The 57,397-nt window shown below is 70.8% G+C and carries 49 protein-coding genes, 2 pseudogenes and 2 riboswitches (2 of these 53 cut by a window edge); of the genes and pseudogenes, 38 read left to right on the forward strand and 13 right to left on the reverse strand.

What is annotated here, in order from left to right; all coding sequences use genetic code 11:
- Window positions 1–839, forward strand: the 3' portion of a protein-coding gene (locus OG385_RS32440) for an acyl-CoA dehydrogenase family protein (RefSeq protein WP_266860272.1). It extends 256 nt beyond the left edge of the window; only the last 839 of its 1,095 coding nucleotides appear in the window; its start codon lies off the left edge, out of view; it ends in the stop codon at window positions 837–839.
- Window positions 840–935: 96 nt separating this feature from the next.
- Window positions 936–2,102 carry an acyl-CoA dehydrogenase family protein gene (locus OG385_RS32445; RefSeq protein ID WP_266860273.1) on the forward strand — a complete coding sequence of 389 codons (1,167 nt, stop codon included), beginning with the start codon at window positions 936–938 and terminating at the stop codon, window positions 2,100–2,102.
- A gap of 42 nt (window positions 2,103–2,144) precedes the next feature.
- On the opposite strand, the gene OG385_RS32450 is transcribed toward OG385_RS32445, so the two are convergent.
- Window positions 2,145–3,104: a tyrosine-protein phosphatase gene (locus tag OG385_RS32450; protein ID WP_266860274.1), complete on the reverse strand. Its 960-nt coding sequence runs from the start codon at window positions 3,102–3,104 to the stop codon at window positions 2,145–2,147.
- Window positions 3,105–3,854: 750 nt separating this feature from the next.
- On the opposite strand from OG385_RS32450, the gene OG385_RS32455 reads away from it, so the two are divergent.
- From OG385_RS32455 to OG385_RS32480, 6 genes are read left to right on the forward strand one after another with little or no spacing between them, the layout of a single operon-like run.
- Window positions 3,855–4,637 (forward strand): 2-keto-4-pentenoate hydratase, encoded by a 783-nt coding sequence (locus OG385_RS32455; protein ID WP_266860276.1) that lies wholly within the window; start codon window positions 3,855–3,857, stop codon window positions 4,635–4,637.
- A gap of 7 nt (window positions 4,638–4,644) precedes the next feature.
- Window positions 4,645–5,556 carry an acetaldehyde dehydrogenase (acetylating) gene (locus tag OG385_RS32460; protein WP_266861303.1) on the forward strand — a complete coding sequence of 304 codons (912 nt, stop codon included), beginning with the start codon at window positions 4,645–4,647 and terminating at the stop codon, window positions 5,554–5,556.
- 10 nt (window positions 5,557–5,566) lie between these two features.
- The gene (gene dmpG / locus OG385_RS32465) at window positions 5,567–6,589 is read left to right on the forward strand and encodes a 4-hydroxy-2-oxovalerate aldolase (protein ID WP_266860278.1); all 1,023 of its coding nucleotides are present in this window, start codon (window positions 5,567–5,569) and stop codon (window positions 6,587–6,589) included.
- Window positions 6,590–6,645: 56 nt separating this feature from the next.
- Entirely contained in the window at window positions 6,646–7,782 is a 1,137-nt protein-coding gene (locus tag OG385_RS32470) for a Rieske 2Fe-2S domain-containing protein (protein ID WP_266860280.1), read from the forward strand.
- Between the two features lies 1 nt (window position 7,783).
- The gene (locus OG385_RS32475) at window positions 7,784–7,984 is read left to right on the forward strand and encodes a hypothetical protein (protein ID WP_266860281.1); all 201 of its coding nucleotides are present in this window, start codon (window positions 7,784–7,786) and stop codon (window positions 7,982–7,984) included.
- Window positions 7,977–9,029 (forward strand): ferredoxin--NADP reductase, encoded by a 1,053-nt coding sequence (locus tag OG385_RS32480; protein ID WP_266860282.1) that lies wholly within the window; start codon window positions 7,977–7,979, stop codon window positions 9,027–9,029. The genes OG385_RS32475 and OG385_RS32480 overlap by 8 nt, the downstream gene beginning before the upstream one ends.
- 94 nt (window positions 9,030–9,123) lie before the next feature.
- Here OG385_RS32480 and OG385_RS32485 read toward each other — a convergent pair whose 3' ends face one another.
- Complete coding sequence (locus OG385_RS32485) at window positions 9,124–9,987, reverse strand: IclR family transcriptional regulator (RefSeq protein WP_266860283.1); 864 nt, start codon at window positions 9,985–9,987, stop codon at window positions 9,124–9,126.
- A gap of 103 nt (window positions 9,988–10,090) precedes the next feature.
- On the opposite strand from OG385_RS32485, the gene hsaA reads away from it, so the two are divergent.
- The 11 genes from hsaA to OG385_RS32540 all read left to right on the forward strand — a co-directional run bounded on the left by hsaA (window position 10,091) and on the right by OG385_RS32540 (window position 25,127).
- The gene (gene hsaA, locus OG385_RS32490) at window positions 10,091–11,272 is read left to right on the forward strand and encodes a 3-hydroxy-9,10-secoandrosta-1,3,5(10)-triene-9,17-dione monooxygenase oxygenase subunit (protein WP_266860284.1); all 1,182 of its coding nucleotides are present in this window, start codon (window positions 10,091–10,093) and stop codon (window positions 11,270–11,272) included.
- Window positions 11,269–12,129 carry a 4,5:9,10-diseco-3-hydroxy-5,9,17-trioxoandrosta-1(10),2-diene-4-oate hydrolase gene (hsaD, locus tag OG385_RS32495; protein ID WP_266860286.1) on the forward strand — a complete coding sequence of 287 codons (861 nt, stop codon included), beginning with the start codon at window positions 11,269–11,271 and terminating at the stop codon, window positions 12,127–12,129. Before hsaA ends, hsaD begins: the two co-directional genes overlap by 4 nt.
- Window positions 12,130–12,143: 14 nt before the next feature.
- Window positions 12,144–13,037, forward strand: coding sequence for a VOC family protein (locus tag OG385_RS32500; RefSeq protein ID WP_266860288.1), 894 nt, complete (start codon window positions 12,144–12,146; stop codon window positions 13,035–13,037).
- The gene (locus OG385_RS32505; RefSeq protein ID WP_266860290.1) at window positions 13,025–13,525 is read left to right on the forward strand and encodes a flavin reductase family protein; all 501 of its coding nucleotides are present in this window, start codon (window positions 13,025–13,027) and stop codon (window positions 13,523–13,525) included. Before OG385_RS32500 ends, OG385_RS32505 begins: the two co-directional genes overlap by 13 nt.
- Before the next feature lie 124 nt (window positions 13,526–13,649).
- The gene (locus OG385_RS32510) at window positions 13,650–15,335 is read left to right on the forward strand and encodes an FAD-dependent oxidoreductase (protein WP_266860291.1); all 1,686 of its coding nucleotides are present in this window, start codon (window positions 13,650–13,652) and stop codon (window positions 15,333–15,335) included.
- A 259-nt stretch (window positions 15,336–15,594) separates the two neighbouring features.
- Entirely contained in the window at window positions 15,595–18,471 is a 2,877-nt protein-coding gene (locus OG385_RS32515) for a PDZ domain-containing protein (protein WP_266860293.1), read from the forward strand.
- A gap of 296 nt (window positions 18,472–18,767) precedes the next feature.
- Window positions 18,768–20,990: a LamG domain-containing protein gene (locus OG385_RS32520; RefSeq protein WP_266860295.1), complete on the forward strand. Its 2,223-nt coding sequence runs from the start codon at window positions 18,768–18,770 to the stop codon at window positions 20,988–20,990.
- A 28-nt stretch (window positions 20,991–21,018) separates the two neighbouring features.
- Window positions 21,019–21,300, forward strand: a complete 282-nt coding sequence (locus tag OG385_RS32525) for a DUF6332 family protein (RefSeq protein WP_266860297.1) — start codon at window positions 21,019–21,021, stop codon at window positions 21,298–21,300.
- A 249-nt stretch (window positions 21,301–21,549) separates the two neighbouring features.
- Window positions 21,550–22,833, forward strand: coding sequence for a precorrin-6y C5,15-methyltransferase (decarboxylating) subunit CbiE (gene cbiE / locus OG385_RS32530; protein WP_266860299.1), 1,284 nt, complete (start codon window positions 21,550–21,552; stop codon window positions 22,831–22,833).
- Window positions 22,830–23,582 carry a precorrin-4 C(11)-methyltransferase gene (gene cobM / locus OG385_RS32535; RefSeq protein WP_266860301.1) on the forward strand — a complete coding sequence of 251 codons (753 nt, stop codon included), beginning with the start codon at window positions 22,830–22,832 and terminating at the stop codon, window positions 23,580–23,582. The genes cbiE and cobM overlap by 4 nt, the downstream gene beginning before the upstream one ends.
- Before the next feature lie 99 nt (window positions 23,583–23,681).
- Window positions 23,682–25,127 carry a lipase maturation factor family protein gene (locus tag OG385_RS32540; protein ID WP_266860303.1) on the forward strand — a complete coding sequence of 482 codons (1,446 nt, stop codon included), beginning with the start codon at window positions 23,682–23,684 and terminating at the stop codon, window positions 25,125–25,127.
- Between the two features lie 17 nt (window positions 25,128–25,144).
- On the opposite strand, the gene OG385_RS32545 is transcribed toward OG385_RS32540, so the two are convergent.
- The gene (locus OG385_RS32545; RefSeq protein WP_266860305.1) at window positions 25,145–25,579 is read right to left on the reverse strand and encodes a MarR family winged helix-turn-helix transcriptional regulator; all 435 of its coding nucleotides are present in this window, start codon (window positions 25,577–25,579) and stop codon (window positions 25,145–25,147) included.
- A 118-nt stretch (window positions 25,580–25,697) separates the two neighbouring features.
- Between OG385_RS32545 and OG385_RS32550 the strand changes: the two genes are divergently transcribed.
- The 3 genes and pseudogenes from OG385_RS32550 to OG385_RS32560 form a co-directional block, all read left to right on the forward strand.
- Window positions 25,698–26,255: a quercetin 2,3-dioxygenase gene (locus OG385_RS32550; RefSeq protein WP_266860307.1), complete on the forward strand. Its 558-nt coding sequence runs from the start codon at window positions 25,698–25,700 to the stop codon at window positions 26,253–26,255.
- Window positions 26,252–27,130, forward strand: coding sequence for an alpha/beta hydrolase (locus tag OG385_RS32555; protein WP_266860309.1), 879 nt, complete (start codon window positions 26,252–26,254; stop codon window positions 27,128–27,130). Before OG385_RS32550 ends, OG385_RS32555 begins: the two co-directional genes overlap by 4 nt.
- 85 nt (window positions 27,131–27,215) lie before the next feature.
- Window positions 27,216–27,550: pseudogene (locus OG385_RS32560) on the forward strand (transposase); the annotation flags it as partial.
- Window positions 27,551–27,888: 338 nt separating this feature from the next.
- Here OG385_RS32560 and OG385_RS32565 read toward each other — a convergent pair.
- A complete protein-coding gene (locus OG385_RS32565) occupies window positions 27,889–28,467 on the reverse strand; it encodes a TetR/AcrR family transcriptional regulator (RefSeq protein WP_266860311.1) in 579 nt (192 codons plus the stop codon).
- A gap of 114 nt (window positions 28,468–28,581) precedes the next feature.
- On the opposite strand from OG385_RS32565, the gene OG385_RS32570 reads away from it, so the two are divergent.
- From OG385_RS32570 to OG385_RS32585, 4 genes and pseudogenes are all read left to right on the forward strand, one after another.
- Window positions 28,582–30,168: an FAD-dependent monooxygenase gene (locus OG385_RS32570; RefSeq protein ID WP_266860313.1), complete on the forward strand. Its 1,587-nt coding sequence runs from the start codon at window positions 28,582–28,584 to the stop codon at window positions 30,166–30,168.
- Between the two features lie 60 nt (window positions 30,169–30,228).
- A pseudogene (locus OG385_RS32575) lies at window positions 30,229–30,542 on the forward strand (CatB-related O-acetyltransferase); the annotation flags it as partial.
- Window positions 30,543–30,589: 47 nt separating this feature from the next.
- Window positions 30,590–31,867 (forward strand): erythromycin esterase family protein, encoded by a 1,278-nt coding sequence (locus OG385_RS32580; RefSeq protein ID WP_266860315.1) that lies wholly within the window; start codon window positions 30,590–30,592, stop codon window positions 31,865–31,867.
- On the forward strand, window positions 31,864–32,325 hold the full coding sequence (locus tag OG385_RS32585) for a VOC family protein (RefSeq protein WP_266860317.1): 462 nt from the start codon (window positions 31,864–31,866) through the stop codon (window positions 32,323–32,325). The genes OG385_RS32580 and OG385_RS32585 overlap by 4 nt, the downstream gene beginning before the upstream one ends.
- 227 nt (window positions 32,326–32,552) lie before the next feature.
- Here the strand turns inward: OG385_RS32585 and OG385_RS32590 are convergent, their stop codons facing one another.
- Window positions 32,553–32,708 carry a hypothetical protein gene (locus tag OG385_RS32590; RefSeq protein WP_266860319.1) on the reverse strand — a complete coding sequence of 52 codons (156 nt, stop codon included), beginning with the start codon at window positions 32,706–32,708 and terminating at the stop codon, window positions 32,553–32,555.
- Window positions 32,709–32,741: 33 nt separating this feature from the next.
- Window positions 32,742–33,866, reverse strand: a complete 1,125-nt coding sequence (locus OG385_RS32595; protein WP_266860321.1) for a cobalt-precorrin-5B (C(1))-methyltransferase — start codon at window positions 33,864–33,866, stop codon at window positions 32,742–32,744.
- Window positions 33,867–33,877: 11 nt separating this feature from the next.
- On the opposite strand from OG385_RS32595, the gene OG385_RS32600 reads away from it, so the two are divergent.
- Complete coding sequence (locus OG385_RS32600) at window positions 33,878–34,618, forward strand: cobalt-precorrin-6A reductase (RefSeq protein ID WP_266860323.1); 741 nt, start codon at window positions 33,878–33,880, stop codon at window positions 34,616–34,618.
- Between the two features lie 27 nt (window positions 34,619–34,645).
- On the opposite strand, the gene OG385_RS32605 is transcribed toward OG385_RS32600, so the two are convergent.
- Genes OG385_RS32605 through cobG form a run of 3 tightly spaced genes read right to left on the reverse strand, consistent with a single transcriptional unit; the run spans window position 34,646 to window position 38,119 of the window.
- Window positions 34,646–36,145: a precorrin-2 C(20)-methyltransferase gene (locus tag OG385_RS32605; protein WP_266860325.1), complete on the reverse strand. Its 1,500-nt coding sequence runs from the start codon at window positions 36,143–36,145 to the stop codon at window positions 34,646–34,648.
- Window positions 36,146–36,153: 8 nt separating this feature from the next.
- Complete coding sequence (locus OG385_RS32610) at window positions 36,154–36,780, reverse strand: precorrin-8X methylmutase (RefSeq protein WP_266861305.1); 627 nt, start codon at window positions 36,778–36,780, stop codon at window positions 36,154–36,156.
- A 19-nt stretch (window positions 36,781–36,799) separates the two neighbouring features.
- Complete coding sequence (gene cobG / locus OG385_RS32615) at window positions 36,800–38,119, reverse strand: precorrin-3B synthase (RefSeq protein ID WP_266860326.1); 1,320 nt, start codon at window positions 38,117–38,119, stop codon at window positions 36,800–36,802.
- Between the two features lie 108 nt (window positions 38,120–38,227).
- Window positions 38,228–38,381, forward strand: a riboswitch (cobalamin riboswitch).
- Between the two features lie 71 nt (window positions 38,382–38,452).
- On the opposite strand from cobG, the gene cobN reads away from it, so the two are divergent.
- The 3 genes from cobN (at window position 38,453) to OG385_RS32630 (ending at window position 44,606) form a co-directional block, all read left to right on the forward strand.
- Window positions 38,453–42,049 carry a cobaltochelatase subunit CobN gene (gene cobN / locus OG385_RS32620; RefSeq protein WP_266860327.1) on the forward strand — a complete coding sequence of 1,199 codons (3,597 nt, stop codon included), beginning with the start codon at window positions 38,453–38,455 and terminating at the stop codon, window positions 42,047–42,049.
- A 158-nt stretch (window positions 42,050–42,207) separates the two neighbouring features.
- A riboswitch (cobalamin riboswitch) is annotated at window positions 42,208–42,410 on the forward strand.
- A gap of 27 nt (window positions 42,411–42,437) precedes the next feature.
- Window positions 42,438–43,526: a HoxN/HupN/NixA family nickel/cobalt transporter gene (locus OG385_RS32625; protein ID WP_266860328.1), complete on the forward strand. Its 1,089-nt coding sequence runs from the start codon at window positions 42,438–42,440 to the stop codon at window positions 43,524–43,526.
- 456 nt (window positions 43,527–43,982) lie between these two features.
- Window positions 43,983–44,606: a polysaccharide deacetylase family protein gene (locus OG385_RS32630; RefSeq protein WP_266860329.1), complete on the forward strand. Its 624-nt coding sequence runs from the start codon at window positions 43,983–43,985 to the stop codon at window positions 44,604–44,606.
- Window positions 44,607–44,685: 79 nt separating this feature from the next.
- On the opposite strand, the gene OG385_RS32635 is transcribed toward OG385_RS32630, so the two are convergent.
- Entirely contained in the window at window positions 44,686–45,102 is a 417-nt protein-coding gene (locus OG385_RS32635; RefSeq protein WP_266860330.1) for a hypothetical protein, read from the reverse strand.
- A gap of 292 nt (window positions 45,103–45,394) precedes the next feature.
- On the opposite strand from OG385_RS32635, the gene OG385_RS32640 reads away from it, so the two are divergent.
- The 4 genes from OG385_RS32640 to OG385_RS32655 all read left to right on the forward strand — a co-directional run bounded on the left by OG385_RS32640 (window position 45,395) and on the right by OG385_RS32655 (window position 49,315).
- Window positions 45,395–46,252, forward strand: coding sequence for a LuxR C-terminal-related transcriptional regulator (locus tag OG385_RS32640; RefSeq protein WP_266860332.1), 858 nt, complete (start codon window positions 45,395–45,397; stop codon window positions 46,250–46,252).
- A gap of 99 nt (window positions 46,253–46,351) precedes the next feature.
- Window positions 46,352–47,263, forward strand: coding sequence for a TIGR03619 family F420-dependent LLM class oxidoreductase (locus OG385_RS32645; protein ID WP_266860334.1), 912 nt, complete (start codon window positions 46,352–46,354; stop codon window positions 47,261–47,263).
- A 211-nt stretch (window positions 47,264–47,474) separates the two neighbouring features.
- Complete coding sequence (locus OG385_RS32650) at window positions 47,475–48,353, forward strand: hypothetical protein (protein ID WP_266860336.1); 879 nt, start codon at window positions 47,475–47,477, stop codon at window positions 48,351–48,353.
- 92 nt (window positions 48,354–48,445) lie between these two features.
- Entirely contained in the window at window positions 48,446–49,315 is an 870-nt protein-coding gene (locus OG385_RS32655; RefSeq protein WP_266860338.1) for an LLM class flavin-dependent oxidoreductase, read from the forward strand.
- Between the two features lie 37 nt (window positions 49,316–49,352).
- On the opposite strand, the gene OG385_RS32660 is transcribed toward OG385_RS32655, so the two are convergent.
- Together OG385_RS32660 and OG385_RS32665 are read right to left on the reverse strand one after the other, a co-directional pair.
- Window positions 49,353–50,540: a hypothetical protein gene (locus tag OG385_RS32660; protein WP_266860340.1), complete on the reverse strand. Its 1,188-nt coding sequence runs from the start codon at window positions 50,538–50,540 to the stop codon at window positions 49,353–49,355.
- 164 nt (window positions 50,541–50,704) lie between these two features.
- A complete protein-coding gene (locus OG385_RS32665) occupies window positions 50,705–51,415 on the reverse strand; it encodes a triacylglycerol lipase (protein WP_266860342.1) in 711 nt (236 codons plus the stop codon).
- Between the two features lie 342 nt (window positions 51,416–51,757).
- Here OG385_RS32665 and OG385_RS32670 point away from each other — a divergent pair, with 342 nt between their 5' ends.
- Window positions 51,758–53,797: a phosphocholine-specific phospholipase C gene (locus OG385_RS32670; RefSeq protein WP_266860344.1), complete on the forward strand. Its 2,040-nt coding sequence runs from the start codon at window positions 51,758–51,760 to the stop codon at window positions 53,795–53,797.
- 111 nt (window positions 53,798–53,908) lie between these two features.
- Here OG385_RS32670 and OG385_RS32675 read toward each other — a convergent pair whose 3' ends face one another.
- Window positions 53,909–54,478, reverse strand: coding sequence for a TetR/AcrR family transcriptional regulator (locus OG385_RS32675; protein WP_266860345.1), 570 nt, complete (start codon window positions 54,476–54,478; stop codon window positions 53,909–53,911).
- Window positions 54,479–54,554: 76 nt separating this feature from the next.
- Between OG385_RS32675 and OG385_RS32680 the strand changes: the two genes are divergently transcribed.
- The 3 genes from OG385_RS32680 to OG385_RS32690 all read left to right on the forward strand — a co-directional run.
- Complete coding sequence (locus OG385_RS32680) at window positions 54,555–55,052, forward strand: FBP domain-containing protein (protein ID WP_266860346.1); 498 nt, start codon at window positions 54,555–54,557, stop codon at window positions 55,050–55,052.
- A 51-nt stretch (window positions 55,053–55,103) separates the two neighbouring features.
- Entirely contained in the window at window positions 55,104–55,643 is a 540-nt protein-coding gene (locus tag OG385_RS32685) for a DUF664 domain-containing protein (RefSeq protein WP_266860348.1), read from the forward strand.
- A 1,020-nt stretch (window positions 55,644–56,663) separates the two neighbouring features.
- Window positions 56,664–57,397, forward strand: the 5' portion of a protein-coding gene (locus OG385_RS32690; RefSeq protein ID WP_266861307.1) for an amidohydrolase family protein. Its footprint extends 556 nt past the window's final position; 734 of the gene's 1,290 nt are visible here — the first part of the coding sequence; it begins with the start codon at window positions 56,664–56,666; its stop codon lies off the right edge, out of view.

Consider the following 57,397-nt stretch of genomic DNA (forward strand, 5'->3'; position numbering starts at 1 on the left):
GCGACACCGGACTGCTGCCCCCGCTGGCGGAGGGCAGGACCACCGGGGCGCTCGCCTGGGCGGAGAACGGGTCATGGCGCCCGGAAGCGGTGCGGGCCCGTGCGGTGCGCGGTGCCGGCGGCTGGCGGATCACCGGGGTCAAGGACCACGTCCTGGACGGGTCCGGTCCGGACGGGGCCGGTGAGGGCGCCGATGTGCTGCTGGTCGCCGCCCGTACCGAAGCCGGGCTCGCGCTGTTCCACGTCCCGTCCGGGGCCGACGGCGTCAGCCGCGAGGCGCACACCACCATGGACCTCACCCGGCCGCAGGCGACACTGCGGTTCGACGGGGCCGAGGCCCGCGCCGTCGCCGTGGACGGCGACCGGGTCCTCGCACACGTACGGGACCTGGCCTGTACGGCTCTCGCCGCGGAACAGGTCGGCGCGGCGGAACGCTGCCTCGAACTCACCATCGCCCATGTGCAGGACCGTGTGCAGTTCGGCCGGCCGATCGGCTCGTTCCAGGCGGTGAAGCACCGGCTCGCCGACGCGTTCGTACGCGTCGAGTCCGCGCGTTCCGCCGCCCTCGGCGCCTCCTGGGCGGCGGCGAGCGGCTCACCCGACCTGTCCAGGTACGCGGCCGTCGCCAAGTCCGCCTGCTCCGAGGCGTTCTCGGCAGTGGCCGGGGACATGATCCAGCTCCACGGCGGGATCGGCATCACCTGGGAGCACGACGCCCACCGCTACTTCAAGCGGGCCCATGGCTCGTCCCAGCTCTTCGGCTCACCGGCCGGGCACCGCGACCGCATCGCCGAAGCGGTGGTCGGACCGCGCGCGCCCGGTGCGGCGCGCCTTGCCTGACACCGGCGCGGCGGCCGGCCCGCCCGCGAACGGGTCCGGCACCGGCCGGCGGCGGGCCCTCTTCTCCCCAGCGATCGTTTGGCAGGTGCAGGTTTCATGAGCAGTACCGAGAAGTTCCGCTCGGAGTTCCGTACGTGGCTGCGGTCCGGGCTCACCGGAGAGTTCGCCGCGCTCAAGGGCCGCGGCGGACCCGGCCGCGAGCACGAGGCCTTCGCCGAACGGCTCGTCTGGGAACGGCACATGGCCGCCGCGGGCTGGACCTGCGTCGGCTGGCCGCAGGAGTACGGCGGACGCGGCGCGACCCTGGAGGAACAGGTCGCCTTCCACGAGGAGTACGCACTCGCCGACGCCCCGGCCCGGGTGGGGCACATCGGCGAACAGCTCCTCGGCCCCACCCTCATCGCCTTCGGTACCGACGCCCAGCGGGCCCGCTTCCTCCCCGGGATCAGATCCGTCGACGAGCTGTGGTGCCAGGGCTACAGCGAACCCGACGCGGGTTCCGACCTGGCCAACGTACGTACCCGCGCCGAGCGGGACGCGGACGGCTGGTCGGTCACCGGGCAGAAGATCTGGACCTCGCTGGCCCATGAGTCCCAGTGGTGCTTCCTGGTCGCCCGCACCGGCCGGGGCACGCGCCGGCACGAGGGGCTCTCCTACCTGCTGGTGCCCATGGACCAGCCGGGGGTGGAGGTCCGGCCCATCGCCCAGCTGACGGGCACCAGCGAATTCAACGAGGTCTTCTTCGACGGGGCCCGCACCGGCGCGGAGAATGTCGTCGGCGTACCGGGCGACGGCTGGAAGGTGGCCATGGCCACCCTCGGCTTCGAGCGCGGCGTCTCCACCCTCGGCCAGCAGGTCGGATTCCGGCGTGAGCTGGAAGCGCTGATCGCTCTCGCGCGCCGCAACGGCGCCGCCGACGACCCTCTCGTCCGCGACCGGCTCGCCCGGGCCTGGACCGGTCTGGAGATCATCCGGTTCAACGCGCTGCGGATGCTCGACGGCGCGGCAGCCGGAGCTCCCGGGCCCGAGGCCTCCATCAGCAAGATCTACTGGGCGACCTGGCACCGGGAGCTCGGCGAACTGGCGATGGACGTCTGCGGCGCCGGCGGGATGCTGGCGGACGGGGCGCCGTACGACCTGGACGACTGGCAGCGGCTGTTCCTCTTCTCCCGCGCCGACACGATCTACGCCGGTTCGAACGAGATCCAGCGCAACATCATCGCGGAGCGGGTCCTCGGCCTGCCGAAGGAAGCGAGGGCCTGACGGCGGCGGGGTGCCGGGCGCCGGGACCCGGCGGGGCGGTCGCTACTTCAGCAGCCTCGTACGGAGCTTGTGCAGCGTCCCGGCATCCAGGCCCAGACCCTTCGAGAGATAGGCGTCGAAACTGCCGTACCGGTGGTCCGCCTCGGTGAGCGCTGCACCGAGATAGTCCTTGCGGACCTCCTGCAGCGGAACGATCAGCTGGGGGTCCTTCATGACCCCCGATTTCTTCAGACCTTCGCGGGTCTTCTCGTCGGCGGTTTTGCGGATGTCGTTGGAGAGCAGATAGTCCGCCTCGGCCGTGCGGGCCGGCACGCCCACCGCGCGCAGCAGGACGTAACTCATCCAGCCCGTACGGTCCTTGCCGGACGTGCAGTGGAAGAGCAGCGGCAGCCTCTTGCCGTCGGCGATGGTGTCCAGCACCTTGGCGAACTGGTGGCGCGCCCCCGCTTCGGTGACGAACGTGCGGTAGATCCGCTGCATCGTCTGCGCCCCCTTGCCGTCGCCCAGCGCCTTCTGCTGCTGGGCCGGGTCGCGGCTGCCGATGGCCGCCGTCGTCCGCTCGTAGAGTCCGGTGTCGTCGATCGGCAGCGGGATGGCGGACGCCCCTTTCGGGAGCCGGTCGGCGCCGTCGGTCCTGACTTCGACGGGAAGCCGGAAGTCGACGACCGACTTCAGCCCGAGCTTCGATGTCACGGCGAGGTCCGCCGGGGTGAGCTTGCCGAGTGCGTCACCGCGGAACACGACCCCGTAGCGCAGCTGTTTGCCGTCACTGGTCCGGTATCCGCCCAGGTCACGGACGTTGACCGCGCCCTTGAGAGCGATGTGCCTGGCGTCGGGTGGCACCGGCCGCGAGCCTTCGGCGGCTTTGCCGGTGTCCTGGTGCGCGGTGTGCGACGGGTGGGATGTGTGGGAACACCCGGTGAGCGCCAGCGCCGTGCTGAGCACGGCGGTGGCGACGCGGGCCACGGCCCGGCTTCGGGCCGGGTTTCGGGTACGGCGCATCGGAACAACTCCCAGAGGGTGTGGGCGGGGTGACGTGAGGAGTCCGGCCGGGGACCGGAGCGGTGCGGTGCGGCCGCGGAGGGCAGTGCGGCCGGGCGCCCCGCTGTGGGCAGCGGCCCCCGGACGGCGCGGGGCCGTCCATGGCTCCGCGGTCCGGGGGCCGCGCCCGGTGAGCGGTGAAGTCCCGCTCGGGCGGCGGTGGCCGGCGTCCGCCCGGAGGCGGTGAACAGGCCTCTCCGCTGATCCGTCCGGTGCGGTGGACGGATGCTGGACGGGAAGGTAGCAGCGGATCCGCTCCGCGGGGGAGGTGCTGCCGGTGGGGTTGTCGCGCGGCACGCCTCCCGCCCCGCCCCGGCCGGGACGGCCGAAGCTCCCGAAGAGCCGTCACATGTGCCCCGGCCTGCATGAACACCAGCGGCCCCGCTGACACCCGCCGCCCCGCGCCACCGACCGGATCGCATGGGTTTCCCACTCAGCGGGAGCCGCAGCTCGGCCGCGTCGGGGCCCGCGGCTTAGCCTCCGAGCAGTACCACCACTCGTGTGGCACTGCCCGTGGTGCACCACCTGTGCGGCACCACCCGTACCCGTGTGGGGCCGCTGTGTTGCACAACGTGTGCCGCATCACCTGTGGCACACCCGTGTGGCACCACCCGCGTGAGGGCCACGTGTTGCACCACTCTCCGAGTCGCACTACACCCCCCAGCCAGCCCCACCACCCTTCAGTCCCACCACTCTTGCGGAGGACCGCCCATGCTCACGGCCAGTGAACGGCAGACCGCCGCGGACGCGCTCGGCGCGGCCGAGCGCGACCGGCGGCCCATCGCCCCGCTGACCGAGCTGTTCCCGGGAATCGGCACCGAGGACGCCTACGAGATCCAGCTGCTCGGTATCGGCCGCAGGGTCGCCGGCGGGGCCGCCGTGCACGGTCACAAGGTCGGTCTCTCCTCGCCCGTCATGCAGCGCATGATGGGCGTCGACGAGCCCGACTACGGCCACCTCCTGGACGACATGAGGCTGTCCGAGGACCGGCCGGTCCCCGTCGGCCGCTACTGTGCGCCGCGTATCGAGGTCGAGGTCGGCTTCGTCCTGGGCGACGACCTGCCCGGCGAGGGCTGCACCACGGCGGACGTACTCGCCGCCACCGAACGCGTCGTCCCCGCGATCGAGCTGATCGACAGCCGGATCGCCGACTGGCGCATCTCCATCGCCGACACCGTCGCCGACAACGCCTCGTCCGCCGGATACGTCACCGGCGACGGCCGCGACCCGCGCGAACTGGACCTCAAGGCCATCGACGCCGTACTGCGCTGTGGCCCCGAGCAGATCGCCGCGGGCCGCAGCGACGCCGTACTCGGCGACCCCGCCGCCTCCGTCGCCTGGCTGGCCCGCACCGTGGCCCGCTTCGGCGTCCCGCTGAAGAAGGGCCATCTGGTGCTGCCGGGGTCCTGCACCAGGGCCGTCGACGTCGAGGCAGGCCAGACCTACACCGCCGATTTCACCGGGCTCGGCCCGGTCTCGCTCTCCTTCATCTGAGGTGATGATGACCAACAGGACCAAGGCGACCGCCGCCATCGTCGGCTCCGGCAACATCGGGACCGACCTGATGTACAAACTCCAGCGGTCCCCGTACATCGAGCCCCGCTGGATGATCGGTGTCGATCCGGCCAGCGAGGGGCTCGCCCGTGCCCGCGCCGCCGGGATCGAGGCCAGCCCCGACGGAGTCGGAGCGCTGCTCGACGGGGACGAGCGGCCCGACCTCGTCTTCGAGGCGACCTCCGCCGCCGTGCACCGGGCCAACGCCCCGCGCTATGCCGAACTCGGCATCCGCGCCATCGACCTCACCCCGGCCGCGGTCGGCCCGGCCGTCGTACCGCCCGCGAACCTGCGCGCCCATCTCGACCAGCCGAACGTCAACATGATCACGTGCGGCGGCCAGGCCACCATCCCCATGGTGTACGCCGTCTCGCGGATCGTCCCCGTCCGGTACGCCGAGATCGTGGCGTCCGTGTCCTCCGTATCGGCAGGACCGGGGACCCGCGCCAACATCGACGAGTTCACCCGGACCACCGCCCGTGGAATCGAGGACATCGGCGGCGCGGACCACGGCAAGGCCATCATCATCCTGAACCCGGCCGACCCGCCCGTGATGATGCGCGACACCGTCTTCTGCGCCATCCCCGAGGACGCCGACCGCGACGCCATCGCTCTCTCCATCAAGCAGGTCGCCGAGGACGTCGCCTCGTACGTGCCGGGCTACCGGCTGCGCTCCGAGCCGCAGTTCGACGACCCCACCCCGGAGAGCGGCGGCATGGCCCGCGTCGCGGTCTTCCTGGAGGTGGAGGGCGCGGGCGACTATCTCCCGCCGTACGCCGGAAACCTCGACATCATGACCGCCGCCGCCACCAAGGTCGGCGAGGAGTTCGCCAAGGCGCTCCTCGCCCCCGGCCTCTGAGGAGTACCAGATGCCCTACTCGGACACGCTCGACATCCGCGTCACCGACTCCTCCCTGCGTGACGGATCGCATGCCATGCGCCACCAGTTCACCGTGGAGCACGTACGGTCGATCGTCACCGCACTCGACGGCGCCGGGGTCCCGGTCATCGAGGTCACGCACGGCGACGGACTCGGCGGATCGTCCTTCAACTACGGCTTCTCCAACACCCCCGAACAGGACCTCATCAAGACCGCGGTGGAGACGGCGAAGCAGGCCCGCATCGCCTTCCTGATGCTTCCCGGGCTCGGCGTCAAGGACGACATCCGCGCCGCCCACGGCAACGGCGCCGCCATCTGCCGCATCGCCACGCACTGCACCGAGGCGGACATCTCCATCCAGCACTTCGGGCTGGCCCGCGAGATGGGCCTGGAGACCGTCGGGTTCCTGATGATGGCGCACTCCACCACCCCCGAGGCACTGGCCAGGCAGGGCCGCATCATGGCCGACGCGGGCTGCCAGTGCGTGTACGTGGTCGACTCGGCCGGCGCCATGGTCATGGACGACGTGACCGACCGGGTCGCCGCCCTCGTCGCCGAACTGGGCGACGACGCACAGGTCGGCTTCCACGGCCACGAGAACCTCGCACTCGGCACCGGCAACTCGATCGCCGCGATACAGGCCGGAGCGCTCCAGATCGACGGCTCGACACGGCGGCTCGGCGCCGGAGCGGGCAACACCGCCGTGGAGGCACTCGTCGCCGTCTGCGCCAAGATGGGCATCCGCACCGGCATCGACGTACTCAAGATCATCGACGCGGCCGAGGACGCCGTACGCCCCGTGATGGACGACGAGTGCCGGCTCGACCGCCTCGCCCTGCTGATGGGGCACGCGGGGGTCTACTCCAGCTTCCTCAAGCACGCCTACCGCCAGGCCGAACGGTACGGAGTGTCCGGCGCCGAGATCCTGCTGCGCGCGGGCGAGCGGAGGCTGGTCGGCGGCCAGGAGGACCAGCTCATCGACATCGCGCTCGAACTCTCGGCCGGCCGCTGACCGCAGCGCCCCGCGGAGCCCGCCCCGACGCGTCACCACCACCAAGGAGGCACAAGATGACCGCAGCAAGCGAAGAAGTCCGCGTGATCGAGGCGGCAGCGCCGCCCACCCGCTTCGCGCGGGGCTGGCACTGCCTCGGCCTCGCCGACTCCTTCAAGGACGGGGAGCCGCACGAGATCGAGGCGTTCGGCACCCGGCTCGTGGTCTTCCAGGGCCAGGACGACGGCGAGCTGCACGTCCTCAACGCGTACTGCCCGCACATGGGCGGCAACCTCGCCCAGGGCACGGTCAAGGGCGACGCCGTCGCCTGCCCCTTCCACGACTGGCGCTGGTCGGGCAACGGCCGCTGCGCGGGGATCCCCTACGCGCGCCGGGTGCCGCCGCGGGCCCGCACCCGGGCCTGGACCGCCGTCGAGGAGAACAAGCAGCTCTTCGTCTGGAACGACCCCGAGGGGAACCCGCCGCCGCCCGGCGTCACCGTCCCGCGCATCGAAGGGGCCTTCAGCGACGAGTGGAGCGACTGGAGCTGGAACGCCCTGCGGGTGGAGAACTCCAACTGCCGGGAGATCGTGGACAACGTCGTCGACATGGCGCACTTCTTCTACGTGCACTACTGCTTCCCGACGTACTTCAAGAACGTCTTCGAGGGCCACACCGCCACCCAGTACATGGAGAGTTCGCCCCGCGGCGACGTCGACCTCGGCACCCTCAGCACCGAGGGCGTGCTCCGCTCCGACGCCTCGTACCACGGCCCCTCCTACATGATCGACTACATGTGGAGCGACGTCGGCGCGGACGTGGACATGGAGAGCGTGCTGATCAACTGCCACTACCCGATCGACTCGGACAGCTTCATGCTGATGTACGGGGCGATCGTCAAGAAGATGCCCGGCATGACGGACGAGCAGGCGGCGGAGGCCGCGCGGCTCACGTCGGACGGGCTGGCCGTCGGCTTCGAGCAGGACGTCCACATCTGGAAGAACAAGACCCGCATCGACAACCCCCTCCTCTCGGAGGAGGACGGTCCGGTCTACCAACTGCGCCGCTGGTACGAGCAGTTCTATGTGAACGCCGGCGACGTCAAGGACGAGATGACACAGCGCTTCGAGTTCGAGATCGACACCGCCCGTGCCACCGAGGCATGGCAGCGCGAGGTCGACGAGAACGTGGCCCGACACCGGAGCGAGGGCTGACATGACACCGGTCGAGTGCGCGGCCTGCGGCAACCAGGTCCTGTGCGAGAAGTTCAGCATGGCCCACACCTCAGTGCAGTGGACGGCCGACGCGGCGGAGGTCTGCGACGAGTACCGGGACCCGATGCGCACCTGCGCCGCCCTGCGCGACAGCATCGACCGGGCCGTCGGCGACGGGCGGCTGGCGGTGGCCGATGCCTGAGCTGCCCCAGGTGCCGGTGGCCCGGACGCACCGGGTCCGGGTCACCGCCGTGGTGGCCGAGACGGCGGACGCGCGCTCCTTCGTACTGGACCCGGCCGACGGTGCACTCGCCTACCGGCCGGGCCAGTTCCTGACGCTGAGACTGCCGGGTCCTGACGGGGGAGTGGCCGCACGGTGCTACTCCCTCGCCAGCTCCCCGCACTCCGGCGAACCGATGAAGATCACGGTGAAGCGGGTGGCGGGCGGCCACGGCTCCAACTGGCTCTGCGACCACATCGGCGAGGGCGACGAACTGGAGGTGCTGGCACCGGCCGGCACCTTCGGCTCGGGCCCGCTGGACGGCGATCTGCTGCTGGCGGCCGCGGGCAGCGGCATCACCCCGGTGATCTCGCTCGCCAAGGCGGCCCTGGACAGGGGTCAGGGCCGCGTCGTGCTCCTGTACGCCAACCGCGACGCGACCTCGGTGATCTTCCGGGACGAACTCCGGGAACTCGCCGAAGACTATCCGCGGCGGCTCGTCGTCCTGCACTGGCTGGAGACGCTGGACGGCCTGCCTGCCGCGGAGCGGCTCACCGGACTCCTGGAGCCCTACGCCGGCCACCACGCGTACCTCTGCGGTCCCGCGCCCTTCATGGACGCGGTGGACGCAGCCCTGCGCGCGGCGGGGGCCGCCCCCGCCGCCATCCACCGGGAACGGTTCTTCTCCCTCAGCGGGGACGTCTTCGGCACGGCCCCGGCCGGGCCCGTGGAGCCCGCCGGGCCGGCGGGCGAAGGCTCCGAGGCGGTGGTCGAGCTGGACGGTGAGACCCACCGGGTGGCCTGGGGCGCCACCACCCCCCTGCTCGACGCCCTGCTCGCGGCGGGAATCGACGCCCCGTTCTCCTGCCGGGAGGGCGCCTGCGCCGCCTGCGCCTGCCGGGTCCTCGAAGGCGAGGTCTCGGTGGCCCACGACGACGTCCTGGACGACGAGGACCGCGCGGAGGGCTACATCCTGGCCTGCCAGGCGCTGCCGGTCAGCGAGCGGATCAGCATCAGCTACTCCTGACCCGCCCCCGCTGTCCCGCCACGCGGGACCGGCCGGTCCTCCGGCCCGCCCCGCGCCCCCGCCCCTGGGCCCCCGATCCGCCGGGGGCCACGCCTCACATCCAGTCGACGAACCGCATCCACGACATCATGTTGTCCATCTCCACCGGGTCGATGGGCGAGGTCACCGCCGGGGCGGGGGCGGGGTTCCCGGGCATCCGCGTCCGGGCCTCCGCGCGTCCCGGTCCGAAGAGCGAGCGCCACACCGCGCGGGACGTGGCCAGCACCACGGGGGCCAGCCGCTCCAGCTCGCGGTGCGTGCCATTGCCGCAGATCGACACCGAGGCGATCGCCCGTCCCGAGCCCCGCAGCGGCGCCGCCACACACGACACCCCCCGGAACGCCTCCTCGACGTCGAAGGCCACACCCCGCTCCCGGATCCGCCGCAGCTCCTCACGGAACGCCACCGGGCGGGTGATCGTGCGGGCCGTGCGCGGCCGCAGCCCCGCCCGTACCGTCTCGGCCACGAGCGCGTCCTCGCTGAACGCGAGGATCGCCTTGCCCGTCCCCGTGCAGTACGCCGGCTGCCGGCCGCCCACCCGAGAGGGCACGCTCCCGTCCTGAGCCCCGCCGATGCGCTCCAGATACACCACCTCGGGCCCGTCGAGCACCGCGAGGTGCGCCACATGCCCGGTGGACTCGTGCAGCGCGTGCAGATGCGGCAGGGCCGCTCTGCGCAGCCGGTTGTGGTGCGAGGCCAGAGCGCCGAGCTCCAGCATCCGCATCCCGAGCCGGTAGTCCCGGCCCTCCCGGTCCAGCCAGCGCAGACGTACGAGCTGATCGAGTATGCGGTGCACCGACGAGCGCGGAAGTCCCGAGCGGTGGATCACTTCGGTCAGCGTCAGCCGGGGCGCCGGGCCCTCGAAGGCACCCAGTACCAGCGCGGCTTTCTCCAACAGTGAGGGTGGCTGCTCTGCCATGTCGTGAGGCTTCCACGGTTCCCGCTCAGCGGGAAGAAGGTATTTCGTTTCGGAATAGTAAAAGCGTAGGTTCCTCGCACCCAACCAGGACGACCGAGAGGGGATGCGCATGAGTGCCGACGAGGTTCTCGCCGCCGTGCGGGCCCTTGCCCCGACCCTGCGCGAGCGCGCCGCCGAGACCGAGGCGCTGCGCCGCGTGCCGGACACTTCCATCAAGGAACTCGCCGATACCGGCTTCTTCCGGCTCCTCCAGCCCAAGGCGTACGGCGGTTACGCCGCACACCCCGCAGTCTTCTACAGCGCCGTCAGAGAGATCGCCAGGGCCTGCGGGTCCACCGGCTGGGTCGCCTCCGTCGTCGGCGTCCACCCCTGGCACGTCGGGCTGTACGACCAGCGCGCCCAGGAGGAGGTGTGGGGCCAGGACAACCGGGTCCGCATCTGCTCCTCGTACGCCCCGACCGGCAAGGTCACCCCCACCGCCGAGGGTGACGGCTTCCGGATCTCCGGGCGCTGGCGCTTCTCATCCGGCTGCGACCACGCCGACTGGGCGCTGCTCGGCGGCATCATCAACGACGCCGACGGCAAGCCCGTCGACATGCGCACCTTCCTGGTGCCGCGCACCGACTACCGCATCGACGACGTCTGGGACACCGTCGGACTCCGCGGCAGCGGCAGCAACGACATCATCATCGAGGACGCCTACGTCCCCGACCACCGCGCCCTCAGCTTCGGACCGGTCACCGCCCTGCAGTCCCCCGGGCAGGAGCACAACCCCGAACCGCTCTACCGCCTGCCGTACGCCTCGGTCTTCACCACCACCATCTCCACCCCGGTGATCGGCATCGCCGAAGGCGCGTACGACAGCTACGTCGCCGCCACCCGCGAGCGGATCCGCGTCTCGTACGGGCAGCAGGTCGCCGAGGACCCCTTCGCACAGGTGCGCATCGCCCGCGCCGCCAGCGACATCGACGCCTCCTGGCTACAGCTCGTCCGGAACATCTCGGACCTGTACGAGTGTGCCGAACGCGGTGAGGAGCTCCCGACCGCGCTGCGCACCCGCACCCGCCGTGACCAGGTGCTCGCCACCGAGCGCGCGGTCGCCGCCGTCGACCTGCTGATGGAGAACGCAGGCGGCAGCGCCATGCGCACCGGCGACAACGCGATCCAGCGCGCCTGGCGCGACGCCCACAACGCCCGCGGCCACGCCGCCAACGACCCCGAGCGCGCGCTCGTCCTCTTCGGCCGCGGAGCCCTCGGCCTCGAAACCCAGGACACGATGCTGTGATCGACCACGACTCCACCTCCCGCACCGTCAAGGCCGGCGGACTCACCCTGCACTACCACGAGGCGGGACCGGCCGACGCCGGCGCACCCGTCGTGATCATGCTGCACGGCGGCGGCCCCGGCGCCTCCGGCTGGTCCAACTTCGGCGGCAACCTGCCGGTCTTCGCCGAGCACTTCCGTACCCTCCTCGTCGACCAGCCCTGCTTCGGAGCCTCCGACAAGCCCGAACTCGACAAGGACTTCTTCAGCTTCAGCGCGGACGCCGTGGCCGCCCTGATGGACGAACTGGGCATATCCCGGGCCCACTTCATCGGCAACTCGCTCGGCGGCGGCACCTCCACACGGATGGCGCTCAACCACCCGGACAAGGTGGACAAGCTCCTTCTGATGGGGCCCGGCGGGATCTCCCTCAACCTCTTCGCCGCCGACCCCACCGAAGGCATCAAGCGGCTCTTCGAGTTCAGCGCGGCCGCCGAGCCGACCAAGGACCAGCTGCGCACCTTCCTCACCACACTCGCCTACGACCCGGCCATCGTCACCGACGAGCTGATCGAGGAGCGCTGGGCCCAGGCCATCGATCCCAGCACCAAGGTCGGCAGCGCACGGATGGCGGCCTCCTTCGCCAACCCGGCCTGGCAGCAGGACACCATGCTGTGGCGCGAGGCCCACCGCATCACCGCACCCGTGCTGCTCACCTGGGGCCGCGAGGACCGGGCCAACCCGCTCGACGGGGCACTGGTGGCGCTCAAGGCGATCCCCGACGCCCGGCTCCATGTGTTCCCGCACTGCGGCCACTGGGCGCAGACCGAACAGGCCGACGAGTTCAACCGGCTCGCCGTCGACTTCTTCACGCACTGAGAGGCACCAGGTTCATGGATATTCGCGCACTGGGCTATCTGCGTCTGGAAACCGCCAGGTTCGATGAGTGGCGTGCCTTCACGCTCGACGTCCTCGGCATGATCGAGGCGCCGGGATCGACCGAGGACACCCTGCGGCTGCGACTCGACGACCGCGCGCACCGCATCACCGTCGTGCGCGGCGCCACCGACCGGCTCCTCGCCGCCGGCTGGGAGGTACGTGACGCCGCGGCTCTCGCCGTCGCCCGCACGGAACTCACGGCGGCCGGGGTCGAGGTCGAGGACGCCAAGCCCGACGAGCTCGCCGACCGGCGGGTGCAGGGCATGTTCCACTGCCAGGACCCGGCCGGCAACCAGCTGGAGATCTTCTGGGGCCAGGCACAGGACCACAGCCCGGCCGTCACCCCGTACGGCAACCGCTTCGTCACCGGTGATCTGGGCCTGGGCCACGTCGTGCTGCCCGCCCCCGCCATGGAGGAGGCGTACGACTTCTACGAAGGGCTCCTCGGCTTCACACTGCGCGACTCGATGCGGCTGCCCGCCGCCATCGTGCCCGGCGCCGCCGCCGACCGCGACTTCCACTGGATGCACTTCATGGGGTGCAACCCCCGCCACCACAGCCTGGGCCTGTACCCGGGCCTGATGGAGCCCGGCATCGTGCACTTCATGGTCGAGGTGGCCACGCTCGACGACGTGGGCCGCGGGCTCGACCGCATCCACGAGGCCGGCATCCCCGTCGCGTCCACCCTCGGCCGGCACACCAACGACCTGATGGTGTCCTTCTACGCGCAGGCCCCCGGCGGCTTCCAGGTCGAGTACGGCACCGAGGGCCGCCTCGTCGACGACAGCACCTGGGTCGCCAAGGAGATGACCGCCGACAGCTTCTGGGGCCACAAGTGGAACGGCTGACGGAGGCACCGGTCGCCCCGGCCGCCTTCCGGGAGGTGCTCGGCCGGTTCGCGAGCGGCATCACGGTCGTCGCGTCCGCCGACAGCGACGGCAGGCCGGTGGGCCTCGCCTGCCAGTCCTTCGCCTCGCTCTCCCTCGACCCGCCGCTGGTCATGCTCTGCGTCGGCAAGTCGTCGACCAGCTGGCCGCATGTCGCGCGCACCGGACGATTCACCGTCAGCGTCCTCGCCGAGGAGCAACGCGAGGTCTGCGCAGCGCTCGGCGGACGCGGGGGCGACAAGTTCGACGGCGTCGGCTGGACGGTGTCGGAGCACGGCACCGTACGGATCGACGGCGCACTGGCCACCGTGGACTGCGCGCTGTACGACGTCCAGGAGGCGGGCGACCACCTCGTCGTCACCGGCCAGGTACTCGAACTCGCCGCCAGGCCGGACGGATCACCGCTGCTCTACTTCGGCAGCGCCTACGCGGCAGGCGACTTCCGATGAACCCCGGCGTGCGCTGCGGCGGCGCGGGGCGGCCCGGCAGCCGCCCCCGCCCGCCGCTGGCCACAGCCGTGAAACGTGACCGGGCGCCGGCGCCGAACGGCGCCCGGCCGGAGAGGACCGCCCCATGAACACCCGCTGGGACCACAGTTACGACGTGGTCGTCGTCGGATCCGGCGCCGCCGGATTCGCGGCGGCCATCACCGCGCGGCTGCGCGGCCTGACCGCCCTGGTGATCGAGAAGACGGAGCTGTACGGCGGCTCCACCGCCCTGTCGGGCGGCGCGATCTGGGTACCGGGCAACTTCCATCTGGACGCCGCGGGCCTCGGCGACACCCCTGCCAAGGCGCGCGCCTACCTCGACGCGACCGTCGGCGACCGGGTGCCCGCCGAACGCAAGGACGCCTACCTGGAGCACGGCCCGCGCATGGTCCGCGAGTTCCACGACCGCACCACGGTCAGATTCGCCTACACCCCCGGCTACTCCGACTACTTCCCGGAGGCGCTCGGCGGCTACCCGCAGGGCCGCTCCATCGAGCCGCTGGTCTTCGACTTCAAGAAGCTCCCGCCCGACCGCCGCGCCACCATGCGCCCGGCCGGTCTGCCCACCTACGGGCTCACCATCACCTCGTACGACTTCCGCTTCCTCAACATGGTCGCCCGCACCTGGGAGGGCCGGAAGACATCGGTGAAGGTCGGTCTGCAGGCGGTCGGGGCGCTGGCCAGGGGTGCGAAGCCGATCGCACTCGGCCAGGCGCTGATCGCCCGGATGCGCCAGTCGCTCGACGCACTCGGCGGCGTGCTGTGGCTGTCCACCCCGCTCACCGGCCTGGTGGAGGAGGACGGCCGGATCACCGGCGTACGCGCCGAGCGCAACGGCACGCCCGTCACGATCCGGGCGCACGGCGGCGTGGTCCTCGCCTCCGGCGGCTTCTCGCACGACCAGCAGCTGCGTGAGAAGTACCTGCCCGCGCCCACCTCGACGGCCTGGACCTCGGCATCGGACGGGCAGACCGGTGACGCGCTGCGGCTCGGCGTCGAGGCGGGCGCCGCGACGGACCTGCTCGACAAGGTGTGGGGCGCCCCGTCCGTCGTACCGCCGGGCCCGGACGAGAAGCCGTTCTTCCTGGTCGCCGACCGGGGCATCCCCGGCATGGTCATCGTCAACGGCGCGGGGGAGCGGTACGCCAACGAGGCTGCCCCGTACCACCAGTTCGTCGACGAGATGTACGCCAAGGACCGGCCGGACGCCTCCACCGTGCCGTCCTGGCTGATCATGGACGGCCGGGCCAAGGCGCGCTACATCTTCATGGGTCTCTTCCCGGGCCAGCCCTTCCCGAAGAAGTGGCTGGCGAGCGGCTTCGTCAAGAAGGCGCGGACCCTGCCCGAACTGGCCGCCCGGATCGGCGCGGCGCCGGAGCAACTCGGCGCCACCATCGACCGGTTCAACGGCTTCGCGCGGGCGGGCCGTGATGAGGACTTCCAGCGCGGCGAGAGCGTCTACGACCGGTACTACGGCGACCCGACGCTGCTCAATCCCAACCTGGCCCCGCTGGAGAAGGCGCCGTACTACGCCATCCCCGTCCACCCCGGGGACATCGGCACCAAGGGCGGCCTGGTGGCCGACGGGTCCGCGCGGGTGCTGCGCGAGGACGGCACCGCCATCAAGGGGCTGTACGCGTCGGGCAATGTGTCCGCCGCGGTGATGGGCGAGACCTATCCCGGGCCCGGGGCGACCATCGGCCCCGCCATGGCATTCAGCTGGGCGGCCGTGGGGGACATCGCGCGAGAGCTCAAGAGCGAACGCCAGTAGTGCCTCGCTGTACGGGAAGCCACCGGAGGGGGCGGTCGACATGACCGCCCCCTCCGGCGTTCGCCCCCGCCGCTGATACATCGGACAACTGGGTCGCCGTGCATGGCTGCTGACCCTGTGTCGGACCCCTTGACACCTGGCTGAGCCAGATAGCAGAGTTCCGCCCGTTCGTTGAATTCATCGATACATCCGATGAAAGCTCGTTGGTGGCAGACATATCTGCTGGGCAGCTCGCCCCTACCGTGTCAGGGAGTCAGACGTGCACCGCAGTTCGGACGACAGACCAGGAGGCAGAGCCGCCCCGAAACGGCGGCTCGCGACGGTGGCGGTCCTCGCCGCCGTGACCGTGGGCGCGGCGCCCGCGCTCACCGCAGGCACCGCGGCTGCGGCCCACGCCCCGGCGGGCCGGAACATCTACGTATCGGCGACCGGCAGTGACCGGAACTCCGGGGACTCCACCCGCAGGCCCCTGCTGACCCTGGCGGCCGCGCAGGTCTCCGCGAGGAAGGCGTCCAGGGCGGGGCACCCGGTCCATGTGTGGGTACGCGGCGGTACCTACCACCTCGCGGCCACCCTGAAGTTCGGCGCCGCAGACTCGGGCAGCGCGTCCGCCCCGGTGACCTACTCCTCGTACCCCGGCGAGCGGGCCGTGCTCAGCGGCGGCCGCCGGGTGACGGCCGCCTGGACCACCGACCGGGACAACAGCGCGATCCGGGTGGCGGACATCGGCGCGCACCGGAAGATCGACGGGCTGTTCGTGGGCGGCACCCGGCAAGTCCTGGCCCGCTACCCGAACTTCGACCCGGACACCGCCGTACTCAACGGCTCCACCACCATGGCCACCCTCAACGCCCGGTCGGCGCGGTGGAAGAACCCGTCCACCGGCGACATCCGCGGACTGCACTCATCCGACTGGGGCGGCAACGACTACACGATCACCGGGCGCGACGACTCCGGCCTGAAGCTCAAGTGGGTCGGCGACAACAACCGGGGCGGCGACGTGGACACCGCGCACGTCGTCGCGGAGGGTGTGTTCGAGGAACTCGACGCGCCCGGCGAGTGGTTCTACGACCAGAACACCGGCAAGCTCTACATGATCCCGCCGGCCGGCACCGATCTGTCGAAGACCACGGTGGACACCGCGGAGCTGGACGAACTCGTCCGGGTCGAGGGCACGTCGGCCTCCCGCCCCGTCCATGACCTCACGTTCGACGGGTTCACCTACACCGCCACGCACCGGACCCTCTTCGACACCCCGTACGAGCCGCTGCAGCTCGGCGACTGGGCGGTGGCGCGGGCCGGTGCCGTCCACATCAAGAACGCCAGGAACATCACCGTCTCCCGCTCCTCCTTCGCCCAGGTCGGCGGCAACGGGGTCTTCATCGACGGCTACAACAAGGACGACGCCGTCACCGGCAACACCTTCACCGGATCCGGCGCGAGCGACGTACAGGTGGTGGGCTCCACCAGGGCCGTCCGGAACCCGTCGACCTGGGCGCACATGGTCGATCCGCCCACGGACCTGACCCCCGGTCCGAGGACCGACGACTACCCGCGCGACATCGACGTCAGCGACAACAGCATGGCCGACATGGGCCGGTTCGAGAAACAGAGCGCCGGTGTAAACATCTCGATGAGCAGCCGCGTCACCGTCGCCCACAACACCATCCACGGCAGTCCACGGTCCTGTGTCAACGTCAACGACGGCACCTGGGGCGGGCACCGGATCCAGTACAACGACATCTTCGACTGCGTGAAGGAGACGTCGGACCACGGGCCGGTCAACGCCTGGGGCCGGGACCGTTACTGGCCCATCGCCGGGCCCAGCATCAACCCCAGCGCGGAGTCCGACGCCCTGCAGAAGAGCTACTCGCTGCTCGACGTCGTCCGGCCGATCACGATCAGCAACAACCGGATCTGGCACAACAGCGAATGGGCCATCGACCTGGACGACGGATCGAGCAACTACATCGTCAAGAACAACCTGCTGCTCGGCGCCGGAATCAAGCTGCGCGACGGATTCAAGCGGACGGTCACCAACAACATCGTCGTGGGCGGATCGGTCTACGAGCAGATCTCGCACCGCGACAACGGCGACGCCATCACGAAGAACATCATCCTTGCGGACTCGCCCTACTCACTCACCGGCAGCGACCCCGCCGCCGCCAAGTACGCCGCAGACAACAACCTGTTCTGGGACAACGGCCGGCCAGTCGCCCTGCCCGCCGTCTGGAGCACCAGTCATCTGGACACCCACTCGGTCACCGCGGATCCCCGCTTCGCCGGGGGCTCACCGTGGGACTCGCCCGGTATGACGGACTACACACCGGCCGCGGACTCACCCGCGAAGGCACTGGGATTCACCGACTTCCCGATGAACCGGTTCGGCACCGGAAGGCCGGGCGAAGCGACACCCCCGGCGGTCGGCTGGCCGGCCGCACCCGACCCGGACACGGTGATCGAGACCCAGCCCGAGCCGCTGATGGGCGCCACCGCCCGCCAGGTCTACGACAAGGCCACCCAGTCGGCCGTCGGACTGGGCGACTTCAACGGGCTCTACCTCCAGAGCGTTCCTGCCACCTCCTACGCCTACGGGCAGGGTCTGCGCCCCCTAGACGTGATCCGGTCCGTGAACGGGACCGGTGTGACGGACCGCGACAGCTTCTGGACCGTCTACAACAGGCTCGCCCCCGGGAGCACCGTCACCCTGAGCGTCTGGCGTGCGCAGGCCGCCACCACGGTCGGCCTCGTCAAGCCCACCGACCCACAGCAGTACAACAACACCGCGGGCGTGACCTACACCGGAAGCGGCTGGGGCTGGCGCGGCGCCAAGGCCGGCGGCCAGGGCTCGTACCAGAACGACATCGACGCCACCACCGCCACCGGCGACTCCTTCACCTTCACCTTCAACGGCACCGGAGCCGACTTCCTCACCGAGCTGAACGCGGACGAGGGAACGATCGACATCGCCGTCGACGGGGTCCACCGGGAGACCGTGGACGCCACCAGCGGCTCCCGCCAGTACCAGCAGAAGCTCTACTCGGTCAGCGGACTCCCGGCCGGGGTGCACACCCTCACCGGGACAATGAAGAGCGGGCAGTACATGATCGTGGACGGCTTCACCGTGCGGAGCTGACGTATCGGCCCGCTCAGCCCCGCACATCCCCGCGCCGCCGGCCGGACCGAACAGGTCCGGCCGGCGGCTCTGTGTTCCGGGTTTCCGGGTTCCGGCCACACAGGGGGAGTGGCGGGTACGACGGCCTTTCGGCAAGTACGGTGGGATACAGGGGGGTTGGGGCGGGGCGATCCGCGAGATCGAGGCGGGGTGATCCGCCTGCTCCTCTCCGAGCTGTCGTATTGCGGTCCGAGCTGTCGTATTCCGGATGTTCCGCCGTTCCGCGGACGGAGCCCGGTTCTTCTTCTGGGGGGTTCATGCAGAGATCGAGAACGCTGTCGGTCGCTCTCGCCATGTCGTTCGCCACGGCCGGTCTGGGGGTGATCGCGGCACCCGGGGCGTCCGCGATCACGCCACCGGTGGCGTTCACGGCGGACGCGCTGCCGACCTGGCAGACCAACGGGATCGTCTGGGCGCTCGCCCAGAGCAACGGCGTGGTGTTCGCGGGCGGTACGTTCTCCGCGCTGCGGCCACCGGCCGGTGCCTCCGGCAAGGCGCGGTCCGCGGTGAACTTCGCCGCGTTCAACGCCGCCACCGGCGCGCCCACCAGCTGCACACTCTCCTTCACGGTCGGCAGCGGTACCGCCACCGTGCGAGCCCTGGCGGTATCGCCCGACAAGAAGACGCTCTACGCGGGCGGATACTTCGGCGCGGTCAACGGCACCAAGGTGTCCTCGCTGGCGGCCATCGACATCGCCACCTGCAAGCCCAGGACCTCGTTCCGGCCCGCCTTCTCCGCCACCGTGCGGGCGCTGACGGTCACCAAGGACACGGTGTACGCGGGAGGCGACTTCGGCACCGTCAGCGGACAGAAGCGCCAGCGCTTCGCCGCGGTCAAGGCGTCCGACGGGGCCGTGCTGCCCTTCACCGCCAACGCCGACGAGCCGGGCCGCGCCCTCGCACTGACCCCGGACGGCAAGAACGCGGTGCTCGGCGGCGACTTCTTCAAGGTCAACGGAACGACATCGCACGCCCTGGCCGTGGTGGACGCCACATCGGGCAAGGTGACGAAGGCCTACCCGGGCTTCATCGAGACCAACTCGGTGGTCAAGACGCTCGACACGGACGCCACCGGGATCTACACCGGCAACGAGGGCACCGGCTTCGGTGTGTTCGACGGCCGGATCGCCCTCAACGCGAGCAGCCTGAACCAGCGCTGGCGTGACACCTGCCTGGGCGCCACCCAGTCCGTGAAGTCGTACAAGGGCGTGCTCTACAGCGCCTCGCACGCCCACGACTGCTCCAGCGTCGGCGAGTTCCCCAACGGTCCGCGCCACCACTTCCTGGCGGAACCCACCACGGGTACCGGCAAGCTCGGCTGGTTCCCGGACACCAACGACGGCAACGGTGAGGGGATCGGCCCCCGCGCACTGACCATCGCGGCCTCCGGCTCCACCCAGTACCTCTGGTCGGGCGGCGAGTTCACCACCGTCAACCGCGCCGCCGCACAGAGCCTCACCCGGTTCGCCTCCACCGGCGACAAGGGCGCTCCGACCGTTCCGGTGGGCGCCGCGGTCAGTGCGAAGCCGGGACAGGTGCAGGTCAGCTGGCGCGCCAGCTTCGACACGGACGACTCGAAGCTGACGTACAAGGTCTACCGCAACGGGTCCAGCACGCCCATGGCGACCGTGCAGGCCGACTCACTGATGTGGGCCCGGCCCCAGGTGTCCGTCAAGGACACCTCGGTCACCAAGGGCAAGAGCTACAGCTACCGGATCACCGCATCCGACGCCGCGGGCAACACCAGCGCCAAGTCGGCGGCCGTCACCGCCACCGCGACGGCCGCGGCGGAGCCCTACCCGACGGCGGTCATCGGCGACGGTGCCTCGCTGTACTGGCGCTACGACGACCACGCGCAGCCGTTCGTGGCGGACACGTCGAGCGGAAACCGCTCCGGCGTGGACGTCAACGCCCCCTCGCTGCGCCGGACCCCGGGAGCGGTCGGCGGCCCGTCCACCGCGATCGGGTTCAACGGCACCAACCAGTGGATATACAGCGACCGCCGGTACGCCGCACCCGCCAAGTACAGCCTGGAGACCTGGTTCAGGACCACCAGCACCGCGGGCGGCAAGCTGATCGGGTTCGGCGACAACACGACGGCCGCCAGCAAGAAGTACGACAAGCAGGTGTACATGACCAATGCGGGCAAGCTCGTGTTCGGCGTGAGCGGCAGCGGATTCAAGACGCTGGAGAGCCCCAAGGCGTACAACGACGGCACCTGGCACCAGGCCGTCGCGACACAGGGGCCGACCGGTATGCGCCTCTACGTCGACGGCCACCTCCTGAAGAGCAACACCGTGACGAAGAGCGAGAGTTCCAGCGGTTACTGGCGGGTGGGCGGCGACTCACTGGCCGGCTGGCCCTCGCGGCCCACGAGCGACTTCTTCAAGGGGGACCTGGACGAGACGGCCGTCTACCCCGGGGTGCTCAGCGCCGCGCGGGTCGCGAGCCACTACACGCTGGGAAAGAGTGCAGGCTGATGAGCGCGCCCGGAAGGAGCGCCGGCCGATGAGCGGGGGAAGCCAGGCCGACCGTGACGCCAGGACCGTCGAGATCGGCTACGCCCTGGTCAGCGCGGGCTTCCTCGGCGCGCTGGTGTTCGGCGTGATCGCCGGTCCGGCGGCCGTGTGGGATCTGCCGCACCGCGTCACGGCAGCCCTGGTGCTGACCGGGGCCGCGGCCGCCGGACTGCTCGCGGTGGTGCGTGTGGTCCATGTGCTGCGTACGTACGAACGCGGGCGCCGCTCGGGGGACGGCCCAGGAGGACGTACGGACGCGGCGCGACGGTGAAGCGGCGGCGGGGGCCGGCAGATCCGGCTCGCCGCCGGCCGCACGGTCGGGTGGCCCGTGGCGGCCCGCGCGGCCGGTGTTGCACCGGGTGCAGCAGCGCGCGGCGGCAGGCGCTGCCGCCGGGAATTTGTGCATGTCACAGACGTGCGACCAGAATGCGACTCCGTACCGATCTGATCTGATCTGATCCCCACCCGATCCGATCCTGATCCGATCCTGATCCGATCCCGACCCGTGAGGAACCCGGCTGTGGCCCCCGCACCGTCCCCGCGCCCCGACCCCGCCCCGGCGCCCGTCACCGTCGTCGGAATCGGCGCCGACGGCTGGGACGGCCTTCCCGCCGCATCGCAGCAGGCCCTGCTGAACGCCCAGGTCCTCGTCGGCGGCGCCCGCCAACTGGCCCTGCTCCCGCAGCGATGCCCGGGTGAGCGGGTCGAGTGGCCCTCACCGCTGCGCCCCGCGGTGCCCGGCATCCTCGCCGCACACTCCGGCCGCCGCATCGCCGTACTGGCCAGCGGCGACCCCATGTTCTACGGCATCGGGCGGGCGCTGACCGAGGTGCTCGGCGAGGATGGGGGGCGGCTCGTCGTACTGCCGTACCCCTCGTCCGTCTCGTACGCCTGCGCCCGGCTGGGCTGGCCGGTCGAGGACACGGAGGTCGTCACCCTCGTCGGCCGCCCCACCGCCCGGCTGACCGCCGCCCTGCACGACCGCCGCCGGCTCCTGGTGCTCAGCGCGGGCGCCGCGACACCCGCCGAGGTGGCGGCGCACCTGGACGGTCACGGCTTCGGAGCGAGCCGGATACGGGTGCTCGAACAGCTCGGCGGCGAGCGCGAGAACATCACCGATGGCACGGCCGCGACCTGGCCGCATCCGCCCGGCGACCCGCTGAACGTGATCGCGGTCGACTGCCGCCGCACCCCCGGAGCCCCGAGAACCGGCGCCGTCCCCGGGCTCCCCGACGAGGCGTACGAACACGACGGTCAGCTCACCAAGCGCCATGTGCGCGCCGCCACCCTGGGCGCTCTCGCCCCCGCCCCCGGCGAACTGCTCTGGGACATCGGGGGCGGCTCGGGGTCCATCGCCATCGAGTGGATGCGTACGCACCCGTCCTGCCGCGCCATCACCGTCGAGCGCGATCCGGCGCGGGCCGAGCGCATCGCCCGCAACGCCGCCCGGCTCGGTGTGCCCGCGCTGCGGGTCGTCACCGGCGCGGCCCCGGACGCACTGGCCGGACTGCCCGCGCCGGACGCGGTGTTCGTCGGGGGAGGGCTGACCGCCCCGGGCCTGCTGGACGCGTGCTGGGACGCCCTGCCCGACGGCGGGCGGCTCGTCGCCAACACCGTGACGCTGGAGTCCGAGGCGCTCCTCGCCGACCGCTACCGCAGACACGGCGGCGATCTGGTGCGCCTCGCTGTCGCACACGCCGTGCCCGTCGGGGGCTTCACCGGCTGGCGGCAGGCCATGCCGGTCACCCAGTGGGCCGTTGAGAAGAACCCGTATCCCCTCCCTGTTCCTGGAGAAGACAGATGACCGTGTACTTCATCGGCGCCGGGCCCGGCGCCGCGGACCTCATCACGGTGCGCGGCGCCCGTCTGCTCGCGTCCTGCGGTGTCTGCCTCTACGCGGGCAGCCTGGTACCGCGTGAGCTGCTGGCCGAATGCCCGCCGGACGCCAGGCTGACCGACACCGCGCAGCTCGACCTGGATGAGATCACCGCCGAGCTGGTACGCGCCGACCGGGAGGGCCAGGACGTGGCCCGGCTGCACTCCGGCGACCCCTCGGTCTTCAGCGCGGTGGCCGAGCAGATGCGCAGGCTCGACGCGGCAGGGGTGAACTACGAGGTGGTGCCCGGCGTTCCCGCCTTCGCCGCGGCGGCAGCGGCGCTGAAGCGCGAACTGACGGTCCCCACCGTCGGCCAGACCGTGATCCTCACCCGGGTCGCCCAGCGCGCCACCGCGATGCCGGAAGGCGAGGACCTCGCCACACTCGGCCGCAGCGGCGCGCTGATCGTGCTGCACCTGGCAGTGCAGCACGCCGAGCGGGTCGTGGCGGAGCTGCTGCCGCACTACGGAGCGGACTGCCCGGCCGCCGTGGTGGCACTGGCCAGCCGGCCCGGCGAAGTGGTCCTGCGGGGCACCCTCGACACCATCGCGGGCCAGGTCGCGGAGGCCGGCATCCTGCGCACGGCGGTCATCATGGTCGGCCGCACGCTCGGCGCCGAACAGTTCGGCGACAGCCACCTCTACTCGCCGGAGCGGGAGCGGCACTCCTGCCGGTGATCCGGCCCGGCAATCCCGTACGGATATCCGTGGCCGGGGCGCGCAGGGGTGTCGGCGCGGTGCCGGAGCGCGGGCCCGAGCGGTGCTATGCATGGGCGCGTGGAGTGGTTCTGGGCACCGGAGTACACACTGAGCCGGCTGGTCTTCCAGCGGGCGCTGGCAGTCGTCTACCTGATCGCGTTCGTGGCGGCGGCCCGGCAGTTCCGGGGCCTGATCGGGGAACGCGGCATGCTGCCGGCACCGCGGTTTCTGGAACGGGCGCCCTTCCGGCGCGCGCCGGGCGTCTTCCACCTCCACTATTCGGACCGCTTCTTCGCCGGGTGGGCGTGGCTGGGCGCGCTGCTGGCGGCGGCCGTGGCGGCGGGCGCCGCCGACGCCGTGCCGCTGTGGGCCGCCATGGTGTGGTGGGCGGCGCTGTGGGTCATGTACCTGTCGATCGTGAACGTGGGCCAGATCTGGTACGGCTTCGGCTGGGAATCGCTGCTGCTGGAGACCGGCTCCCTGGCGGTCTTCCTGGGCAATGCCCGGACGGCGCCGCCGGTGCTGGTGGTGTGGTTGTTGCGCTGGGTGCTCTTCCGGGTGGAATTCGGCGCGGGCCTGATCAAGATGCGCGGCGATCGCTGCTGGCGCGATCTGACCTGTCTCTGCTACCACCACGAGACGCAGCCGATGCCGGGGCCGCTCAGCTGGTTCTTCCACCGGCTGCCCCGGCCGCTCCACCGGGTCGAGACGGGCGCCAACCACGTGGCCCAACTGCTCGTGCCGGTACTGCTGTTCACCCCGCAGCCGGTGGCGACCTGGGCTGCGGCGGTGATCGTGGTCACTCAGCTGTGGCTGGTGCTCTCGGGCAATTTCGCCTGGCTGAACTGGCTGACGATCATCCTGGCGATTTCCGCCGTCGACGCATCCGTCCTGGGTGCCGGACACCTGGTCACACCGCGGGCCGAGGCGGGGCCGCTGTGGTTCGCGGTGCTGGTGTCGGCGATGACGGTGTTCGTTCTGCTGCGGAGCTACCGGCCGGCCCGCAACCTGGTCTCGCGGCGGCAGCTGATGAACACGTCCTTCGACCCGCTGCACCTGGTCAACGCGTACGGGGCGTTCGGCACCGTGACCCGCATCCGGTACGAAGTGGTGGTCGAGGGCACCGCGGAGGCCGCGCTCACCGACGCTGCCCGGTGGCAGGAGTACGGCTTCAAGGGCAAACCGGGCGAGGTGCGCCGGCTTTCCCGGCAGTTCGCGCCGTACCACCTGCGGCTGGACTGGCTGATGTGGTTCGCGGCCCTCTCCCCGGCCCACGCGGCCCCGTGGTTCGGACCGTTCATGGAGCGGCTGCTGGAGAACGACCGTGACACGCTGCGGCTGCTGCGGCACAACCCCTTCCCGGACGCACCACCGGCACATGTCCGGGCACGGCTGTTCCGCTACCGGTTCACCACCTGGCGGGAGCTGCGGGAGAGCGGGGCATGGTGGCACCGGGAGCCGGTGGGCCTCTTCTTCCCGCCCACACCGCCTGCACCACCAGCACCACCCGTATCGCGCACCTGAAGGAGCCCTGGCCACGCTCACAGGACGGGCGGTGGCCCCCACGGAGTCTCCAGGGCGGCGCGCAGGGCGTCGACGGCCCGGTGGCCGATCCGCGTCGCGAGCTCGTCCTCGACCTGCTGGAGGATGAGCCCGGCCCGCCGGTGGGCCCGCTCGCCCCGAGCGGTGCGCCGGATCAGCCGCTGCCGGCCGGAGGAGGGGTCGGGCACCTGCTCCAGCAGCCCGGCGGCCACCAGACCGTGGACGGCCTGGTGAGCGGTCTGCCGGGTGACCCCCATCCGCCGGGCGAGTCCGGACACCGTGGTGCCCTGCTCGCCGAGCACGGCGAAGAGATGGACCTGCGCCGGGGACACCGGCGCCTCACCGGCCTCTTCCATGGTCGCCAGCAGGGCCTCCTCGAACCAGCGCCGGGCTTCGGTCAGCAGTTGGGGGAGGGTGCGGCCGGCGGCGTGCATCTGTTCCTCACAGCGGATCGGGGTCGGGCCGGTCCGGAGTGGGACCGGCGGGTTGCCATGGGGCGAACGGTCATGTCAGGCTACCTGACATTCGCTGTTCCGAGTCCGGAAGGAACCCATGACGATCGAGTACGCCACCGCCTACCGGCGGGCGTCGCGCATCCCGCCCGAGCCCGGCAAGCCCTATTTCATAGAGAAGGGCGAAGGCGACCGCGCCCACCTCTTCGGGGACCTGATCACCATCTACGCGGGCGGCGAACAGAGCGAGAACTCCTTCAACTTCTTCACCGTCGAAGGACCCAAGGGCGACATCATCCCGGCCCATCTGCACCCCGACACCTACGAGGTCTTCTATGTGACAGCCGGAGCCGTCCGCCTGTTCGTCGAGGACACCGAGGGCATCCAGCAGGAGAAGCTCCTCACCCCCGGCGACTTCGGCTTCGTACCCAGGAACTGCCCGCACGCCTACCGCATCGAGCGCCACCACAGCCAGGTCGTCGGCGTCGCCGCAGGACCCGGGGGCACCTTCGAGCGGTTCTTCGAGAACTTCGGCGCCCCCACCGAGCAACTCGGCCTGCCGCACGAGCCCGTCGTCCCGGCGCCCGGGAAATTCGCCAGCATCCCCGAGGAGTACGACGTGCGGTTCCTCCCCGATCACCAGTGGAGCGCGCAGTGAACGCCGGGAAATCCCTGCCCGAACAGCTCGTCGCGCCGCACCCGGACGTCGCCCCGCTGCCGTATGCCGCGCCCTTCGAAACCGGCACGCGAGTGCTGCGCGGCATCCCGTACGCGCTGCGCGACGGCATGCGCCCGCTGGAGCTGGACCTGTGGCTGCCCGGCGGCGGCGGGCCGGCCCCGCTGGTGCTCTTCGCGCACGGCGGCGCCTGGCTGCGGGGCCGGCGTGACGACATGGGGTTCCGGCTGCGGGAGTGGTCCCCGGGACCGCTGGCCCGTATCGCGGCCGAGGGCTTCGCCGTGGCCTGCGTCGACTACCGGCTCAGCGGTGAGGCGGCCTTCCCCGCCCCGCTCGACGACCTGGGCTCCGCGCTGCGGTGGCTGACACTCCGCTCCGCCGAGCTCGGTATCGATACCGGCCGGACCGTGGTGTGGGGCGAGTCCGCCGGCGCGCACCTCGCCTCGCTCCTGGCCCTCACCCACACCGGCCCGCCCCTCGCCGGAGCGGTCGTCTGGTACGGACCCAGCGACCTCACCACCCCGCGCGGCGGCTTCAGCCCGGACAACCCGGCCACCCCGGAGGCGCTGCTGCTGGGCGGCGCCCCCGCGACGGTCCCCGAACGCGCCCGCGCGGCCAGCCCGCTCTCCCGCGTCCACTCCGGCGCACCACCGTTCCTCGTCGTGCACGGCGAGGACGACACCATGGTCAGCTGTTCGCACAGCAGAGATCTCGCAGCGGCGCTGGACAAGACCGGCGCGCACGTCGACCTGCGGCTGATACCGGGGGCCGACCACGGCTGGGCGGGGTTGACCGATGACCGGGTGGAGTCGATCTTCACCGGCTCACTGAGATTCGCCCACGGCCTGGTGTCATAGGTCCGGTCCGTAACCCCGCAGGCCCGACGGACCCGCCTGAGGCGAGCCGCATCTGCCGCTGCCGGGCATCGGGACGTCGGTGGTGCGACACCACCGGACGGTGATCAACGGGATCCTGTTCAGGGTCCGCAGAACCATCCTGTGGCGCGATCTGCCCGAACGCTACGGATCGTGGGGAACGGCCTATGAGCGACATCGACGCTGGTCGGCAGCCGGAACGCGGGACCGGATCCCAACGACGTCTTGGGTGGGATCCGGGTACCCCGACCGATGGGCGGAAGGCCCCGGACCCGCCCCGACCACGTCAGCGTGACAAGGCATACGGTTCCCGCAACCGCCGCTACCGGCGGCGACGCCAAACCAGGCACACCGTTTCCGGAGTCCGAAGACCAGCGCGCCTACCGCCGACGCCGGGGCAGTGCCCCTGAGGATCGCGCCGCAACCGTGGAGCGCAGGCGTCTGTCCCGTTGTCCAACAGATCGTTGCCGAACAGCAGACCCGGGCCAGTTCACCGACGATGAAGCACCTCCCCCCTTACCGTCCGCCACGCGACCCTTGAGGCCCTGACCCGCCACATGCAGGCCGCCGGACCGCACACATGGATCGCCGACCATCGACGTGATCTCGCGGCCATCGAGCAGCACCGGCAGGACGTGGCCGTCTTCCGAGTTCAGCCACCGGTCGGGCAGTTCCCCGTTCCACGCGCTGTCGGCGCGTAGCGGCTGTGGCAAATGGGCGCGCCGGCAAGCTCGTTCCTGTCACGGTCGTGGTCCCATCCCGGCGAACAGGGCGTCGAGAATTCGGTCGACGTATGCGTGGGTCAGTGGCTCCTGAGTGATCAGCAGGCGGAAGTACAGCGGGCCGGAGAGGATCGCCATTGCCAGGTCCAGGTCGAAGTCGGGCGCCAGTTGGCCCTGGTCTCGTGCCGACTTCAGGCGGGCGACGGTCTTGTTCGCCTGCGGGACGATGAAGCGCTCATTGAGCGCGGCGGCTACGCCGGGGTCGTGCTGGGCCTCGCCGACCAGGGCCCGAAAGAGGGGGCTGTGGGACGTCCCGGCCAGGACGTCAATGGCTTCATAGATCTGGTTGCGCAGGTCTGCGGCGACATCGCCCGTGTCGGGGTAGTCCAGTGCTGAATCACTGAGCGACAGCAGCGAATCGAGCAGCAGGGCGCCTTTGGAGCGCCAGCGGCGGTAGACGGTGTGTTTGCCGACACCGGCCCGGGCGGCGACCGCCTCGATGCTGAGCTTGGCGTAGCCGAGATCCTGCCCCAGGTCCAGCGTGGTTCGCATGATGGCTTTGGTCAGGTCGGGGCCGCTTCGACGGGCATTGGTCATGTTCCCACCCTAGCGGCACGGCACGTGCCGTGCTTGACAGGAATGCATGACCCCGGCACGCTTCTGCCCACGGAACGGCACGGCACGTGCCGTGCCTTTGTGAGGGGTGGATGTGTGGATGCTGACGTGATCATTGTGGGCGCGGGGCCGACGGGCCTGATGCTGGCCAACGAACTACGCACCGCGGGCGTGCGGCCTTTGGTCCTGGAGCGGCAGACGCGGCTGCGCGAGACACCGAGGGCGAACGGCCTGGGCGGGCAGATCCTGGAACTGCTGCACTATCGGGACATGCTGACCGACCTTCAGGCGGCCAGCACCGACCCTCACCCTGCTCCCAGGTTCCCGTTCGGGAACGTGCACCTGGACTTCAGTCACCTGACAGATCCGCCGATGAGCGCTGTCCAGATACCGCAGCCGCGTCTTGAGTGCCTGCTGGAAGAGCGCGCAGAACGACTCGGCAGCCGAGTCCGTCGCGGTCACGAGGTGCTCGGGGTCAGCCAGGACCAGGACGGTGTGTCCGTGGAAGTCCGTTGCGCGGAGGGGCCGTACCGGGCGCGCGCCAGGTATCTGGTCGGCTGCGACGGCTCGCGCAGCGGTGTGCGGGACATGGCGGGCATCCGGTTTCCGGGGACGACACATCGCGAGGTCAACCGGCTGAGCCAGGTCACGCTGGCCGAGGGAGCGGGGCGGTGTGACAACGGCGACCTCGACGTGCCCGGGCTGGGCACACTGCGTGCGGGGTTCACGCGGACCGACCGCGGCGTGCTCGGGTTCGGTTGGCTCACGTCCGAGGTGCTGATGATCTCCACCACCGAGAACGAGGACACCGCGTACGAAGACGACGTGCCGATGACCCTGGCCGAGCTTCAGGACAGCATTCGCCGCGTTATCGGTGTCGATCTGCCTCTGGGAGAACCGCTTCGCCTGTCGCGTTACCAGTTCCAGGACCGGCAGGCTGATCGATACCGCGAGGGCCGCGTCCTGCTGGCAGGCGACGCCGCCCACCAGTTTCCGGCCACCGGCGTAGCGCTCAGTGCCGGCATGCTCGACGCGGTCAACCTTGCGTGGAAGCTGGCGGCCGAGGTTCACGGCTGGGCGCCACCCGGCCTGTTGGACACCTATCAGTCCGAACGCCACGCCGCAGGGGCGCGGACGCTGCTCCACACCCGTGCCCAGATGGCATTGCGGCGCGGACACGACCCCGTCGCAGAAGCGCTCCGCGAGCTCTTCCAAGAACTGCTCGGCGACGAGGCGCCCCTGCGCCGCATCGGAGCCCTGGTTGCCGGAAGCGACTTTCGCTGCCCGCCGCCCGACGGCAACGGGCATGCTCTGACCGGTGCTTTCGTACCCGACCTCACCCTGGACATCGCCCAGGGGACGACCAGCATCGCGAAGCTCATGCACCCCGCGCGTCCCCTGTTCCTCGACCTCGCGGACCGTCCGGAACTCCGGGAGGTCGCCGATGGATGGGCACACCGCGTGGACATCCACAGGGCAGGCACCGACGACCGGCCGGCCGACGCCCTCCTGATCCGCCCGGACGCCCATATCGCCTGGGCCGCGCCCGTCGGTGAATCCTCCGACACCCTCCTACCCGCGCTGCGGCAGGCCCTGTCCACTTGGTTCGGAGACCCGCTGACCCACGAGGGACCGCACCACCAGCCGACCACCGACCGCGTATCAGCAACGCACACACGATGAGGACGCCGGGCATGCCCGTACCCGCCGACCCCACCACTCTCCACCCGATGCCGGGCCAGCCGCGGGGACACCGTCGTCGGCAACGACGTCTGGTTCGGGCACGGTGCCACCGTCATGCCCGGCGTACGTATCGGACACGGTGCGATCATCGCCGCCGGCTCCGTGATCACCAAGGACGTCCCCGACTACGGCATCGTCGGCGGCAACCCTGCCCGTCTCATCCGCACCCGCTACAGCGACACGGACATTGTCCGACTACTCGCGCTGGCCTGGTGGGACTGGCCCCGGAGTACATCAGCGAGCATGTGCGGACCCTCATGTCCGGCAGCGTCGACCAGTTGCAGGATGCGGCACCCTCCCTTCCACACCCGTGACCCACCGCCCACGCGCTCACCATCACCTCCCGGAAAGAACCGCCACCATGCCCTCCGCCACCGACCGAACCCCCTTCACCGACTGGCTCGAAGGTCATGCCACCCCGCTCAGCCACCTCGACCCGACAGCTCCCCTGGACGACCTGGAACCGCTGCGTGACATCCTCGACGGTGCCCGTGTGGTCGCCCTCGGCGAACACTCCCACTTCATCAACGAGTTCGCCGCAATGCGGCAGCGCATCCTGCGGTTCCTCGTCGAACGCTGCGGCTTCACCGTCCTGGCCTTCGAGTACGGCTTCTGCGAAGCCATACCCCTCGACGCCTGGACCCACGGCACGGGAGCGGACGACGACCTCTCCGCACTTCTGGCAACCGCGGTCCCCATCGGGCTCCAGGAGCCGGTGCGCTACCTCCGCCGGCACAACCACACCGCCCCGGAACCGGTCCACTTCGCAGGAATCGACATTCCGGCGGCCGGTGGGTCGCTGCTCCCCGCCCTGGCCCCGGTCGCCGACTACCTCCGCCACATCGACCCGGAGACCCTGCCGACGGTCCAGAGCGCGACCACGATCGCTGCGTCCTTCGCCGGTGACTCGGCAGCCGTGGCCGCACCCGCATGGGCACGCCTGACCGCCAACGAACAGGACACCCTCAGCGCGCTCCTGGCGCGGCTCCTCATCCGATTCCGTTCCCTGAAACCGCTGTACCTCTCCCGCGGAGACCGAGACAGCTACGACACCGCCCTGCGATGCCTGGAGGCCGCCTGCCACGGCGACTACACCTTCCGCGCCATGGCTGCCCTCTTCGCCGGAGACGGGCTCACAGCCGACACATCCGCCCGCGACCTCTACATGGCGGAGTCACTTCTCTGGCACCTCAACCGGCTTGAACCCACGGCCCGCGTCGTACTGATGGCGCACAACGCCCACATCCAGAGAACGCCGATCGCCTTCGACGGCCGCCTCACCGGGCTCCCCATGGGGCAGCACCTGCACCACGCCCTCGGTGACGCATACTTCGCCCTCGGCCTGACCAGCGTCACCGGTCACACCGCCGACATGCATCGTGACGAGGACGCCCCCTTCGGATTCACCGTCCACAACACCCCGCTGGAACCTCCCACGCCGGGAAGCATCGAAGCGGCCTTCGCCGAGACCGGCCTCGGACTCGCTGTAGCTGATCTCCGTCAGGTTCGGGCCGAGAACCTCAGCACCCCTGACCGGATCCGTTTGCAAGGGATCTACCAGCACACGCCAGTCGTCGACGCGTTCGACGGCATCCTCAGCACACCCGCCTCCACCACCACCGACCTGGAGAAGCCATGACCAGCAGGTTCACCGAATTGGTCGTCGATTGCCACGATCCGCAACGGCTCGCAGGCTTCTGGTGCGAAGTCCTGGACTTCACCGTGCTCGACCGGAGCGAGGGCAAAGTCGAGATCGGCTCCTGGGAGCCGACTGTCGAAGCCATCCGAGCCGGTCAGATGCCGCCAACACTGATGTTCATCCAGGTGCCCGAGGGAAAGACGGTGAAGAACCGGCTCCACCTCGACGTGAGCCCCATCGACGCCAGCACTGACGACGAAGTCGCCAGACTGCTCAGCCTCGGCGCCACCACAGTGGACGTGGGTCAAGGCGCCGCACGCAGCTGGACGGTCATGGCCGACCCCGAGGGCAACGAATTCGACGTCGTGCGCACCCTGGCACCCACAACCCGCGTCACCCCGACTGCACAGCCAGGATTCGGCGCAGGACCGGACCGCTCCAGGACCAGCCCCGCATAGCCTCGACGACGCGCGTCGGGCCAGGCCGGTCGTAGCGGGCCTGTCTCGAAATGGGCCTCGAACTTCGCCGCTCACACGGGTGTTCGCCGGATGTGAACACGGCCTTCGTCTGATCCTGTGCTCCGACCAAGGACACACCTGACCAGATCGCGGAGTTGCGGGCGACGTGCGTTGCCGTCACGAACGACGTCCCGGCCTCGCTCCGGGACTCGTGGTAGAGATCCGCCTCACCCTCGTCCTCCGCGCGGAACATGGGAGAAGACCTTCTTCAGGCTGCCCACCACCACGTACGGCTCCGTCACCTGTCGGAACCGTTCGGCGTCCAGAGCGACGACCTCGCCGTTCACGAACCGGAGCAGGAAAATGCTGTAACTGACGGGCACCCTCTGCCACCCCCATGATCCGCCGGACAGCCCCTAGCCAGGCCCCCCGACCGTGCTGCGGCCCACGACGTCGCCCGCGCGGTCGATGCAGATGACGTCGACCGCGACGGGCGCGCCCCGCAGCACGGCCAGCGCCTGGTCGCGGGCGGCCACAGCCACCAGGTCGCCCAGCGGGACCCCCGCCGCCCGGCACAACTGCAGGGCGGCCAGCCCCGTGTTGGCCCCGGCCACCTCAGCGGCCAGCGCTTCGCCGGCGCCGCCCTGCCGGGCCAGGCCGGCCAGGAAGCCCTTGTCCACCTGGGAGCGGCCCGAGTGCAGATCGAGGTGCCCGGCCGCCAGCTTCGACAGCTTGGCGAAACCGCCGCAGACGGTCAGCCGGTCCACCGGGTGGCGGCGCACGTACTTGAGCACGGCCCCAGCGAAGTCCCCCATGTCGAGCAGCGCGTCCTCGGGGAGCCCGTACTCGGCGACGACCGTCCGCTCCGATGTGGAGCCGGTGCACCCGGCCAGATGCGTACGTCCGGCCGCCCGCGCCACATCGACGCCCCGCCGGATCGAGTCGATCCACGCGGAGCACGAGTAGGGCACCACAATGCCCGTCGTTCCCAGGATGGAGAGGCCGCCCAGGATGCCCAGCCGGGGGTTCCAGGTGGAACGGGCGATCTCCTCACCGTGGTCGACGGAGACGGTGAGCTCGGCGTCCGCCCCCGCGCCGTGGCGCTCGGCGACGCGCGCCATGTGCTCGCGCATCATCCGGCGCGGCACCGGATTGACGGCGGGCTCGCCCACCTCCAGCGGCAGCCCGGGGCGCGTGACGGTGCCGACCCCCGGCCCCGCCCTGAACACCACCCCCGAACCCGGCGGCAGCCGCCGGACGGTGACCCGGACCAGCGCGCCATGGGTGACGTCCGGATCGTCGCCCGCGTCCTTGACCACACCCGCTGTCGCCCGCCCGTCGCCCAGCTCCTCGACGGCCAGCGCGAACGACGGTGTCTGACCCCTGGGCAGGGTGACCGTCACCGGGTCGGGGAACTCGCCGCTCAGCAGCGCGGTGTAGGCGGCCGTGGCGGCAGCCGTCGCGCAGGCGCCGGTCGTCCAGCCGGGCCGCAGCCCGGTGTGCTTGAGTTGGGCGCTGCGGCCACCATCCCCCTCAGCCACGGAAGGCTCCGATGCACGTACTGATACTCGGCGGCACCACCGAGGCCCGGCGGGTCGCCGCCGGCCTGCACCCCGGGGCCCGCGTCACCAGTTCGCTGGCCGGGCGGGTCGCACGGCCCGTGCTGCCGCCCGGAGAGATCCGTATCGGCGGATTCGGCGGAGCCGGGGGACTGGCGCAGTGGCTGCGCGAGCACGAGGTCGACGCGCTCATCGACGCGACCCATCCTTTCGCCGGAACCATCAGTTTCAACGCGGCTTCGGCCGCTGCCACCGCCCATGTTCCCCTGCTCGCTGTGCGCAGGCCCGGGTGGGTGGCGGGGGAGGGCGACGACTGGCACCCGGCGGACTCCCTGGAGCAGGCCGCCGGAATGCTCCCGGCGCTGGGGCGGCGGATCTTTCTCACCACCGGACGGATGGGCCTCGCCGCGTTCGCGGCCCTGGACGGACTCTGGTTCCTGGTGCGGTCGGTCGACGCCCCGCACCCCCCGTACCCGCTGCACATGGAGACCCTGCTCGACCGGGGACCCTTCGCCCTGGACGGCGAGAGGGCGCTGCTGCGCGAGCACCGGATCGACGTACTGGTCACCAAGGACAGCGGAGGACCGGCCACCGCGGCCAAGCTCACCGCGGCACGGGAGGCCGGGCTTCCGGTGGTCGTCGTCCGCCGCCCCGCCGTCCCCGGCGGCGTACAGGTCGTGGGGACCCCGGAGGAAGCGATCCTATGGATACAGGACCGGCAGGGCACGGCCTGAGCCCTGTCCGCCGCGGCCCACGACCGCTTACCCCTCGGGATAGGTCCGGGGAGTCCAGACGATCTCCTCCCCGTCGCCCCGCCGCACCGTCCGCGTCTGTGAAGAGCCCACCAGCAGGATCGTGCGCATGTCGACCTCGGCCGGATCGAGCGCCCCGAGCCGCACGATCCGGACACTCTCGCCGGGGCCGCCGACATCCCGGCCCAGCACCACGGGCGTGTCCGGTGAACGGTGCTCAAGAAGCAGGTCACGGGCCTTGCCGACCTGCCAGGTCCGGCTGCGGGAGCCCGGGTTGTACAGCGCCAGCACCAGGTCGGCCGCCGCGGCGGCGCGCAGCCGCTCCGCGATCACCTCCCACGGCTTGAGCCGGTCCGAGAGCGAGATCGTGGCGTAGTCGTGCCCGAGCGGCGCACCCGCACGGGCGGCAGCCGCGTTGGCGGCGGTCACCCCGGGCAGCACCCGCACCGGAACATCGCGGTACACGTCCTGGGCCGCGACCTCCAGTACGGCGGTGGCCATGGCGAACACACCGGGATCACCACCGGACACCACGGCGACCTTGTGCCCGCGCCTGGCCAGGTCGAGTGCGAACTCGGCGCGCTCCGACTCCACCTTGTTGTCGGAGCCGTGCCGCCGCTGCCCCGGCCGGACCGGGACCCGGTCCAGATACGTGGTGTAGCCCACCAGGTCGTCCGCGGCCGCCAGCGCGCCCCGGGTCTCCGGGGTGAGCCAGAGCGGGCCCGCGGGACCGGTGCCGACCACGACGACGTCACCGTGCTCCCGTACCGGCTCGGGCGCGCCGACGCGGCTCGGCAGCACCGCAACCGAGAAGTACGGCACCGATCCGGCCTCCACGTCGGCCAGTTCGCCGGTGCGCTCCCCCGGCATCGTGGCGCGCTCGACATAGCGGGCCTCGGCCATCCGGCCCGACCGCCCCACCGCACGGTGCACCGCGGGGAAGGTGCGGCCCAGCTTCATGACCACAGCGGAGTCCGTCGACGCCAGACGCGCCGTCAGCTCCTCCTCGGGCAGCGTGCCCGGCAGGATCGTCAGCACCTCCTCGCCCTCGACGAGTGGCACACCGAGCCGGGCGGCGGCCGCGCTCACCGAGGTCACCCCCGGGATCACCTCGGTCGGATAGCGGTCCGCCAGCCGCTTGTGCATGTGCATGTACGAGCCGTAGAAGAGCGGATCGCCCTCGGCGAGCACCGCCACCGTGCGGCCCGCGTCGAGATGTGCGGCAAGCCGGGCCGCCGCCTCGGCGTAGAACTCCTCCATCGCGCCCCGGTATCCGCCGGGGTGGTCGGTCGTCTCGGTGGTCACCGGGTAGACCAGCGCCTCCTCGATGTGGTCGGCGCGGATGTGCCCGGCCGCGATGGACCGGGCTATGGACCGGCCGTGCCGGGCGCTGTGGAACGCGATGACGTCCGCCTGCGCGATGACCTCCACCGCGCGTACGGTCATCAGCGACGGGTCACCGGGGCCGAGCCCGACTCCGTACAGCCGCCCGGTGCTCTGCTCGCTCATGCTGCTGTTCATTCCTCTTCGCTCGCAATGGCGTTGACCGCGGCCGCCGCGATGGCACTGCCCCCGCGCCGTCCGCGCACCACCAGGTGGTCAAGGCCCGAGACGTCGTCGGCCAGCGCGTCCTTGGACTCGGCCGCGCCGACGAAACCGACCGGAACCCCGATGACCGCCGCGGGGCGCGGCGCGCCCTCGCGGACCATTTCGAGCAGCCGGAACAGGGCGGTCGGCGCGTTGCCCACGGCCACCACTGCGCCCTCCATACGGTCGCGCCACAGCTCCAGCGCCGCCGCGGTGCGCGTCGTGCCGAGCTCCGCCGCGAGGCCGGGCACGGACGGGTCGGACAGCGTGCAGACCACCTCGTTGCCGGCGGGCAGCCGCTTGCGGGTCACTCCGCTGGCGACCATCGCCACGTCGCACAGCACGGGGGCCCCGGCGCGCAGCGCCTCGCGGGCGCGTGCCACCACCTGCGGTGTGTAGGCGAGATCGCGCACCAGGTCGACCATGCCGCAGGCGTGGATCATCCGGACGGCGACCTGGCTGACATCGGCGGGAAGTCCCGAGAGGTCCGCCTCTGCGCGGATGGTCGCAAACGACTGGCGGTAGATCGCCGGGCCGTCCTTCTCGTAGTCGAACACTGTCTTCTCGCTCATTTCGTCACTGCGTGAGGGGCGTGGTCCGGGCTTCCGCCACGGTGGCGGCGAACTCTGAGGGGTCGTTCATGGTGTCGTGCAGCCGTTCGCCGCGTACGGAGACCTCGTAACCGGCGGCCGTGGCGACCACGTCCACCCGGTCGCCGTGGGGGTGGCCGCAGCGCCGTGCGCACCCCGACCAGTACACGGGCAGGCCGCGGCCGGTGCCGGGAGCCAGTGCGGCGTCGGCGCGCACATCGGCCAGGGACTTCGCGCAGCCGGGGCGCCCGATGCACGCCCCCACCCCGTGCCAGGGGGAGCCAGGTCCGGTGATCAGTCCCGCGGTCGAGAGCCCGGCGAGCCGGGCATCGGCGGTGTCCGGGCCGAGACCGGGGAGCACCACGCCCCGCCAGGGGGTCAGCCGCAGCTCACCGCCGCCGTCGTGCAGCGCCGTGTCCGTCAGCAGGCGCCACTGGGCGGACGTGATGAGGCCGAGGGGCGCCTCGACGGAGAGCGCCGCCCGCCCGTCCGGGGCCGTTACGGTGCCGGGCGCGGGACCCGTCCCGGACGGCAGCGGTTCTGCCCGGTACCGGGCAGCGGCCGGAATGCCGGCGGCTGCCAGCCGCCCCGCCACCGCCCGGACGAACGCGGCTGCTCCGCCGGGCAGTTCCGCCACCCGCCAGGCCCCGGTACCCGCGTCACGGGCGGCGCTCAGAAAGGTCTCGGCCGCCAGCAGGGCGCTGCGGGCCGCGTGTTCGGCCGGAACGGCCAGCATCTCCGGCGCCCCGCCGGTGCACAGCAGCGCGCCATCGCCCGGAGAAGCGATCAACGTCACATCGGCGCCGAGGCCGGCCACATCGCAGCGGCCGTCGTCGAGCGCGAACAGAAACCGTCCGGACAGCCCGGCGGCCGCTTCGCAGGCACAGAGCAGCGCGTCCAACCCCCTTGCCCAGCCCTGCACATCGGCCGTTCCCCGACCGTCGAGCCCGCACAGCGGGGAGGCCACGACATTACGGGCCCGCTCATGGCGAACGGAGGGCAGCAGCCCGGCGTCCACGAGGACCACGGCGAGCTCCTGGCCGTGGTCCTGGGCCAGCCCGCGCAGTTGCACATTGCCGCGCGACGTCAGATGCAGCGCCCCGTCGCCCAGCCGCAGCGCGACGTCCAGCAGCGCCCTGGCCTGCGGAACCGTCAGTACGCCCGCCGGAATCCTGACCCGCGCCAGCGCGCCGTCGTCCGCCGTGTGCAGGCGCAGGCTGCCCGGACACGCGTCACCGCGGTCACGCCGGACGGCGGGCTCCGGCGGGGGCGGAGGTGCGGAGGAGTGAGGCATGGCGGCGAGCATACCGACCGGCCCACAGGGGCCATGTCCTGCACCGATGTGACTGCGCGTACAGAACGGGTGCGCCGATGGCAGCATCCCGAGGCCCACTGCCCGCCGCCCGTCAAGGTCGTTACTATGCTTGTCGGCGGGCCGTTCGGCCCGCCATCGCCTAAGACGGCGACAGGGGAGGAAGCCCGGTGAGATTCCGGCGCGGTCCCGCCACTGTGAGCCCGGCCCCTGGAGCCGGGTGAGCCAGGAACTCCCTTCCCCCAGCTCTCGGCTCCGCTTGAGCAGGGGGGACCCGATTCCTACACAGCCCGGGGCGCGGATACCCCGAGGAAGGCCCGACGCCGCATGCTCCTGCTCCTGTCGACGTCCGACACCGACCTGCTCAGCGCCCGTGCCGCGGACGGCCCGGTGGCCTACCGCTTCGCCAACCCCTCCCGGCTCCAGCTCACCGACCTGCCCGCGCTCCTCGAAGGCGCCGACCTGGTCGTCGTACGGCTCCTCGGCGGTATCCGCGCCTGGCAGGAGGGCCTCGATCTGCTCCTGGCGGACGGGCGCCCGGTCGTCGTCCTCACCGGCGAGCAGGCGCCCGACGCCCAGTTGATGGAGGCGTCGACCGTCCCGGTCGGCATCGCCGCCGAGGCCCACGCCTATCTGGCACACGGCGGGCCCGCCAACCTCGGCCAGCTCGCCCGCTTCCTCTCCGACACCGTGCTCCTCACCGGCCACGGCTTCGAGCCCCCGGCAGCCGCGCCCAGCTGGGGCCCGCTGGAACGCACCGCCCGCACCACGGACGGGCCGACCGTCGCGGTGCTCTACTACCGGGCCCACCACATGAGCGGTAACACCGCTTTCGTGGACGCCCTCTGCGAGGCCGTCGAGGACATCGGGGGCCGGGCCCTCCCGCTCTACGTCGCCTCGCTGCGCGCCCCCGAACCGGAGCTGATCGAAACGCTGCGCGCGGCGGACGCCATCGTCACCACCGTGCTGGCCGCCGGCGGGACGAAGCCCGCCCAGGCGTCCGCCGGGGGCGACGACGAGTCGTGGGACGCGGGCGCGCTCACCGCCCTGGACGTCCCCATCCTCCAGGCACTGTGCCTCACGGGTTCACGGGCCGTCTGGGAGGAGAACGACGAGGGTGTGTCGCCGCTGGACGCGGCCAGCCAGATCGCCGTGCCGGAGTTCGACGGCCGGCTCATCACGGTGCCCTTCTCGTTCAAGGAGATCGACCAGGACGGGCTCCCCGCCTACGTCGTCGACCCCGAACGGGCCGCCCGCGTCGCCGGGATCGCCGTGCGCCACGCACGGCTGCGGCACATAGCCCCCGCCGACAAGCGGCTGGCCCTGGTGCTCTCCGCGTACCCCACCAAACACTCCAGGATCGGCAACGCCGTCGGCCTCGACACCCCCGCGAGCGCCGTCGCCCTGCTGCGCCGGCTCCGCGACCAGGGCTACGACTTCGGCCCGCAGGACGTCCCCGGACTCGCGTCGGGCGACGGCGACGAACTGATCCGCGCGCTGATCGAGGCCGGCGGCCACGACCAGGAGTGGCTCACCGACGAGCAGCTCGCCCGCAACCCTGTCCGCATCCCCGCCGCCGACTACCGGCGCTGGTACGCCACGCTCCCCGCCGCGCTGCGCACCGACGTGGAGGAGCACTGGGGCCCGCCGCCCGGCGAGATGTTCCTCGACCGCAGCCGCAATCCCGAGGGCGACATCGTCCTCGCCGCCCTGCGCCACGGCAATCTGCTGGTCCTCATCCAGCCGCCGCGCGGATTCGGCGAGAACCCGATCGCGATCTACCACGACCCCGATCTGCCGCCCTCGCACCACTACTTGGCCGCGTACCGCTGGATCGCCGCCTCCGCCGACGACGGCGGCTTCGGCGCCGACGCCATGATCCACCTCGGCAAGCACGGCAACCTGGAGTGGCTGCCCGGCAAGAACGCAGGCCTGTCCGCCGCGTGCGGTCCCGACGCCGCCCTGGGTGATCTTCCCCTCATCTATCCGTTCCTGGTGAACGACCCGGGCGAGGGCACCCAGGCGAAGCGCCGGGTCCACGCCACGCTGGTCGACCACCTGGTCCCGCCGATGGCCCGCGCCGACTCGTACGGCGACATCGCACGCCTGGAACAACTCCTCGACGAGTACGCCCAGATCGCCTCCATGGACCCGGCGAAACTCCCCGCCATCCGGGCCCAGATCTGGACGCTCATCCAGGCCGCCAAGCTCGACCACGACCTGGGTCTGGAGAACCGGCCCGACGACGAGGGCTTCGACGACTTCATCTTCCACGTCGACGGCTGGCTGTGCGAGATCAAGGACGCGCAGATCCGCGACGGACTGCATGTCCTGGGCAACCCGCCCGCCGGGGCCGACCGGGTCAACCTGGTACTCGCCATCCTGCGCGCCCGCCAGATCTGGGGCGGCACCGCCTCACTGCCGGGCCTGCGCGAGGCACTCGGCCTGGACGAGGCCAACGCCACCCGCACCGCGGCCGACGCGGCCGAGGAACAGGCACGTGTCCTCGTCGAGGCGATGGAAGCGCTGGACTGGGACCCGGAGGCCGCTGTCAAGGTGGCCGACGGCCACCCGCAGGCGGTCGCCGACATCCTCGGCTTCGCGGCCCGCGAGGTCGTCCCGCGGCTGGCCTCCACCACGGACGAGATCGACCACGCCCTGCACGCGCTGAACGGCGGATTCGTCCCGGCCGGGCCCTCCGGCTCCCCGCTGCGCGGCCTGGTCAACGTCCTGCCGACCGGCCGCAACTTCTACTCCGTCGACCCCAAGGCCATTCCGTCCAGGCTCGCCTGGGAGACCGGCCAACTGCTCGCCGACTCGCTCCTGGAGCGCTACCGCACCGACAACGGCGAGTGGCCCACCTCGGTGGGGCTCTCCCTGTGGGGCACCAGCGCGATGCGCACGTCGGGCGACGACGTGGCCGAGGCCCTCGCACTGCTCGGGATCCGCCCGGTCTGGGACGACGCCTCACGCCGGGTCACCGGCCTTGAGCCGGTGCCGCTCGACGAGCTGGGCCGCCCCCGCATCGACGTCACCCTGCGCATCTCGGGCTTCTTCCGTGACGCCTTCCCGCACACCATCGGCCTGCTGGACGACGCGGTACGGCTGGCCGCGTCCCTGGAGGAGCCCGACGGGCAGAACTTCGTACGCGCCCACACCCGGGCCGATCTGGCCGAGCACGGCGACGAACGCCGGGCCACCACCCGGATCTTCGGCTCGCGCCCCGGCACCTACGGCGCGGGCATCCTCCAGCTCATCGACAGCCGCGACTGGCGCACCGACGCGGACCTCGCCGAGGTGTACACGGTGTGGGGCGGCTACGCCTACGGCCGGGAACTGGACGGCCGCCCGGCCCGCGCCGAGATGGAGACCGCGTACAAGCGGATCACGGTCGCCGCGAAGAACACGGACACCCGCGAGCACGACATCGCGGACTCCGACGACTACTTCCAGTACCACGGCGGCATGGTCGCCACCGTCCGGGCGCTGCGCGGGAGCGCCCCCGAGGCGTACATCGGCGACTCCACCCGCCCCGAGACCGTCCGCACCCGCACGCTCGTGGAGGAGACCTCACGGGTCTTCCGCGCACGGGTCGTCAACCCCCGCTGGATCGAGGCGATGCGGCGGCACGGCTACAAGGGAGCCTTCGAACTCGCCGCCACCGTCGACTACCTCTTCGGGTACGACGCCACCACTGGTGTCGTCGCCGACTGGATGTACGACAAGCTCACCGAGACGTACGTACTCGACCCGGTGAACCGCGACTTCCTCCAGCAGGCCAACCCCTGGGCCCTGCACGGGATCGCGGAACGGCTCCTGGAGGCGGAGTCCCGCGGCATGTGGGCCGAGCCGGACCCCGCGACGCTCGAAGCGCTGCGCCAGGTCTACCTGGAGACCGAGGGGAATCTGGAGGGCGAGGACTGACCCGAGCGGTCTCCTCGCGGTGGTCCGCTGCTGTCGGTGCGGCGGTGGGAGCCGGGGCTCTCACCGGCGTTATCGGTAGCTGACCACCCGGGACGGGCAGGTGTGAGATCCGATACCTGCCCCAGGTGGGCGCATTTGCTGCCACCGTCGAGCAGAACCTAGGGTGAGCGAGCCGTGGTGTTCGGGAAGACCGGTGAAAGCCCCCTCGGGGCCTCAGACCGGAGCGGCCCTCGCCACTGTGATCGGGGAGTCTCCGTCCCGTCGAAGCCACTGGCCGTATCGCGGCCGGGAAGGCAGGGCCGGAGGCGAGCGTCAAGCGGACCCGTCAGCCAGGAGACCGGCCACGGCATCTCACGAAGTGATCCACGAGGTGCTGGAGCGTGACCGCATGACCCTGCCCGAATCCGCCGTGTTCGCCTGGCGGCGCGAGGACACCGTACGTACCGCCGGGCTCCTGGGGGTGATAGCAGCCCTCCACGTCGTCGCGTTCGGCGTTCTGTTCCTGCTGGTGGAGCCGGGCCACTACGAGGTCGGGTCCAAGGCGTTCGGGGTCGGACTCGGCATCACCGCGTACACGCTGGGGATGCGGCACGCCTTCGACGCCGACCACATCGCTGCCATCGACAACACCACGCGCAAACTCATGGCGGACGGGAAGCGCCCGGTGTCGGTCGGCTTCTGGTTCGCGCTGGGGCACTCCAGCGTGGTGGTGGCCATGGCGGCGCTGGTCGCCGGGGGAGCCCGGCTCGCGGGAGTCCTCATGAACGAGGGCTCGGACGCCCACCAGGTGCTCGGCGTCGTCGGAACGAGCGTCTCGGGCTCGTTCCTGTACCTCATCGCGGCACTCAACCTGGTTGCTCTCGTGGGCATTCTGCGGGTGTTCAGGGAGATGCGCGCCGGACGTTACGACGAGGCCGAACTCGAAACACACCTGAACTCGCGCGGGTTCATGAACCGCATCCTCGGCCGGTTCACCAAGTCCGTCAGCAGGCCCGGCCAGATGTATCCGCTGGGCTTCCTCTTCGGCCTGGGCTTCGACACCGCGACCGAGGTCACCCTCATGGTGATGGCGGGCAGCGGCGCCGCAGCGGGTCTGCCCTGGTACGCCGTCCTCTGCCTGCCGCTGCTCTTCGCGGCCGGAATGAGTCTCTTCGACACACTCGACGGCACTTTCATGAACTTCGCGTACCAGTGGGCCTTCGCCAACCCGGTGCGCAAGGTGTTCTACAACCTCGCCATCACGGGCCTGTCCATCGCCGTCGCCTTCCTCATCGGCACGATCGAGCTGATCAGTGTGCTGCACGACAAGCTCGCCCTTCAGGACTCGGTGACCGGCTGGATAGCGGGCCTCGACCTCGGGAATGTCGGCTACCTCATCGTCGGACTCTTCGTCGTGGTGTGGGCCGCGGCGCTGGCGTACTGGCATATCGCCAGGGTGGAGGAGAAGTGGGCGGTGCGCGCCGCCGACAGCAGCTGAACGGGCGCCTCCCGCGCGCGGCGGACCGGGGCACTCGGACGCCCCGGTCCCGCCCGGACCGGGAAAACCACGGCGTGTCGCGGACGGGGCGGGCGACGGATTGGCCCGACGGAGTGGAATCGGACGCATGTCGGGCCGTGTCGGCCGGGTGATCGCCGCCGCGTATGGCAGTACGGTGCCATGCAGTCTGAAAATCACATTAATACGCAAGGGCGCCGCCGATTCGTGCGCGCCGCGGTCGGTCTGGGCGCTCTGGCTGTCGGGGGAGTGGTCTCCCGGGTGTACGGCCCCTCCGGTGGCAACGCCGGTTCAGCCGCTGCCGCGCATCCTTCACAGGCACCGGCCGCCGCCCCACCCCCACACCGCGTCCAGCCCCCACCGGCCGCCGGACCACCTGCAGCGGCGGCCGCCCGTCCCCCCACCTACCGGCTACGGCCCTTCGCGGGCGAGACATCCATGGGCGCCCCTTCCCACAACCCGGCGGTCCGCACCCATGCGGTGTACTCGCTGGAGGACAGTGGCCGAAGAATCGCGCTCACCTTCGACGACGGTCCCGACCCCCAGTACACGCCCCAGGTGCTGCGCATCCTGGCCCAGTACAACGTGCAGGCGACGTTCTGCGTCATCGGTGAGAACGCCGTCCAGTACCCGCAGTTGCTGCACGACATCGCGAACGGCGGACACGCCGTCGCCAACCACTCCTGGACCCACCCCCAGCTCACCAAGTTGAAGCCGGCCGCAGCCCGGTCCGAACTCGCCCGGACCAGCGATCTGATCGAGAAGGTGCTCGGCGCTCCGCCCGACTGGGCCCGCGCACCGTACGGCGACTGGAACCCGGTCACCCTCGGGATCTGCGCCGACCTGGGCATGGAACCGCTTGGCTGGTCGGTGGACACCAACGACTGGGCGCGGCCCGGGACGCGCAGCATCACCAACTCCGTGCTGCGCGACGTCAAGGACGGCTCGATCGTGCTCTGCCACGACGGCGGCGGCAACCGGTCCCAGACGGTCGCAGCGGTCAGGAACTACCTGCCCCGGCTGCTCGACAGCGGATTCGTCCCCGTGCGGCCGGAGCTCTGACGTGCACCAGCCGCCCCGGGCCGCCCGCCGGTTCCGGGCGGCGCGGAGCGGCTGGCCGACCCGGCGCAGGAGTTCCGGGTCAGACGATGCTGCAATGTACGTGTGTGCCGCTGTAGCACTTGGCTGTGTGCAGACCGTGGAACCGTGTGTACACCCCTGCACTGACCTTGTGGTAAGGCGCCCACCGCCCGTGCGGGAGCGCCCAGCGGATGTAGTAGTAACTGCTGCTGAAGACGGTGACGGCGTCCATGTCGTCCCAGGTGCCGGTGTTCGTGTGCGGTTGGACGGTCACCTTCTGGCACCGGTAGGAACCATAGTGCGAAGTGCTGTCGTCGTTCCCGTCGTAGTTCCACACTTTGCACTTTGAGCTGCCGTGAGAGAACCGGGCACCACCGAGGTGCCGCCCGGTGTGGTTGTCGATCCAGGCCGGGACGCTTCCGGCGGTCGCCGGAGCCGCGAACGTCAGGGCCGCCATGAGGGCGAGGCCCAGGCTCACTGCGGCAGTTGCGACGGCGCGCGCCGTGCGAACCGCCCTGGGCCGTCCCGTTAGCGTTTTACGGATCATGTGGTTGAACCCCCCGTATCCACGGGACGGATGACGCCGTCCCGCATCGCGTGTCTCAGCCGGTCGGCGCCTTCCGATCGGCACCAGAGAGCTGAGTCGTAAGGTCTGGAGCTGCCTCGGGCCCACGCCTGCCGACCGCTTCCAGAACCTCATCGTGGCCGGACCAGGTCGCCCGCCGCTATGGGTACAAGTACCCATAGACAGAGGAGGGCCCATGTCCCGAGTGTCCGAGCGGGCTTACGAGGAGATGCTGGAACTGGCGGTCGCAGCCCTGCACGAACGACATCACGACAGGTTGTTACCGCTTCTTACCGGCCATCTCCTCCGCTCTCTGGGAGCCGGCCATGCGATCCGCAAAGCCGAGGAATGGAACGATGGTTCCCCGGGCCTCGACGTGTGGACACCCGGCGGGATGAGCGACCGCACCGTCGATGAGGACGCGCAGGCCTGCATCCGGACGGGTTCTCCTTTCACGGACTTCTACCGGTCAACCGGGCAGCTGGTACCCGTCACGGCCCGCAGCATTACGGGCGGACGGGTCTGGCGGAACAGTGAAGCAGCCGCCGTCGCCAGGGAGACCTTCGGCGCGAGCAGCGTTCTGGCGCTCCCGCTGGCAGGCCGGTTCGAACCCATCCACGGGTACCTGGTGTACCGGCAGGAGTCCGAGTTCACTGCGGAGCACCTCGCTTACGCACGGCGGGTGCAACCGCTTCTCTCCGGTGTTGAAAAACAGTGCCGCTATCTCCGGAGGTGGGAAGAGGCGCTGCCCGTCGCTGATCGTGTCGGCGCCCATGAAACCGCCGGAAACGTGCGGCTGACGGCCAGGGAGACCACCGTTCTCCTTCTCCTGGGCGAATCGCTCACCGCTGCCTCCATCGGCAGGCGATTAGGGATGTCCGTCAGTACGGTCCACAAGCACATGGGAAGCATCTACCGGAAGCTGGGCGCCGGCGACCGGCTGTCGGCTGTCTTGCGGGCGCAGCGGTACGGACTTCTGCCGAGCAGCGCCGCGGCCGACAGCGGCCCCGGCGCTTCTTGCACCAACTGCCGCTGCGCACCGGCTGATCAGGACCTTCGGTGAGCGCCGGGTAGTGCCGGGAGCGAGGGTACGCGGAGGGGCGAACGGGCGTGCGCCCCGGGGGAGCGTGCCCCGGTTCAGGATGATTGTTACGCTCTCCTGATGAAATTCGGCGTCAACATACTCAATTTCGGTCCCGGTACCACCCCTGATTCCCTCGTCCAGCAGGCCCTGGACGCAAGGGAGTTGGGCTACTCCTTCGCGATGATCTCCGATCATGTCGCGGTGACCGCTGATGTGCACGAGGCGTATCCGGCCCCCTTCTACGACCAGTTCGTGCTCGCGGCACACCTCGCGGGGCGGGTGCCGGGGCTCACGCTCGGGACGACCGTCACGGTGATCCCCTACCGCCACCCGCTGCACACCGCACGGCTGGCGGCCAACATCGACTGCCTGAACCCCGGAGGCTTCATCCTCGGCGCCGGGACCGGCTGGTCGCGGGCCGAATACGCCGCGCTGGGCGTGCCGTTCACCGAGCGCGGCCGGATCGCGGACGAGTACCTGGCGGCGATCCGCGCCGCCTGGACCGAGGACCCCACCACCTTCCGGGGCGAGTACGTCTCGTACGAGGACGTGCACACCGCGCCGGCCCCGCAGAGCCGTCCCGGCCTCCCCGTCTGGGTGGGCGGCAATTCACCTGCCGCCCTCAGGCGTGCGGCCCGGCTCGGGGAGGGCTGGCACCCCTATCTGGCGACGCTGCCCGCCATGCGTGCGGCGCTGCCGGTGCTCTCCGAAGAGGCGGAGCGTGCGGGACGGGCGGCCCCCGCTCTCGTGCCCCGGCTCCAGATCCGGGTCACCGGGACGAGGATCGACGGCGAGCACCCGGTGGGCCACGGCACACTCGACCAGATCCGCGAGGACCTTGTGGCGCTGGCGGACCTGGGCGCCACTCATCTGCTCCTGGACACGGCGCCCGACTCGCCTGCGCGGCGGGGCACCGCCGAGGAGGACCGCAGGCTCCTTGAGCTCCTCACCGAGAAGGTCCTTGACCCGGTGTCGGGGACCATCCGCTGACGGACAGCGGCGGGTCGGGCGTCGCACGGACGGTGGGCAGTGGCCGCCGGGCGCCGGTCGGGGTCAATTACCCCCGGAAGGTGACCGGTTACTACTGCGCCCGTGGGCTCTGGCCATAGTAAAAGACAGAAACATGGCGAACCCCTTGCGGTGTGATAGCAATCGCTTACATGCTGACGCCCAACCCGCACACCGGCTGTCAGGAGATGACATGCGCACGCCATTCAGCATGGGTACGTCCAGCCCGAGTTCATCGAGTACGGGTCCATCCAGTACGGCTACATCCCGCAGAGGTTCGTCCACGGTTTCGGCCGGCAGAAAGCCGAGGCGCCGTCTCGTCAGGTCGGGCATCGTCCTCGGCGCCACCGCCCTCCTGGCCCTCGGCGCGGCGGGCCAGTCGTGGGCGTCCACCCCCACCTTGCGCTGGACCACGAACGCGCCGACCCCGGTGACCACGCTGACGCTGCCGATGTCCGTGGATTCCGCTCCGGACGCGTCCGGCATCTACTTCGCCTACTACACGACGCTGGAGAGCGGCACCCGGCCGTACGCCGGATTCCAGCCGAAGCCCGTGGACGCGAACGGGCACCACATGCTCCAGGCGGTCTTCAGCTCCTTCAACGCGGACGCCACCACGACGGACACCCACTGCAACTACGGTGCGGACGGCGGCGCCGGAGTGAGCTGCGCGGTCCAGTTCCCCTACACGCCGGGCACCATGTACTCGCTCGTCCTCAAGCGCGCCAGTGTCACCGGCGACACTCAGCTGATGTCGGGAGACGTCGTCCAGACCGCGACCGGCGCTTCCGTGGCGCACATCGGGAGCTTCGGCCTCCCGTCGTCCTCGGGCCGGTTCAAGAACGCCGACCAGGGCTTCATCGAGCCCTACCTCACGGCCGGTTGCAGCCAGCAGGTCACCGTGACCTACGGGAAGCCCGTCGGCACCGAGGCGGGTACTGACTACACGGGGAGCCTCCCCACCGTCAGCGACCCGGCGTCGGGCAGCTGCCTGAGCACCACGTCGAAGACCACCGGGCAAGGCCAGCAGGTCACGGTGGAGGGCAACGCCGCCGCGGCGGCCGGCCGGTAGCGGGAACTCCGGGGGCTGCCACCGCCGGTCGGGCGGTGAGCAGCCCCGGCTGTTCGATTGCCCGCTTCCTCGTCATGCAGCAGGATGCGGGAATGCGTTTCTCGGTCAACATTCCGAACTTCGGTGATTTCGCAGACCCCAGGACCGTGGCCGAAGTGGCCGCAGCCGCCGAACAGGCAGGCTGGGACGGGCTGTTCGTCTGGGACCACGTGGTGCACGACAAGCGCGAGCGGCAGGGCGTGCCCTTCGGGGACCCGTGGATGCTCCTGACCGCTGCGGCGCTGGCGACCACCACACTCAGGCTGGGCACCCTGGTCACCCCGGTCGCCCGGCGCCGCCCGGAGCAGCTTGCCCGCCAGGTGGCCACCCTCGATGCCCTCAGCGGCGGCAGGGTGATCTTCGGTGCGGGGCTCGGCGGTCCGATCGAGGACGAGTACGGAAGTTTCGGCGAGCCGACCGACCCGCGGGTGCTCGCCGGGCGCCTGGACGAAGGCCTGGAGCTGCTGCGGCGCTACTGGTCGGGTACGCCCGTCACGTGCGAAGGACAGCACTACACGGTCCGCGATGTGACCCTGCTGCCCGCCACGGTGCAGCGCCCCCGCCCGCCGGTGTGGATCGGCGGATTCTGGCCCAACCGCCCGCCGATGCGCCGCGCTGCCCGCTGGGACGGCGCGGTTCCCCTCTTCGCATCGGCCAAGCACGGACAGATTCCGCCCGTCGACGAGGTGCGCGAACTGGTCGCCTACCTTCACCGGCTGCGCGCCGACGCCCACGACGCTCCCTTCGAGATCGTCGTGGGCGGCGCGAGCCCCACTGCCGCCGCCAGGGCACATGACGTGATCGGACCGCTCATCGAGGCCGGCGCCACCTGGTGGGACGAACGCCGGCTGCAGACCGGCGAAGGGCTCGACCGGTTCGAGCCGGTCATGCGCCGTATCGAACAGGGGCCACCCGTCTTCTGAGAGCCCGGTCCGGATGACCTGACCGGGTCGCACGTGCCTACTTCACGACGACTGCCCAGCGTGTGTCGCTCAGCCCGGTCCGGATGTGGAGCAGCGCCGTGCTGGTGGACTGCGAGGACGCGACGGCCAGCGGCAGCGACGTACGGAACGACGCGCCCGGCGCGAGGGACGGCACGTTCCAGTACTGCCAGCTGCCGCTGAATCCTGATCCGCCCGTGAACGACTGCATCTGGGTCGCCGCCGTGGTGGAACCCGAGGTGTTGGTGACGGTGACGGGAACGGTGGTGGTACTCCCGCGCGGCACCGTGCAGTTGCCGCTCGGCGGGGTCGCGGTGGCGGTCAGTGGGCCGCTGCTCGGCGTACCGGTGAGGGCACCCATCTCGTACGCGTTCTGCGCCACCCAGTTGCAGGCCGAGGCGTCGTTGGCGGACGGCTCCCAGACGACCGCGCCGTCCGTTTTCGCCTTGAGCTGGTCGATGGTGTAGCCCCAGGTGGTGCCCGACATATAGGCGCCACCCGGGCTGCCGTCCCAACTCGGTGAAATATAAGGGTAGATGGGCTGGCCGGGTGCGAGTGAGTGGTCGTTGGCGACCGCCGCGTCGAGCGTGCTGGTCCACGCGGCATCCGTCTGGGAACTGCCGCGGTAGGCGCGGGGCGCGAAGAAGTCGAGCAGGTCGTTCTGGTGCAACTGCTGGGTGAGGCTGTTGTTGGTGGTCGACGAGTCGTACCCGTACATGCCGACCGGCGCGGACGGCGCGGCCCTGTGGGTCCAGGTGATGAGCTGCTTCCAGAGGTTGAGGGCGTTGGTCGCCGCCTGCCCGGACTCCGCCGTGAGCACGATGTTCTCGAAGTCGAGTACGACCGGGGCGGTGGCGCCGCCGCCGAACTGGCTCGCGCCCATGTACTCCTTGACCTTGCTCTCGTAGGCGGCTTCGGACGGGAGTGCTCCGCCGTTCGAGTAGCACCCGTCGGCGTCGCAGGTCAGCGCGTAATAGTCGTAGACGACCGTGGACTTGACGGCGCCGTACTGCTGGAGGCCGGGTGTGTCCGCGCCGCGCTCATTGGTGAAGACGGTGAAGCCGGAGCTTGCGGAAGCCGTGGGGGCGAGGGCCGTCAGCGCGGCGACGGCGACGGCGAGGGAGGCGGCCGCCCAGCCCCGCCCCCGATTCCGAGGGGCGTTCCTGACGGTAGGTGGGGCGGAGTTGTGCGTTCTTCCGAGGCGCATCCCAGGGGTCCTCTCGCTGCTGCGGGAATCCGGTGTGGATCACCGGAACGGCACTCCCCACCGCTGGAGAAAGCGCTTTCCCGAGGGGAAGGTAGGATCGGCCGGCTCCCGGGGTCAAGGGGTCCGGATGTGTGGGGAGTGTGCAGCACCGTGGCAGCCGCCGGTCAGTGACCGAGGAAGTCCCTTACCCCCTGGGATACTCCGGCGTCCCCCAGCAGGTCATTGTGTTTCAGGCAGCCCGCGTCCGTGTTGACCGCGCCGTCCAGGGCGACGCTGCTGTCCGGGTCGATGACCTCGTCGCACTCCGACCAGAAGGTCGCGTACTTCACCGCGCCCGGTGTCTCGTCACCTGCGGCCAGCTGGTCCTGTACGTACGAGCCCGGCGACATGTCCCGGCACGCCTGGTCCCAGATCACACATGCCCAGGTGAGGTACGTGCCATGGTTCGGCCCTCCCAGGGATACCCAGTGGTCCACCGTGCCGGTGCCGCCGAGGAACTTGACGTACCAGCGGGTGGTCAGGCTGCCGAAGGAGTGCGCGACCAGATCGACCTTCGACGCTCCGGTCGTGCGCAGCACGTTGTTGACGTAGTCGGAGAACTGCCCGGCGAGGACCTCGTTGACGGACTGGTGCGTGTCATAGCCCCAGCTGAACAACTCGTCGTCAGTGTAGCCGTCGGCCTTGAAGTCGCTGATCATGCTGCCCCACACGCCCGGGTCGGCGTTGTAGCCATGCACGAAGATCACAGGGTTGTGCGCCGCCCGTACGGTGGCTCGCTCGGTGGCTCGCTGTGCGGCCAGGGAGGCGGGAGCTGTGCCCCAGATCAGAGCCAGAGCGCCGAGCAGGGCGAGCAGCACGGAGGATCCGCGTCGCATGATGAGTCTCCTACGGGGTGGGGGAGTGCGCGGGAGCGGGCGGGCAGGTGCTGGTGCTGATGTCCCGTCAGGAACGTTTGGACGGAGGGGAATCCTAGACCGCATGGCTGCGTACCACTACCGGTCCGGGCGGTTCACCGTTCCCGGGCCCGTCAGCGGACGTGGGACCCGTCCCTGTTCCGGGACCCGTCCCCGGCGCGGAGTGTGGTGTTCAGCGGATCTTCACAGAGTGCTGGTGGCATGGGTCTAGCTGTGGACGCAGTGAATCCTGCACTCTTGTGCGCGATGCGACGCAATCGCGATCACGTGTGCGCAACTGATTCCTAGGGCGAGGGCAGGCGGATGACACCGATCAGTCGAAGAGGCTTCGTGGCGCTCGGTGCGGGGGCGGTTGCCGGTGCCGTCGTTCCGATGGGCGCGGGGTACCCCGCCGAGGCCGCGAGCCGGGCGGCCGGCGCGACCGGAACGGTCAAGGACGTCAAGCACGTGGTCGTGCTGATGCAGGAGAACCGCAGCTTCGACCACTACTTCGGGCGGCTCAAGGGAGTCCGGGGCTTCGACGACCGCAGCGGTATATCGCTGTCCGGCGGGCAGTCGGTGTTCAACCAGCCGAACGGCCTCGGGCGCCAGTACCCCTGGAAGCTCAGCTCCACCCCGGCGGCCGGCGGGGTCGACGGCGAGACCCTCGCCCAGTGCAACGGCGATCTGCCGCACAGCTGGTCCTCGCAGCACTCCGCCTGGAACAAGGGCCGTCTCGACAGCTGGGTTTCGGGGGTCGGCAATGTCCGTACGCTCGGCTACCTCGACCGCGACGACATGCCCTTCCACTACGCGCTGGCCGACAACTACACCGTGTGCGACGGGTACTTCTCGTCCACTCTCAGCGCGACCGGTCCCAACCGCACCTACCTCTGGAGCGGCAAGGTCGACTCCTCCAGCAGCGACGGTGGCGACGAGTCCGGGCTGACCTGGGAGACCTACGCCGAGGCGTTGCAGCGCGCCGGGGTGAGCTGGAAGCTCTACCAGAACGCCGATGACAACTTCGGTGACAACGGCCTCGCGTACTTCACCAAGTTCACCGGGGCCGCTCCGGGCGACCCGCTCCACGACCGGGGCATGGCCTCCGTACCGGCCACCACCGGCTCCACCCCCGACGACATCGCAGCGGCCATCAAGGCCGACGTCGTGGCGGGCACGCTCCCGCAGGTGTCGTGGGTGGTCCCCAATCAGGGGTTCTCCGAGCACCCGTACGCCCCGCCGGGCGACGGCGCACACTTCGTCAACCTGGTCTACCAGGCACTCGCAGCCGACCAGGATGTGTTCGACTCGACGGTCCTCTTCCTCAACTACGACGAGAACGACGGCTTCTTCGACCACGTACCCCCGCCGTCACCGCCGGCCGACGAGCCGGGCGAGTTCCTGAACGGGGTCCCGTACGGGCTCGGCTTCCGCGTGCCGATGGTCGTGATGTCGCCCTGGACCCGGGGCGGCTGGGTGTCGTCGGAGGTCTTCGACCACACCTCGGTGCTCCGCTTCCTGGAGACCTGGACCACGGCTCTCGGCACCCCGGCCACCTGCCCGAACATCAGCGCCTGGCGGCGCAGGGTCACCGGCGACCTCACGGGGGTCTTCGACTTCGGCGCACCGGTGTACGGAGTGCCTTCCGGTCTCCCGTCCACCGCGAAGGTGATCGGGATCGACAGCTGTACGTCGCTGCCGAACCCGGCTCCGCAGACCAACGCCCTTCCCGCGCAGGAGAGCGGCACCCGTCCGGCCCGTGCGATTCCGTACCAGCCGAACGCCAATCTGGACCGGCTGGAATTCGATGCGGCCGGAAAGATCCTCGCCTGGTTCGGCATGTCCAACGAGGGCGCCCCGGCGAAGAGCGCCGCGCACTTCTCCATCCACCCCAACGCCTACCGGTCGACGGAACCGTGGCAGTACACCGTCGACCCGGGGGGCACGGCGACCGACTACTTCAACATCGGCGCGGGGTACGGATCAGGCAAGTACGACTTCACACTGATGGGACCGAACCGCTTCCAGCGCCGGTTCGCCGGCGACGCGTCGAAGGCCGGGAAGGCCGTGGAGGTGGCCGCCAAGTACGCAGCGGCGCCGGACACCGGCAAGCAGGCCATCTGGTTCACCTTCACCAACACGTCATCGGCGGCAGTCAAGTTCACCGTCAAGGCGGCCAATTACCGCTCGGACGGGCCGTGGACCTACACGGTGGCAGCGGGCGGCACCGCCGAGGACTACTTCAACGCGGTGGCCCTGTCGAAGGGCTGGTACGACTTCACCGTCACGGCCGACTGCGACTCCACCTGGTCCCGCCGGTACACCGGCCACATCGAGACCGGGGCGCCGAGCGTCAGCGGCTGACCGCGATGCGGTGGCTCACGAACGGCTGCGCGGCACTGCGGTGCTGCGGCGCCGCAGTTTGCGGTGAAAGGGCGTTCGTGGGCTGCCGCCGGGCCGGTCCGGTACGGCCGGTCAGCCCGTGGGCCGGTTGCGCAGGGCGAAGTCGAGGCTGTCCAGCGCATAGGCCCAGGAGGCGTCGGCGTCACGCGGGGTGTGGCTGAAGCCGCCCACCCGCTCCAGGCTCACGTACCCGTGGAATGTGCTGTGCAGGAACCGCACCGCGTCGGTCTCGTCGGGCTCCGGCAGGTTGTAGGCGCGCAGGAGTGCCCGGGTCATCTGCGACTGCCGGGGAGCCGCGCTGTTGAGGGCGGCCTCCTTGTCGAGTTCGAACTGGGCCGCGGTGTAGCGGCCGGGATGCGCCTTCGCGTAATCCCGGTAGGCGTTGGCGAACGCCACCAGTGCGTCCTTGCCCGCGCGCCCGGCCAGCGCGGCGCCCGCCGCGTCGGCCAGTTCCTCCAGGGCCAGCAGCGCCACCCGCATCTTCAGCTCGCGGGCGTTGCGAATGTGCGCGTACAGGCTCGGGTCCTTGACGCCGAGCCTGCGCGCGATCGCCGAGAGGGTCAGATTGTCGAAGCCGATCTCGTCCGCGAGCTCCGCCGCCGTCCTGGTGAGGCGTTCCGGGGTGATGCCCAGTCGTGCCATGCGTCCTCCGTGAGCTTGCGGGCTAATGAAATAAAGAGTTTGCCTAAACATATTAGGCCAGCTAGCGTCGGCTGATGTGAGACACCTCAGTGAGACCGACATCCGTAACTCGTTCGTGAACTGTTCCAAAGGCGAGGCCACGCGTCTGAACATCCCCAGGGATCTGGAAGAGCTCCCGTGGGACGACCTCGACTTCCTCGGCTGGCGCGACCCCGGGGCCCCCGACCGCGCCTATCTCGTCGCCGAGGACGACGGCCGCCTGCTCGGCCTCGTGCTGCGCGCACCGACCGGGGCCAGCCGGGGCTTCACCTCCCGCAGCATGTGCTCGCTGTGTCTCACGACCCACACCAGCGGCCGTGTGGTGCTGATGACCGCACGCCGCCCCGGTGAGGCCGGCCGCCAGGGCAACACCGTAGGCCAGTACCTCTGCACCGATCTGGCCTGCTCGCTCTATGTCCGGGGCAAGAAGCCGGCCGGCGCCGGTTGGGCGTTCAAGGAGACCCTGTCCGTGGACGAGAAGGTCGCCCGGACCCGTAACAATGTGATGGCCTTCATCGAGAACGTGATCGCGTGAGCGCGGCAGCAACTCCCTGGCCCGGCAATGGACTTGCGATAGGCTCCGCCCGTGACTGACATCGGAGGACAGGACCGCCCGGAACCGCCGCTCGCCGGTGACGAGGCCGCTGCCCTCCTGGGTTCCCTGGAGCGCCAGCGCGCGACGCTGGCGTGGAAGTGCGGCGGGCTGGACGCGGCAGGCATGCGGGCCACGGTCGGTGTCTCGTCCGTGACGCTGGGCGGGCTCCTCAAGCACATGGCGAACGTCGAGGACACCCATGTCGTCCGGCTCCTGCTCGCGCAGCCGGCGGGGGCCCCGTGGTCCACGGTGGACTGGGACGCCGAGCCCGACTGGGAGTGGACGTCGGCCGCCCAGGACAGCCCCGAGGAGCTGATGGCTCTCTGGGAGAGCGCCGTAGCCCGCTCGCGCTCCCTCGTGGCCGATGCGCTCACCCGCGGCGGTCCGGAACAGCTCGGCCGCTTCACCACCTCCGCGGGCGAGTCGCCCAACCTGCGGCGGATCCTGCTGGACCTGATCGAGGAGTACGCCCGCCACATCGGCCACGCCGACCTCATCAGGGAGTCGGTGGACGGCCTCGTGGGGGAGTGACTCGCCGGGGGCCGTTGCTCCTACGACCGTTGCTCTGACGACCCGTTGCTCTGACGGCTATCTCCTTGACGACCGCCCCGGCGACTCCGGGTTTCCGCCTGCCGCCCTGCCCCGCGGGCAAGCCGGCCCCTTCTGACGCCGCGCCGCGGGGCCGCGCACCGCGCCCGTTCCAGGCCCCGGGCGGGCTGCCGTCCCGGCGGCTGCCTGGCCGCCGCGCGCCCCCGGGCCAGGCTCATGCCGTCCGGGTTCATGCCCGCGGTGTGCCGTGTGCGGTAGCCGGATTACCGGAGGTGTGAGGCGTGTGCTGCGGCTTCCGGGGTGCCGTGCGCCGGGGCCCGCTCATGTTTCCGTGAAGTTACGCCACCACCGGACCGTCCCGCGGCGCTCTGGCCAGGGGGTGGGCGCCGTGGCCGAGGTGTTCCGCCGCCCCCGCTCCGACCAGCCGAATCCCGTATGTCGGAAGGCTTGTTCCGCTTCTTGGCATGGTTCTAGGGTCGGGCCACCCGGCGCGGTCGACCTCGTACGCCGGTGATTTCCGGCTCCGTCACGTGCGCGGCACACCCGCTGCTGCCCGTGCGCGGATGCCTCTGGAGCAATGGGCAGTCGGATACGGACGGAAAGCAGGCGAGCGGGTTGGCGAACGACGAGCGGCGGGATCCCTCCAACGGGGACCAGCGGAATCCCTCCCATGGGGATCAGCGGAATGCCTCCGACGAGGGTGGGCGGAATCCAGTACGGGAACCGTCCGGCGGGCAGCAGCAGGGCCGGGGGCCGGTCACCGGGCGGGGCGGGGGCCAGGACGGTGTCGGGCGGCGCGGATTCCTCGCCGGGGTCGGACTGACCGGCGCGGGCGGGCTCCTCGGGGCGTCCATGGCCGCCGGTCCGAGCGCCTCCGCGGAACCTCGCGGGAACACCCCGGCCGGAGGCACGGCCCACGCGGCCCCCGCCGCGGCACACAGCACGGATTCCCGGGGCGGCGACACACGCACGTTCCGGCCCGACCAGCTCTCGGGCAAGCGCATGCTGCTCGTACCCGAACTGCTGCTCCTCGCGGACGGGCCGGTACGGGGACAGGCCGTCCTGGTGGAGTCCGGGAAATTCCGGGAGACAGGTCCGGCCGAGCGGCTCATCGCCGCCCACCACGACCTGCACCCCGTCCGTCTCGACGGGCACCTTCTGATGCCGGGCTTCATCGACGCCCACCACCATCTGACCCAGAGCTTCGGCAAGGCCAAGTCGTTCGGACAGCCTTCGGAGATCTTCAAGACGATCTGGGAACCGCTGGAGCACGCGCTGGACGAGGACACCGCCTACCTCTCGGCGAAACTGGCCGCGCTGGAAGCGCTGCGCGGCGGTTTCACCACCGTCGCCGACGCGGGGACCCGGGCCCCGGTCGATGTCGCGGCGCTGGCCAAGGGCACCGAGGAAGCCGGGATCCGCTGTGTGCTCTCCAAGATCGTCTCCGATGGGAAGGGTGGCCCCGCGCACCTCGGGCGGTGGGGCGGCCACCCGCTGATCCACCCCTCCCTGGCCATCGCAGTCCCCGAGGACGCGACGGCCGCGGTCATCAAGAAGACCGCGGACATGTGCGCGGAAGCCGGTGCGGTGTTCCAGATCCATGTCAACGAACATCTCGCCTCCGTGGAACGCTCGTTGAAGAGCGTGGGCCGCCGCCCCATCGACTATCTGCACCACATCGGCGCACTCGGCCCGCACCTCCTCGGTGCGCACGCCACACTGACCACCCCCACCGA

The sequence above is a fragment of the Streptomyces sp. NBC_01306 genome (assembly GCF_026340465.1).
Classification (GTDB): domain Bacteria; phylum Actinomycetota; class Actinomycetes; order Streptomycetales; family Streptomycetaceae; genus Streptomyces.

Bases quoted from the DNA above. Each gene is read 5' to 3' on its own strand.
- cobG (WP_266860326.1), bottom strand. From the start codon at position 38,119: ATGCTCGCCGCCATGCCTCACTCCTCCGCACCTCCGCCCCCGCCGGAG.
- OG385_RS32660 (WP_266860340.1), bottom strand. From the start codon at position 50,540: ATGCGCCTCGGAAGAACGCACAACTCCGCCCCACCTACCGTCAGGAAC.
- OG385_RS32460 (WP_266861303.1), top strand. From the start codon at position 4,645: ATGACCAACAGGACCAAGGCGACCGCCGCCATCGTCGGCTCCGGCAAC.
- OG385_RS32630 (WP_266860329.1), top strand. From the start codon at position 43,983: ATGGGCGCCCCTTCCCACAACCCGGCGGTCCGCACCCATGCGGTGTAC.
- OG385_RS32670 (WP_266860344.1), top strand. From the start codon at position 51,758: ATGACACCGATCAGTCGAAGAGGCTTCGTGGCGCTCGGTGCGGGGGCG.
- OG385_RS32600 (WP_266860323.1), top strand. From the start codon at position 33,878: ATGCACGTACTGATACTCGGCGGCACCACCGAGGCCCGGCGGGTCGCC.
- OG385_RS32470 (WP_266860280.1), top strand. From the start codon at position 6,646: ATGACCGCAGCAAGCGAAGAAGTCCGCGTGATCGAGGCGGCAGCGCCG.
- OG385_RS32510 (WP_266860291.1), top strand. From the start codon at position 13,650: ATGAACACCCGCTGGGACCACAGTTACGACGTGGTCGTCGTCGGATCC.
- OG385_RS32625 (WP_266860328.1), top strand. From the start codon at position 42,438: ATGACCCTGCCCGAATCCGCCGTGTTCGCCTGGCGGCGCGAGGACACC.
- OG385_RS32565 (WP_266860311.1), bottom strand. From the start codon at position 28,467: ATGACCAATGCCCGTCGAAGCGGCCCCGACCTGACCAAAGCCATCATG.
- OG385_RS32605 (WP_266860325.1), bottom strand. From the start codon at position 36,145: ATGAGCGAGCAGAGCACCGGGCGGCTGTACGGAGTCGGGCTCGGCCCC.
- OG385_RS32675 (WP_266860345.1), bottom strand. From the start codon at position 54,478: ATGGCACGACTGGGCATCACCCCGGAACGCCTCACCAGGACGGCGGCG.
- OG385_RS32545 (WP_266860305.1), bottom strand. From the start codon at position 25,579: ATGCACGCCGCCGGCCGCACCCTCCCCCAACTGCTGACCGAAGCCCGG.
- OG385_RS32520 (WP_266860295.1), top strand. From the start codon at position 18,768: ATGCAGAGATCGAGAACGCTGTCGGTCGCTCTCGCCATGTCGTTCGCC.
- OG385_RS32655 (WP_266860338.1), top strand. From the start codon at position 48,446: ATGCGTTTCTCGGTCAACATTCCGAACTTCGGTGATTTCGCAGACCCC.
- OG385_RS32525 (WP_266860297.1), top strand. From the start codon at position 21,019: ATGAGCGGGGGAAGCCAGGCCGACCGTGACGCCAGGACCGTCGAGATC.
- OG385_RS32645 (WP_266860334.1), top strand. From the start codon at position 46,352: ATGAAATTCGGCGTCAACATACTCAATTTCGGTCCCGGTACCACCCCT.
- OG385_RS32500 (WP_266860288.1), top strand. From the start codon at position 12,144: ATGGATATTCGCGCACTGGGCTATCTGCGTCTGGAAACCGCCAGGTTC.
- OG385_RS32480 (WP_266860282.1), top strand. From the start codon at position 7,977: ATGCCTGAGCTGCCCCAGGTGCCGGTGGCCCGGACGCACCGGGTCCGG.
- cobN (WP_266860327.1), top strand. From the start codon at position 38,453: ATGCTCCTGCTCCTGTCGACGTCCGACACCGACCTGCTCAGCGCCCGT.
- OG385_RS32485 (WP_266860283.1), bottom strand. From the start codon at position 9,987: ATGGCAGAGCAGCCACCCTCACTGTTGGAGAAAGCCGCGCTGGTACTG.
- OG385_RS32455 (WP_266860276.1), top strand. From the start codon at position 3,855: ATGCTCACGGCCAGTGAACGGCAGACCGCCGCGGACGCGCTCGGCGCG.
- cobM (WP_266860301.1), top strand. From the start codon at position 22,830: ATGACCGTGTACTTCATCGGCGCCGGGCCCGGCGCCGCGGACCTCATC.
- OG385_RS32585 (WP_266860317.1), top strand. From the start codon at position 31,864: ATGACCAGCAGGTTCACCGAATTGGTCGTCGATTGCCACGATCCGCAA.
- hsaA (WP_266860284.1), top strand. From the start codon at position 10,091: ATGCGCATGAGTGCCGACGAGGTTCTCGCCGCCGTGCGGGCCCTTGCC.
- OG385_RS32665 (WP_266860342.1), bottom strand. From the start codon at position 51,415: ATGCGACGCGGATCCTCCGTGCTGCTCGCCCTGCTCGGCGCTCTGGCT.
- dmpG (WP_266860278.1), top strand. From the start codon at position 5,567: ATGCCCTACTCGGACACGCTCGACATCCGCGTCACCGACTCCTCCCTG.
- OG385_RS32580 (WP_266860315.1), top strand. From the start codon at position 30,590: ATGCCCTCCGCCACCGACCGAACCCCCTTCACCGACTGGCTCGAAGGT.
- OG385_RS32475 (WP_266860281.1), top strand. From the start codon at position 7,784: ATGACACCGGTCGAGTGCGCGGCCTGCGGCAACCAGGTCCTGTGCGAG.
- OG385_RS32450 (WP_266860274.1), bottom strand. From the start codon at position 3,104: ATGCGCCGTACCCGAAACCCGGCCCGAAGCCGGGCCGTGGCCCGCGTC.
- OG385_RS32650 (WP_266860336.1), top strand. From the start codon at position 47,475: ATGCGCACGCCATTCAGCATGGGTACGTCCAGCCCGAGTTCATCGAGT.
- OG385_RS32550 (WP_266860307.1), top strand. From the start codon at position 25,698: ATGACGATCGAGTACGCCACCGCCTACCGGCGGGCGTCGCGCATCCCG.
- OG385_RS32445 (WP_266860273.1), top strand. From the start codon at position 936: ATGAGCAGTACCGAGAAGTTCCGCTCGGAGTTCCGTACGTGGCTGCGG.